The sequence below is a fragment of the Rheinheimera faecalis genome (assembly GCF_021290965.1).
GTDB classification, from domain to species: Bacteria; Pseudomonadota; Gammaproteobacteria; order Enterobacterales; family Alteromonadaceae; genus Pararheinheimera; species Pararheinheimera faecalis.
Genome location: NZ_JAJOYT010000002.1, coordinates 286853 through 344523 on the forward strand (window position 1 = coordinate 286853; position 57671 = coordinate 344523).

Consider the following 57671-nt stretch of genomic DNA (forward strand, 5'->3'; position numbering starts at 1 on the left):
AAAGCTATATAAAGCTTTCGTCATGTTTTTATCGCCAAATTTGTCATGATGATCAAGCGTTTACGAATGTTAGACATGGAACGGAACAAAGATAACGGATTACACACTTCCTGCCTGGCCAGACACTGTCTGGCCATTTTTTTAACCTCAACACTGACCCAACCTAAGTTTTATTCTGCTGCTCTGCTGAGGTTTAACAACAGCTTCACTGAATCACTTTTGTCAGCTTTTCCGCTGTATACACTTGCTGTGTCTTTGGTACCGCGTTACCTAAATCTTTATGACAAAAGAAGCTGCTTAGATGTTTAAGTCCCTGCTGACTAAATGGGATCTGAGCATGTCTGGTGGACAACAACTTGTGATAAAAAAAGCCAGAGCAATGGCCCTGGCTGATGGTTTGGTTAAAAGAGGGATTAATGTAACTTGAAGCTGCGCACTGCGTTTTCCAGTGTGCCTGCCGCTGTCGCTACCTGTGCACTTTGTTCCAGAGTAGAAGTGGCTCTTTCAGTACTTTGTTCAGCTAAATCCACCATGCTGTGCATACTTTGCTCTATAGCAGTTCCGAGCTGTAGCTGACTGGACGTGGTGGTGGCAATGTTATCGCTGATTTGATGCATAGCTTCGATAGCATGGTTAATTTCAGCTAAAGCTGTCATTAGCTGACTGTTTTGCGCAACACAGTTATTGGCATCGGTCTGGCCTTTTTCGATAGATTTCACGGCGTGCATACTTTGTTGCTGCAAACTGCCAATCATAGTGCGGATTTCATCTGTTGCCTGCTGACTGCGCACAGCTAAAGAACGGACTTCATCTGCGACTACAGCAAAACCCCGACCTTGTTCACCGGCTCTGGCTGCCTCTATGGCAGCGTTTAATGCCAGCAGGTTAGTTTGCTCAGCTATGCCACGAATAGTGGTCAGAATGCCGCCTATATTGTTTGATTCGGTATTCACCGCCTGCATCGTATTGCTGGTATCGTTCAGTTGTTGCGCCAGCTCCTGGATCAGTTTGTTATTGGCTGCTGATACCTGATCAATTTGCTGGCTTTGAGTTAAAGCCTGCTGCATTTGCTGCTGCGCTATATCGGCTTGCTCTGCTATCTGATGTGTATTGGTCGCTAGTTGTTGGGTAATACCATTCACTTCAGCCACCTGGTGATGCTGGGTACTTAAAGCCTGGTGAATAGCGCTGACTTCCTGGCTGGAGAAGCGAGCGCTTTGATTCAGTTCCAGCACCCCTTGCTGAATTTGTTCAATCAGTTGTCGCAGAGCTTTAATCAGGGTATTAACGTTAGCGGATAATTCACCAAACTCATCGTCTGAATTAATGGTCAGCTCACGACTTAAATCGCCCTGAGCGATGCGGTCCAGTACTCTGTTGATACCGGACAAAGGGGTGATCATGGCTTTAATTGTCAGATAAGCTGCACCTATCGCCAGACCCACCAGCACTATCAACATAATGACAGCACGGATAGTGCCGGAGTTTAAAGCTGAGGATAAATCTTGTTGTAACGAATTAAACTGGCTGTCTGCCTGGCCAATCATTTGATCCAGCGCGGCCACAGCCTGTGTGACTTGTTGTTCAGATAAATCCAGTTGTTGCCTTGCCGCTTGTAATTGCTTTACCTGCAGCAATTTAATATTCACCAGATTGTTTTCACCTTCAATCCGGTTTTTGGCTTCGCCGAGTTGTGCCAGAAAGTCCTGCCATAAATCATCAGCACCCACTTGTTTAACAATATTGGCAATGTAATCCAGATTGCCTTGCATATCACTAAAGGCAAACTCCAGATTTTCCTGGCTGCTTGCCAGTTGTGCCGGATCTGTCATAGCGGCAATTTCACGAACAGTCTTCAGTAAACCCAACAACTGGCCATCAACCCGACCCGCAGCCCCTTCCAACAACGCCATTTGTGCAGCTTTACCAGGTGCGTCTAAAAAGGAAATATCTACCAGCGTTGCGCCTGCTGTATCGATCAGATTTTCCAGCTCTTTCAGCTCTGCTGAGGCTTTATCGCCCAAAGCTATAGCTTCTAAACGAGCTTTAAATAACTGTTCAACGGCCTGCTGATAGGCCAAAGAGGTTTGTTGGGCTTCTGCTAAAGGTTTTTGTAAAGCTGGTTCTTTGGTCACTAAAGGTGTCAGAGTATCCATTCTGCTGCGGAATATTTCAGACGTCTGAGTAAACTCGTTTTGATAGGACTTAATTTTGGCTGCCTCTTCGGCTGTGTAACCCAAAGCAGATAACTTGGCGAGTTTCAGTAACTGAATTTGCGCCATATTACTTTGTTGTTGCACCGGTACTGCAGTTTCATTCATCCGGCTACTGGTGCTGTTCACTACAGCAAAACTCCAGAGCGACGATAAACTGGCGACTAATAACAGCAAGGCAATAAAGCCAAAGCCCAGATAAATTTTATGCGCAACACGAAGTTTCATAGACAAATTCCAACAGCTGTTATGGTTTTAGTATTGGTTAGAAATAAGGCATTAGGTATATACGCAGCTGAAACTAACAAAGTTTTTTTAACTGGTCTAGCCAGATTGGTGCAAATTTAGTTTTTTCTGATAAAAAAAGAGCACCAAAATGGTGCTCTTTGTTAGAAAGTGTAATTAAACTATAAGCTTAAAAGCTGCTTAACAAGTTAGCCGGTAATAAAGAATTTAAGCTGCCATGACGTAATAGTTCGGCTGCTTTTTCGATATCAGGTGCAAAGTAGCGATCCACATCATAAAAGCTGACTTGCTGACGTAAGATTGCCTTCGCTTGCTCAACTGCTGCTGCGCCTTTTAGTGGTGCACGGAAGTCGATACCCTGAGCTGCCGCCAGATACTCAACAGCCAACACGCCTAAGGTATTTTCTGCCATATCTGCTAAACGACGGGCGGCGAAAGTCGCCATAGACACATGGTCTTCCTGATTGGCTGAAGTCGGTAAGCTGTCCACAGATGCCGGATGCGCCAGAGATTTATTCTCAGAGGCCAAAGCTGCAGCTGTCACCTGAGCAATCATAAAGCCGCTGTTTACACCGCCATTATTCACTAAGAAGGCCGGTAATTTGCTTAAATGCGAGTCGATTAAAAGTGCCATACGGCGCTCAGAAATAGAACCAATTTCAGCAATAGCCAAAGCCAGATTATCGGCCGCCATAGCCACAGGTTCGGCGTGGAAGTTACCACCAGAGATAATGTCATCTTCAGCAGCAAACACCAGCGGGTTGTCGGTCACGCCGTTGGCTTCGACTAATAACACAGAAGCCGCAAAACGGATTTGGGCTAAACAGGCACCCATCACCTGAGGCTGGCAACGCAAGCTGTATGGGTCTTGTACTTTTTCACAGTCGATATGTGACTCGGCAATTTCTGAGCTTTCACCTAATAAATGGCGGTAAATCAGAGCTGCATCTATCTGACCTTGTTGACCACGCACTGCATGAATACGGGCATCAAAAGGGGAGCGGCTACCCATAGCAGCTTCCACACTCATAGCACCAATCACAGAACCAGCTGCATATAAGTCTTCAGCGCGGAATAAACCTTCCAAAGCAAAAGCAGTGGATGCCTGAGTACCGTTTAATAAAGCCAAACCTTCTTTCGCTGCTAAAGTAATAGGCTCTAAACCCGCTATGGCTAAACCTTCTTTGGCGGAATAAATCTGACCAGCGATACAGACTTCGCCTTCACCTATTAAAGGCAACACCATATGAGATAAAGGTGCTAAATCGCCTGAAGCACCGACTGAGCCTTTTTTCGGAATACAAGGATAGACACCCGCATTGACCAATTGGATCAGCGCGTTAATCACCAGTGGGCGCACGCCTGAATAACCACGGGCCAAAGAGTTAATTTTCAGTACCAGCATTAAACGTACTGTGCTGTCGTCCATCAGATCGCCAAAACCAGCAGCGTGCGATAGAACGATAGAACGCTGCAGCGTTTCCAGTTTGTCTTTTTCAATTTTGGTATTGGCCAATAAACCAAAGCCGGTATTGATGCCGTACACAGTGCGGTTTTCCGCAACAATTTTAGCTACTGTAGCAGCTGATGCTTCAATCGCAGGCAAAGCGGCCGGGTCTAAAGTCACAGTCACTGCATGTTGTTGCACCTGACGCAGTTGCGCCAGAGTCAGTTCACCAGGGGTGATGGTTAAAGCGTAAGTCATGTTCTTATCCTTCAAATTAGTTCTGGTTGATCATTGGCAGATCAAGGCCTTGTTCACGGGCGCAGTTTTTGGCTATGTCATAACCTGCATCGGCATGACGCATTACGCCAGTGCCTGGGTCGTTCCACAATACGCGGCCTAAACGACGGGCTGCTGCCTCTGTACCATCAGCTAAAATAACCACACCAGAATGCTGGCTATAACCCATACCTACGCCACCGCCGTGGTGCAAAGACACCCAGGTTGCGCCGCCTGCTGTGTTCAAAAGTGCATTTAATAATGGCCAGTCAGACACAGCGTCTGATCCATCCATCATGGCTTCGGTTTCGCGGTTTGGACTGGCCACAGAGCCTGAGTCTAAATGGTCACGGCCAATGATGATCGGCGCTTTTAATTCGCCGTTTTTCACCATTTCGTTAAAAGCTAAGGCAATACGGGCACGGTCTTTTAAGCCAATCCAGCAAATACGGGCTGGTAAACCCTGGAACTTAATACGTTCACGCGCCATATCCAGCCAGCGGTGTAAATGCGGATTGTCCGGGATCAGCTCTTTGACTTTAGCGTCTGTTTTATAGATATCTTCCGGATCTCCAGATAAAGCCACCCAGCGGAATGGGCCTATGCCTTCACAAAACAGTGGACGGATATAAGCTGGCACAAAACCCGGATAATCAAAAGCGTTAGCAACACCCATATCCAAAGCCATCTGGCGGATATTATTGCCGTAATCCACAGCAACTGCGCCTTTGCTTTGCATATCTAAAGTAGCTTGCACCTGAATGGCCATTGAGGCTTTAGCGGCTTGTACTACTGCAGTTTCATCTTCAAGACGACGCACTTTGGCTTGTTCCATGGTCCAGCCTTGTGGCAGGTAACCATTTAACGGGTCGTGCGCAGAAGTTTGGTCAGTCACTACATCAGGAATGATATTGCGTTTCACCAGTTCAGCGAAGATATCAGCAGCATTGCCTAACAAACCGATAGAAGTGGGTTTACCTGATGCTTTGGCCACTTCAAGCTGAGCTAAAGCTTCATCCAGGTTGTAGGCTTTTTGATCAACATAACCAGTGCGCAGACGGAAATCGATACGGGATTCGTCGACTTCGCAGGCAATCATATGAAAACCAGCCATGGTCGCAGCTAATGGCTGAGCGCCGCCCATGCCACCTAAACCACCGGTAAGAACCCACTTGCCATTTGGCTCACCGGCAAAGTGCTGTTTAGCTATGGCAACAAAAGTCTCGTAGGTACCCTGAACTATGCCCTGAGTACCAATGTAGATCCAGGAACCAGCTGTCATCTGGCCGTACATCATCAGGCCTTGTTTATCCAACTCGTTAAAGTGTTCCCAGTTGGCCCAGTTAGGTACCAGGTTAGAGTTCGCCAGTAATACACGAGGCGCGTCCGGGTGAGTCGGAAATACACCTACGGGTTTACCGCTTTGGATCAACAAGGTTTGGTCGTCGTTTAATCTGTCCAGTACTTCGACTATTTTGTCATAACAAGCCCAATCACGGGCTGCACGGCCTATGCCGCCATATACCACTAAAGAGGTTGGGTGCTCGGCCACTTCGGGGTCAAGGTTATTCATCAACATACGTTTGGCAGCTTCGGTCTGCCAGCTCTTGGCGGTAATTTCGCTGCCGCGGGCGGCGCGGATCACACGGCTTGGGTCTAAACGTGGATTGCTCATAGGGTTATCTCTTTAAGTCTTAGGTTTGATATTCAGGTGCCCGCCTAAACGATAGCGGCTGCCTGCAGAGGTCAGATAGGCAAAACTGACAGCACCACCCCGGCTGAAGGTGCGGCGTGTCAGGCGTAAACAAGGTTCTGAAGCTGGTATTTTCAAATGCTGACGGGTCAGTTCATCCGGCAATACGGCTTCCACTATGTGCTCGGCGTCTGTTAAAGGCGCCACAGCACTTAAGTATTCATGTGGGGTTTGCAGTACAAAGTCCTGCGCTAAATAATCAGGCACTTGCTCCGGATTGACATAACGGGCTTCCAGCTGCAGTGGTTGCTGGTTTTCATAATGCACAATCAGTGAAAAAAACACCGGCGCATTGCGGCTTATTCCCAAAGCTGTGGCGACAACTCCTGGGCAAGGTAAGCTGGTCAGTTGCACTAATTCAGCTTTATGAAAATGGCCACGGCGCTGAATTTCATCGGCAATATTACGAATTTCCAGCAAAGATGATTGTGACTTTGGCGAAGCGACAAAACTGCCAACCCCCTGAGTACGATAAAGTACGCCTTGTTCGGTCAGTTCCTGCAAAGCACGACGTGCTGTCATGCGACTGACGGCAAACTGAGTCGCCAGCTCGTTTTCCGATGGAATACGGCTATGCTCAGGCCAGGCGGCAGTTTCTACCTGACTCAAAATATAATCTTTGATAGCGGCAAACTTCTTTTGCCCAGAACTGTTGTCCATGACTGCTTTAACGCCTGAGTTTGAATGCAAAGAAAAATAGCTGAATTTGGTTGTATATACAAGTTGTTCGGGTAGAATTAATTTCAGCGCTAAAAATCAGGCCAAAAGCCGTGCGGGGGAATGAAATGCAAGTCTTTGATGCAATTTGGATTAATGTCAATTTAGCTACTATGACTGATAATGGTCAGCCTTATGGAGCTATTACCAATGGCGCCTTGGCGGTGAAAGATGGCCGTATTGCCTGGTTGGGCCCTAAAGCCGGATTACCAGAAACTGACTTGTTATCGACCCCTTTGTATGATGGCAAAGGCCAGTGGTTATTACCGGGCTTTATCGACTGCCATACCCACTTGGTGTATGCAGGAAGCCGCGCCAATGAATTTGAAATGCGTTTAAATGGTGCTACTTATCAGCAAATCGCAGAAGCGGGCGGTGGCATTAAATCTACAGTAGCGGCGACCCGTGCCGCCAGCCATGAAGAGTTGTTTGTGCTGAGTAAGCAGCGCTTAAACGCACTTTTAAGTCAGGGCGTGACTACTGTTGAAATCAAATCAGGTTATGGCCTGGATTTAGAGACAGAGCAAAAAATTCTGGAAGTTGCGGCAGAACTAAACCGTACTCATCCGATGGATATTCAGAAAACCTTTTTAGGTGCTCATGCTTTGCCTGTGGAATATGCAGGACGGCCTGATGACTATATGCAGTTGGTGGTCAATGAAATGCTGCCACAATTGCATCAACAAGGGCTGGTCGATGCAGTAGATGTATTTTGTGAAGGCATAGGTTTTTCGGTAGCACAAAGCCGCTTATTGTTTGAAAAAGCCAAAGCCCTGGGTTTGCCTGTCAAAGCTCATGCTGAGCAGCTATCACATTTAGGTGGTGCCAGTTTAGTGGCCGAATTCAGTGGTTTATCTGCTGATCATATTGAATATTTGCAAGAACAAGACGTGTTAGCAATGAAAGCCGCTGGCACTGTGGCTGTGGTGCTACCAGGTGCATTTTACTTTTTACGCGAAACCAAACTGCCACCTTTTGATTTGTTGCGCCAGCATCAGGTGCCTATGGCGATTTCTACCGACTTAAACCCTGGTACTTCGCCTTTCTGTAATTTGCCTTTGATGCTGAATATGGCTTGTACTTTATTCCGTCTTACGCCCCAGGAAGCCATAGCGGGCGTGACCCGGCATGCGGCAGCAGCTTTAGGTATGGCCGACAGAGGCACTTTGGCTGTAGGCCAGCAGGCTGATTTTGGACTTTATCAAATCAGTCAGCCAGCAGAATTGTGTTATCAATTTGGTGTCAGCGCTTTAACCCAACTGATCAAAGCAGGGCGGGAAGTTAATCTGCGTGGACTGAGCTAACTTTACAAGGCGGAAAAACAGAGTAATCTTAAGATCTTATCTGATCTTTTGAGTGTTGGCTGTGTCGTTATCTTCTAGGTCTGTTTTGTCTGCTGTACTACTGACCAGCTCTGCCCCTGCTTTGGCCCAGAGTCTGGCCAGCCAGCCTTTGTTTTACGCTGTCGTACTGTTAAGCCTTTTGGTGCTGCTTTTCGCGGCTTGGGTTGTGGTGCTGAAAAAACGTTTGGCGGAGCAAAAGCCACCACAAAAACAAGCTAAGCCCAAAGATCTGTCCTTTTTATCTCTGCACGATGACACCAGCGGTTTACCGAATAAATTACAGTTACAACAACAGTTTGAACTCTGGTGTCGTAGTCATACCAACCAAAAAGCATCTTTGCTGTTATTAAAAATTCAGAATTTTGAACGGGTGAATCAGGCTTTGGGGCATCAGAATGCCAATCTGGTGTTATTGCAGATAGCTCAGCGTATCAATGCGGCAGTGCAGCAGGATCAGGAATTGCTGGTGCTGGAGCAGCAAGGTAAACAAAGCAGTAAAGTGGCCCATTTAGGTGGGGTAGATTTTGTGCTGTGGGTGGATGCTAATACCCGCCAGCATGCTGCTGAGCAAATTGCCCGCCGCTTAGAGCACAATGTGCCCGAAACCTTACTTATTCATGGTTGTGCCGTAGAGTATCAACTGCAAAGTGGTATTGCGCATTATCCACAGCATGGTGAATTGTTATCTGATTTGATAGACCGCGCTTATCTTGCGATGCAAAACCGGCAAGTAACCCAGACCAGTACTGTGGTATTTCATCCGGACTTGATTAGCTACAACAACGATAAGCTTGGCTTGATGGCTGAGCTACGAAATGCCATTAGTCAGCAACAATTAAAGCTGCATATCCAACCACAAATTGCCTTAAGTTCACGCCAGGTGCTGGCGGGTGAAGTCTTGGTACGCTGGCATCATCCACGCCGCGGTTTGTTGGGGCCTGCAGAGTTTTTAGAACTGGCCGAGCAAATGGGGGTTATTTATCCCTTGACTCAATGGGTGCTGGAAAAAGCAGTGATGACGCTGGCGGAGTTGGCGCAGCAAGAGATCCATTGCAAAATTGCGGTAAACATTTCCAGTAAAGATTTATTGCAGGACGAACTGGTCGACAGCTTAGAACTGCTGCTGAAACGGCATAAAGTACAGCCTTCGCAGCTGGTGCTGGAACTCAAAGAAAGTGCGCTGGTGGCAGAACCAGTGAAAGCCATGCGTATGCTCAAACATCTGGCTCAACTTGGAGTTGAGCTGGCGCTGGACGATTTTGGTACCGGATTTTCGTCGCTGGCCTATTTGCGTGAACTACCCATCAGCCAGGTGAAAGTGGATTGCTCCTTTATTTTTGATTTGCACCGTTCAGATACTCACACTGCCATTACCGGCGCCATTATTGATATGGCAAAAAACATGAATTTTATGGTGGTGGCCGAAGGTATTGAGCAACCTGAAGTCGAGCAAAAACTAATAGCTATGGGCTGTGCCAGAGGGCAGGGCTTTTTATATGCCAAGCCCTTTGCGCTGGATGCCTTTCCTGCCTGGGTCAAGCAGTGGAGTTATAGCAAAGCGACTTACTGAGCCTTACCAAACAAAAAAGCACAGACTAAAGCTGTTAAGATCTGACCCGCATCGTTCATGCCAGCTGCTAAACCTGCCGGGTGCTGAGCAGGAGCTGCTTCTGCCAGGTGTAAATAACGGCTTTGTGTCTGGCTTGCCAACAGATATACGAAATGCTCTGCTTGTTGTACTGACACTCCGCAACTGTTGTAGGCGCTGACCGGCATGCCGGTAATGGCGTCCGTATCCAGCTCTATGCCAAAGACTTGCTGTGGATCACGCTGGCTTAACCAGAGTTTCAGCAGCTCTGGCCAGGGGGCTTGTTCCCGCACAAACAGCTGCTGATAACTTAATAGATCCACACCAGCTTTTTTAATTTGTTCTAACGAGCTGGCCGAGTTTTTCAGCTCATGCAAGCCCATCACCAGATAACTATCTAAATGCCCCTGAGCTTTGGCATAACTGAAACCATTGCCGCTGTGGCGACCTTCCAGCAAACGGAAATCGGCATGAGGGTCGAGGTTGATGCAGTTGACGGCCTGCTGCTGGTTTTTGGCTAAAGCACTTAACAGCGGCAAACTGTTGTTATGACCACCCCCTATCACTATAGGCATTAAGTCTGCAGCAAAAATAGCCGACAATACAGGCTCTAAGCGTAAATCAATCTCTGCGCAGAGGCTGCGTAAAGTGGCCAGGTCGGCACTCTGACTTTGTTGCTGCAGGTCGGCACAGTTCAGCTCACCCAATAGCAGTATTTGTGAGCCATCTAAAAATTCGTTTTGCTGCAAGTTAATAAACTTACGGATAAAGGCCTGCCAGCCCAGATCGGAACCGCCTTGACCCAAATTGGCGCGTGGGCCTATATCTTCAGGTACGCCCAACAACACAAAAACACAACCTTGTTGTTTAGCTGCAGTTAAAGCCTCAGTCAAAGGTAAAGCAGGATCGGCATAACGCAGCACCTGACCCAAACGGGTTTCGCCTTCGCGTAGCTGTTGAAAGGCCGCCAAAGAGGCGGCCTGATAGCGGATTAAAGCATCACTCATCTGTTATTCCAGATCTAAAGGCTCAGGGGATAAAATAATACCTGTGTTGTCGGCATACAGATGATCGCCAGGTAAAAAGGTCACTCCACCAAAATTAACCGGTATCTCGTGTTCGCCGAAACCACGATCATCAGCACCCACAGGAATAGCGTTGACTGCCTGAATACCAATATCAAAATCTTCCAGTGTATCGACATCACGCACGCTACCGTAACAGACTATGCCTTCCCAGCCATTGGTGGCAGCTATAGACGCTAACTCACCATCAATCAAAGCACGACGGGCAGAACCACCACCGTCAATCAATAACACTTTGCCTACGCCAGGTTCAGCTAAAGCCTGGCGAATTAAACCGTTGTCTTCAAAGCATTTTATAGTCTGGACTGTGCCACCAAAAGAACGGCGGCCACCGTAGTTGGCGAAAATGGGCTCAACCACATCGATCATGTCGGCGTAAAGGTCACATAATTCCGAAGTGTTATATTCCATGTTGTGCTCCAAACTTTAAGTCTTTGATCAAAAACACAGTATACCCGTCTCACCTGAAGCTGCAAGGTCGTTGACAGTGGTCATTCGGCTGAATTTTTGGGTGGAATCGCTGTCCGCTATTTTCACTATTCTTTTGCTGCTTGATTGTGACTCTGTATTGCCAGTGTTAAGGTGACTTTGCTAATTTAATTTAAGTTGTTTCTTCAGGACCTTGCCTTTGAGCCCAGAGCTGTTAGCCCGAACCTTGTTGCACCTGACGCAGATAGGGTTTGCATTCACCCTTACCGCCTTGCTTTGGTATTTTTTCCGGGTTTATCAACGTAATTACCTGAAATCCTGGGCCATAGCTTTTAGTTGTTTTACTGCTTATGCAGCCTTTATTTTGGTTGAGGTATTTTGGCGACCTGTATTTGCTGCTGAATTTTTAGGCTTAGGCGTCAAGTTTTTATACATCAGTTTTTGTTACGCTTTTGCGGTCTGGATTCTGGTTGGGGTCTATGAAGCTGTGAAACAGCAGCGACTTGCTGCTCGCACCGTAAACCAACTGCTGCTGTTGGTGACTGGTATTTCTTTCCTCTCCGTCACTTTGTTTTTGTTGTTGCCACAGTGGCAAGACATGACTTTGTATCTGCAATTTTATATGCGCTTAGTGCTGATCGGCGTTGCTTTATGTGTGGCAGGCTTCTGGCTTTGGAGTTTAACCAAACGAATTTTTGCAACTAAAGTAGTTGCCAGTGCTATGTTGGCTTGGGGAATATTATTTTTGGCTAGTGCCAGTTCTATACTGTTGCACGACGCTCAGGATGAACCTATCCAGATTGTGCTTTATTTTAAGCATATTGAGCTGCTGATCCAGGTCATTTTAGGTTTAGGTTTGATCATTTGGTTGCAGGAAGACGAACGCAGCACTAATCAGCAACTGACGGCTAAAACTCAATATCTGGATAGTCACGACCCTTTAACCGGTGCATTAAATCGTGATGCCTTGCTACGGGAGTTGTCGCTGTTATTGCAGACAGACAATGCATTAACTTTGTTAATGATAGGTCTGGATAGCTTTAAAGTGGTGAACGAATCTGTTGGCTTAAAACAGGGCGATCGCATCTTACGCGAAGTAAATCGGCGTTTTGAATCTTCTATTGTCAAACCCCGCTTAATAGCCCGTACCGGCGGTGATATTTTTGCGCTGGTGCTGGAAGATTGCACTACAGACAGACAAAAGCTGTTTGCTTTACAGCATTTGGAGCAACTGATTGAGAAGCCTTTCACCACAGACCATGGCCTTATTAAGCTGACCGCCAGCATAGGTCTGGCTTGTGCGCCACAGCATGCTATTGAAGCTGATATGTTGCTGCAAAAAGCCAACATTGCGTTTCACCATTGTAAACGTCAGCAACAACGTTGCACCTTTTATCAGCCTGGCATGGAAGAAGAATCAGCACGCTTGCTCAGTCTGGAGAAAGACTTACTCTTAGCTTTAGAGCAGGACCAGTTTATCTTTTATTTCCAGCCGCAATGGGATCTGCGGGAGCAAAAAATTGAAGCTTATGAGGCTTTGGTGCGTTGGGAACATCCGCAAAAAGGCTTATTAATGCCGGGTCAGTTTTTACCTTTGGTAGAACAAGTGGGCTTAAGTAAAGAGCTGGATTTATTGCTGTTGGAAAAAGCCGTCTGCACTTTGGCTGAGTGGAAAAAACAAGGTATTCATATTCCGCTGGCGGTAAATATGTCACCTGTACATTTTCAGGTTGATGGTTTAAAAGGCCGTATTCAGCAGTTGTTATTAAAGTATCAGGTATCGCCAGCAGTGCTGGAGCTGGAGATCACTGAAAACACCGCCATGGGCGATATGGAAAAAGGCTCTAACTATATTAATGAGTTGCAGCAAATGGGGATCCGGGTTTCTATTGATGACTTTGGCACCGGCTACTCGTCTTTGGGCTACTTGCGTAAAATGCCAATAGATAAAATTAAAATTGACCGTAGTTTTGTCACAGATATGGCCGCTAATGACTCCGATATGATGATAGTCAAAACCATGATCACGCTGGCTCATGGCTTAGGCAAACGTATTCTGGCTGAAGGGGTCGAAACAGAAACTCAGCTGCAGTTGTTGCGTACTTTGGCTTGTGATGCCATTCAAGGCTATCTGTTGGCCAAACCATTACCTGAAGCAGAAGCTTTGGCTTTGCTGAATGGTTGTGTTTTATCGCGATAATTGGTTGTTTTTTGTCATTTTTTTGTCACCAAGCCACTTTAAGCTAAACCCAGTCAAAGTAATGCGGCGGGTGGCTTATGTGGTTACAAAGGCTCGGGTCATGGGATCAGCGCTGTTTTCTGGCACTTTTTAGCCGAAGCGAACGCAAGCGCATCCATCAGTTTAGTTTCTGGTGTTCTAAAACCGGTGACGGCCCTTTATACCTTGGATTAGTTGCTCTGTTATTTGCTTTAGAATTGACTCACGCAAGTGCCTTTACTGAATTACTGTTACTTAGTTTTGCCATTGAATTACCGCTGTATCTGCTATTAAAAAACTCAATTCGTCGTCAGCGCCCTTATCAGTTAATGGCGGGCATGATGCAAGCTCATATCGAAGCTTCAGATAAATTCAGTTTACCCTCGGGTCACACAGCTGCAGCTTTTGTGGTCGCAAGTACTTTGTTGTGTTTTTATCCGGAGTGGGCCTGGTTAGCCTTTAGCTGGGCTGGTTTGATTGGCCTGTCACGTATCCTGTTAGGGGTACATTTTCCGCTGGATATTCTGGCGGGTTCTTCTTTGGGTGTATCCAGTTGCATGGTGGCACAACAAATCCTGCACTAGTTCTGCAATTTTTACTAAATATTTCATATTTAGCCTGGCAAAAGTCCACTTGCTCTCTATTCCCTCTCTATAATTAACATAGATTTTCATATCCTCTGCTGATTCAGCTGCTTAAGTAGTCTTTTTGGGAGTATTTTCTATGGCCTTTTTACGACAATTTTCTATACGTCAGCGTTTACTGCTGAATGCTATTACAGTGGCAGTGTCGATGTTAATTATGTTGGGGTTGTTACTGTTTCAAAGCAGCCAACTGACCAGATTGGCGGAACTGCGGCTTGAAGTGGAGCAACTCAATCTGAACGTGCTGCAGCTGCGACGCAGCGAAAAGGACTTCTTATTACGCTCAGATATCGAGTACCAGCAAAAGTTTAACCAGACTGCGACTGAACTGAATCAAAAAGCCGCTTTGTTATCGGAAGGGCTTTCGGCGCAAGACATAGATACAACGCCTTTAAAGTCCTTCACAGGTTTTACCAAAAGTTATCAGGACTTGTTTAATCAACTGGTGCAGTTATCCAGTCAGGTAGGTCTGGATCCTCAGTCTGGTTTATATGGCGAGTTAAGAGCTAAAGCTCATGAGTTGGAACAGTCTTTTAAAGACACCAACGATTTGTTATTGACGACTCAGTTACTGCAATTACGCCGTGCGGAAAAAGACTTTATGTTGCGGCTGGATTTAAAGTACCTCGAAAGCTTTAACAAAGGTTTTGCCGAATTCCGTAACCAAATTCAAAGCAATATCAGTGATACAACCCAAGCCCTGAAAATGCAGCAATTGGCTGACGCATACAGTGTTGCTTTTGTCCGTTTAGTCGAAGGTGAACAAAAAATTGGCCTGGCTCATGATCAAGGTCTGATGGGGCAAATGCGCGACGCCATTCATCAGACGGAAGAGAGTCTGGATTTAATGTCGGAGCAAACCGAAGCCGCAGTGAATAAAGCCAGTTCTGCCAGCCAGACCTTAGCTATCAGTTTATTTGTGTTAGTACTGGTGCTGGTGATAGCGCTGGTGCTGATGACCAGCAATAGTATTTTGCAGCCGATCCAAAAAGTTTGCGCCACCATAGGTTTAGTGCGTAAAGACAATGACTTCCGTTTGCGTGTTGCTGAAGAGGGTCAGGATGAAATGGCCACTTTAGCCAAAGACTTTAATCATATGTTGGCGGATGTGCAGGAACTGGTACGTAATGTGAATCAGGCACTGGAAATGCTGGATGTTGCTACTCATGAGCTGGCGAAGTCGACCGCTGAAACCAGTAAAGGTATGGCGCAACAGCAACTGGAAAGCGACATGGTGGCGACTGCTGTGACTGAAATGGGCGCTACAGTGGATGAAATCGCAGTGAATACTGAAAACACTGCAGCCAAAGCTCAGGACACTAACGCTAATGCGATGTCGGGTTTAAAAGAAGTGGAGCAAACCGTAAAGCGTATCAATGGTTTATCACAGGAATTACAGCAGGCTTCAGTCGTTCTGACCGAGCTGGAGCAAGATAGTACAACTATAGGTTCAGTGCTGGATGTGATCCGGGGTATTGCTGAACAAACCAACTTATTGGCGCTGAATGCGGCTATTGAGGCTGCAAGGGCAGGTGAGCAAGGTCGTGGTTTTGCTGTTGTTGCAGATGAAGTGCGTAGTTTGGCACAGCGCACTCAGGAGTCGACAGGTCAGATAGAAAAGATTATTTCCGGCTTACAGCAACGTACGAAGAACATTGTTGCTGTGATGCAAAATTGCCAGACACAAGGTAAAGAGAGTGCCAGCCAGGCAGGTTCCACTATTGAATTACTGCGGAAAATTACCAGCGATGTGGGCCTGATTATGGATATGACCACTCAAATTGCGACAGCTGTGGAAGAGCAAAGTTTAGTGGCTGCTGACGTGAATAAAAATGTGGTGCGTATTCGCGATATTTCTGAGGACTCACTGAGCATTTCTAAACACAACGCTCAGATCAGTGAAGAAGTGGCCAGTCAGGCCAGTATGCTGCATCAGACAGTGGATAAATTTAAGGCTTAATAAAGGCTGGGGTATTAAATGCAGCTGATGGTCAATAGACTTGTTTGATCATCAGCTGACTATCGCGGTTGCTATTGGCTTGTTTTAAGCGTTGTAAATAATCCGCCCAGAGTTCGTCCTGCTCTGCCGCCAGTTTTTCCAGATAAGCCCAGCTATACAAACCCGTCTGATGACCATCATCAAACACCAGTTTTACCGCATATTGGCCTACAGGCACTATCTGGCTGATCGCGACAGCTTTTTTATGGCTGACCAATTGTGGTTTGCCATGACCCCGTACTTCGGCCGAAGGCGAAAACACCCGTAAGAATTCAGCGCTAAAACTAAACAACTGCTCGTCAGAAAACTTAACGTCCAATATTTTACTTAAGCGATGATAATGCAGCACAGACACCTGCGGTTTTTTTGCAGCTGATGCCGGAGCAGAAGTCTGTGCTGTCATGGTATGGCCTTTACTAAAGCGTTATAAAATAAAACGGCTTAAATCTTCGTCCTGCACTAAAGCGTCCAGGTGCGAGTCGACATAAGTCGCGTCGATCAAAATTTGTTGACCGCTATGATCAGCAGCATCAAAGGAGATATCTTCCAGCAATTTTTCCATCACAGTATACAAGCGACGGGCACCGATATTTTCTGTGCGCTCATTCACTTGCCAGGCTGCATTGGCAATACGTTTAATGCCATCGTCAGCAAAGCTGATTTGCACGCCTTCAGTCGCCAGCATAGCCACACTTTGTTCGGTCAGCGAAGCTTTAGGCTCAGTCAGAATACGTTCAAAATCGTTAGCTGATAAGGCGTCCAGCTCTACCCGTATAGGTAAACGGCCTTGCAGCTCGGGTACTAAATCCGACGGTTTTGCCATCTGAAACGCGCCTGATGCAATAAACAAAATATGGTCAGTTTTCACCATGCCGTGTTTAGTGGTAACGGTACAGCCTTCGATGAGTGGCAGCAAATCACGTTGCACACCTTCACGCGATACATCTGGGCCACTGGTTTCGCCGCGCTTACAAATTTTGTCGATTTCATCGATAAAGACGATACCTGTTTGCTCAACGGCTTCCAGGGCTTTCAGTTTCAGCTCTTCCGGATTCACCAGGCGGGCTGCTTCTTCTTCCACCAGTTGTTTAAAGGCGTCTTTAATTTTCAGCTTGCGGCTTTTTTTCTTGTCTGAACCCAGGTTCTGAAACATAGACTGCAGCTGGGATGTCATTTCTTCCATACCAGGAGGGGCCATAATCTCTACACCCATTACAGGGGCAGATAACTCAATTTCAATTTCTTTATCATCTAACTGGCCTTCACGTAACTTTTTACGGAAGGTCTGGCGGGTACTGCTGTCTGATTCGCTGGTTTCAGCTTTACCCCATGCATCGCGGGCTGGTGGTAATAAAGCATCCAGAATACGCTCTTCCGCCGCTTCTTCAGCACGGAATTTGTTTTTTGCTACTTCCTGCTCTCGGAACATCTTCACTGCGCTATCGGTCAGGTCGCGGATAATACTTTCCACTTCTTTACCTACATAACCTACTTCAGTGAATTTAGTGGCTTCCACTTTGATAAAAGGCGCGTTCGCCAGTTTGGCCAGACGACGGGCGATTTCTGTTTTACCTACACCAGTTGGGCCTATCATCAGAATGTTTTTTGGCGTGATTTCCTGACGCAACGCTGGTTCCAGCTGCATACGGCGCCATCTGTTTCGCAGTGCGATAGCGACAGCACGTTTGGCATTAGCCTGACCAATAATATGGCGGTCCAGCTCGTGGACTATCTCTCTTGGAGTCATATCAGACATTCAAATTACCCTTACAATTCTTCAATGGTCTGGTGATGATTGGTATACACACAAATATCACCAGCTATGGTTAAGCTTTTTTCAGCAATTTCACGGGCGCTTAATTCAGTGTTGGCCAAAAGTGCAGTCGCAGCCGCCTGAGCAAAAGGTCCACCGCTGCCTATCGCGATTAAATCGTGTTCCGGCTGGATCACATCACCGTTGCCTGTAATGATCAGCGAACAGTTGGCGTCAGCCACAGCTAATAAAGCTTCAAGTTTTCGCAGCATGCGATCGGTGCGCCAGTCTTTTGCCAGCTCCACAGCAGCGCGCATTAAATGGCCCTGGTGCATTTCGAGTTTGGCTTCAAAGCGTTCAAATAAGGTAAAAGCATCGGCTGTGCCGCCAGCAAAACCAGCTAATACTTTGCCGTGATACAAACGGCGAACTTTGCGGGCATTGCCCTTCATGACGGTATTACCCAGTGAGACCTGGCCGTCACCTGCTATGGCAACATGGCCGTTGCGGCGTACAGAAACAATAGTGGTCATCAGAAGCCCTTTTTGGCTGAGGAAAACGGATTACCAAGGAGATAAGGGTGGGGATGTAGATTTTCAATGCCCTAAGCGCTGAAAGCAGCGCTTAGGGCATTGAGGAAGACGTTTAGGTGGCGACCGCTATACGGCATTCAACCACTTTTTGTCGCAGTAAACGGCTTCTGTCACTTTCTGCCTGACGTTTGCTGGTGTAAGGCCCTAAAGTCACGCGGAAAAACACGCCGTTTTTGCCTTCAATACGCCGCACTTCTGAAGGGTAACCAGCAAAAGCTACTTTGGCCTTCATTTGCTGTGCGGTTTCTATAGCACGGTAAGTACCACAAAACATTAAAAATGGACCTTTGGCTTCCAGCTCTTCAACCTGCACCTGAATTTCTTTGTTTTCCAGCTCTTTAATATACTGATAAGGCTCAGCAGCAGGCTTAGGTGGCAAGTCATCTTTTTTGGCAGACAACACAGGAGTCACCGGATCGTCCACCGGAGTTTTTTGTGATAAATGGTATAAAAACCATGCAAAACCAATCACTAATACACCAACCGTTATCACTAACGGCCAGGGGAAAGGTTTCACTGTTTTTGTATTCTTTTTTGGTCTGGGAGCGGCCCGACCTGCTTTGACATAATCTCTTTGTGGCATCTTCACAACTAAGGACAACTGGCCTGATGTCCCGCATTCTACTGCAGTTTTGTTAAAAAGAAATGATTAATTCAGGTCTTGTGGGTCCACATCCAGCTGCCATTTTACTTTGCGGCTTAAGGACCAACGGCTGATTTCGGTCAGTACAGAGTCCAAACTTTGGTGTAATTGTTTCCTGTCTTTGGCAAACAGCTGAATTTGCCAGCGGTATTTACCCGCCTTACGTTCCATAGGGCAAGCCAATGGCCCCAGTAGCTGCACTTGCGGCCAGTTTTTGTAATGGTCAGCCACTTTTTGCAGCCATTCTTTGCAGAGTTCCAGCTGATGCGCTTCTACTCTAAACAAAGCCAGGAACATAAAAGGTGGTAAAAAGGTTTGCTGCCGCTCTTTTAATGCACTGCGGGCAAAGGAGGCGTAACCATTCTGGATCACGTCCTGCAACAAGGCATGACCCGGATAATGGGTTTGAAGCAGCACTTTTCCTGGCTGTGAACCACGACCAGCGCGGCCTGATACCTGGGTTAATAATTGAGCCAATTGTTCAGGCGCTCTGAAGTCGTTGCTGTATAAAGCAGAGTCGACATCAATAATCACCACAAGGCCAACGTTAGGGAAATGATGGCCTTTGGCCAGCATCTGAGTACCTAAAATAAGCTGAGGTTCACCCTGTAATATCTGATCCAAAGCTTTCTGCAAACTGCCTTTGCGTCTGATGCTGTCTCTGTCCAGTCGGGTGACTGTGTGAGTTGGGAATAGCTGCTGTAACTGCTCTTCCAACTGTTCAGTGCCCTGACCCACAGGAGCCAGTTGAGTGCTGCCACAACCACCACATTGATGCGGCACACCTTTAGTCGCACCACAATGGTGGCACACCAACTGACGGCTTTGTTTATGAAAAGTAGTGAAAGCACTGCATCTGTGGCATTCGGTCATCCAGCCACATTCATGACAAATAAGAGCTGGCGCAAAACCACGGCGATTTAAAAACAGCAGTACTTGCTGGCCGAGTTTTAAATGTTGTTCGATACGTTGGCGGGTTAAACCTGCCATACCATGCATCATTTGCTGTTGTTTTAAATCCACCAGCTCGACTGTCGGCATCAACTGACCAGCGGCGCGGTCAGGTAATTCCAGATGAGCAAAGCGGCCTTGCTGCACATTGGCAAGACTCTCTAAGCTCGGTGTGGCTGAACCCAATAAAATAGGGCAGCCCTGAATAGAGGCGCGTTTAATGGCTAAATCACGGGCGTGATATCGAAAGCCGTCCTGCTGCTTAAAGGAGTTGTCGTGTTCTTCATCAATAATCAGCAAATCAAGCTTAAGGAAAGTCAAAAACAACGCAGAACGGGTACCAATCACTATAGCTAAATCACCGGTTTGGCAGCGTTGCCACACAGTAAAACGCTCCAGATCTGTCATATTCGAATGCCAGACCCCAACAGGTACACCAAAACGTTGTTCAAAACGGGCCAGGGTTTGAGGTGTTAAACCAATTTCCGGCACCAACACCAGCACCTGACCCCCTTGTTTTACCACTGGGCTTATCGCCTGCAAATAGACCTCAGTTTTGCCAGAGCCTGTGACCCCTTCGAGTAAAAAACAGCTAAAACTACCTAATGCTTGTTGTACTGCTGTAACTGCCAGCGCTTGCGCCGGATTTAAAGGCAAGGATTTTTGTTGTTCATCAGCCGTCTGATAAGGGCCGTATAAGAGTGGAGTAACTTGAGCCCAACCTTGTTCGACAAAATACTGCAGCTCTTTGCGCTGAAAATTCTCCAGCAACTGGATTTCAGTTTGAGGTTGTTGCAGCTGTTGCCATAAGGCCAGCCGTTTTTTAGCTGCTTTAAATTGCTCTGCAGTTAAATGCTGGCCAGCTTCGGTCAGGCTATAACTATGACCTTTGACCGGATCGGCATTTTTACCATCGCGTAATAAAGCGGGCAGAGCACTGGTCAAAACATCACCTAACGGATGATGGTAATAATCGGCGGCAAAACTGAGTAACTGGCGAATAGGGGCTGCTAATACCGGCGTTTGATCCAATACTTCGGTCACAGCTTTTAATTGAGTCGCATCGTAACTGTCGGTGGGGTTCAGTTGCCAGACAATACCTATCAGCTCGCGTTTACCAAAAGGCACTAAAACACGACAACCTGGGCTTACCTCTTTGTCACAAAGGTAATCAAAATGCACCCGAAGAGGAATGGGCAATGCTACCCGAATCACCATCACAGCTAAAATCCACCTGTTTTATCAATCAATTAGTTTAATGATCGGAGCAAGACAAAGCCATTAAAAATAAATTGGTCAATTTGTTGAAACTTTGAGCCTTACCAATTAAACTACGCGCCCTAATTTAACTGAAATTGCGTATGGTGTCTGACAAAAGTTGATCAGATAGCGATACGGCCTAACGAGGTAACCCATGAAACCAAGTATCCACCCGGAATACAAAGAGATCACTGCAACTTGTACTTGCGGTAATGCTTTCAAAACTCACTCTACACTGTGTAAAGACATCCACTTGGACGTTTGCTCAGCTTGCCACCCATTCTATACTGGTAAGCAGAAAGTGTTAGACGTAGGCGGCCGTGTTGACCGCTTCAAAAAACGTTTCGCAGTACTGGGCGCCAAGTAATTTCAGGCATCAGTCAAAAAAGGCACCTAGGGTGCCTTTTTTTATGGGTGTAAGCTTGCCCCCGCTTTGATGTTTACCCTAAGTAATTGGAGTTGTGGCAAGGCGGCAAGCCAGTGAGACCCTGGGAGCATAGTTGCCTATGCGACTAGGGCGAACGCGCGAAGCCAACGCCGCTACAGCTTCAAGAACGACGGGTAAAGAACGAAGGGTAACAAATCAGTGCTTTCATAATGTAGCCCACAACTATATATTAAACATATAGTTAACTTCCGGTTCTGGTTATGAGCGGTACTTTCTTTTTTGGCGAGTGGCAGGTTGATCCCAGCGCCAATACGCTGAGGCTTGGCAAACAGCTGATCCAGCTTGAACCTAAAGCTATGGATGTGCTGGTGCTGCTGTGCCAAAACGCCGGAGAAGTATTGAGTAGTGACGAGATTGTAAGCATTTGCTGGCCTCAAACCGAAGTGGGCGATAACCCACTGCATAAAATTATCACGCAAATTCGTAAGGCCCTTGGCGATAGCGCTACCTCCTCTACTTATATTGAAACCATACGTAAACGCGGTTACCGCACCCTGGCTCAGGTTACTTTTCCGCTGGGGCAGGAAGAAAGTGCCACACCACAAAGTTGGCAGGGTGGTTCGCCTTTTCCTGGCTTGCAGGCTTACGATGCCCGTTATGCCAAAGTGTTTTTTGGCCGTGGCAGCCAAATTGATACCTTATTGGAACGTATTGCACAGCAAGTGCACTACGGCAGAGCTTTTTGTTTAGTCTTAGGCCCAAGCGGCAGCGGCAAATCCTCGTTAATCAATGCTGGCGTGATGCCAAATTTGATGCAAAACAGCGGCTACAACGGCGTCAAGGTAGAGTCGTACAGCAGTCTGGATTTAGCTGACCTGACACCAGGCCAATTGCTGATGCAACTGGCCAGTGCTTTGCTCGACTGGGAAGTTGCAGACCAGCCCGTATTTGACGGCTGCAGTACCGAACAGCTCGCAGACAAATTACAACATCAGATGGACTGGGTGCTGCAAAGCTGCAAAAAAGCGCTACAAAACCAACACGAAAGCAAATCCCGTTTTGCCATTTTTATTGACCGGCTTGAAGTGCTGTTATCGTCGCCGCTGTTTAGTGAAGAAGAACGGCTGCTATTTATCGACCGGATGGAACAACTGGCCACTTCAGGTTTTGTGGTGGTATTAAGTGCCTGTCGTAACGAGTTTTACCCCTTACTAGTCACCTATCCCAGTTTAATGGCAGGCAAAGCCCGTGGGGCTCATTTTGACTTAGCGCCTCCAGGCAGAGCCGATTTGTTACAAATGATCCGCTTACCCGCCATAGCCGCCAATTTAAGTTGGGACTTAGACCCAAGCACCGCAGTGCCGCTGGATGAGCTGTTGTGCAGCGAAGCGGCCAGCAATCCCGATGCTTTACCTATGCTGCAATATACTTTGCAGGAATTGTATTTGCAGCGCAGCGATAGCAATCAATTGCTGTTTTCTGTCTATAAAAACTTAGGGGGTATTGAAGGCGCTATAGGTAAAAATGCCGAGCAGGCTATAGCACAGTTAAGCACAGCAGAAAAAGACAGCTTACCCAGGGTTTTATCTTTACTGGTGACTTTACGCGAAGACGAACAGTCCATCACCAGTCGTACAGCACTCTGGCAACAATTACAAAATGACGCTGAGCGATTTTTGGTGCAAGCCATGGTGGAACATCGTTTATTTGTCTCCCACCTGCAAAATGCTGTGCCTTGTTTCAGTATTGCGCACGAAGCTTTATTAAGGCGCTGGCCAAGAGCGACCGCCTGGATAGCAGAACATCATCAAAGTTTAAGTGTAAAAAGCCGCTTGCAGCATTTAACCAAACGCTGGCTGGCTGAAGATAAACACAGTGCTTATTTATTGGCCGACGGCAAGCCTTTAGCCGAAGCCCAGCAACTGGCGCAAAATGGCTTTTTTACGCTGGATGCAAACGAAAAAGATTTTATTCAGGCCTCAGGCAAAAGATCCAAACTAGTACGCACCAGCAGGCGATTAACTTTTGCCTTACTCTGTGTGCTGACTTTTACCGCAGTATTAATGAGCTTCAGAAGTTTTGAAGCCGAAAAACAAGCACAGCAAAAACGTTTAGCAGCCGAAAGTTTATTAGGTTTTATGGTGGGTGATTTTGCCGACAAATTACGCAGCATAGGCCGGATGGATTTATTAGACGGTATTAGCAATAAAGCGCTGGAGTATTTCAGCGACTTTTCTGATGCGGAAAAAGACCAATACCTAAGCACCCAGGCCCGTTTGCAGCATGGCCAAACACTGGAAGCTATGGGTGAAGTGGCTTATTCACGTAACAAAACCGATGAAGCCAAAACCGCCTTATTAGCAGCCAGAGACAAACTGGCACCAGTACTTGCTGAGCAGCCGGATAATTTAGAGCTGCTAAAAACCTTAGGCGCTAATGCCTTTTGGCTTGGGCAAATTCAGTACGATGCCAATAACTGGTTGGCCGCTAAACCTGAGTTAGAACTCTATTACAGTTATAGCCAAGCTATGTACAAAATAGCACCAGACAGTGTAGATGCCCTTATGGAATTATCTTACGCCACTAATTCTTTAGGCTCTTTGGCTATGAAATTGCAAGAGTTTGAGCAAGCCACTGCTTTTTTTGATGAATCGCTGAATCTTAAATCATTAGCAAAAGCCAAAGACCCAGCCAATACAGCCTTAATTGCAGATATAGCGGATACCCGCTCCTGGTTGGCCAGTGCGGCTTTAGCTAAAGGGGATATTCATAAAGCTATAGCTGTGCATCAGCAAATTCAGGCTGAATTTGAAAAAATGAATAATGAAGCTAAAACAGATGCTTATCTGCTGGAAAAAGTCCTTAATAGTTATTCTATATTGGCTTCTATTTATGAATATCAGGGGTTGTTCAAGTTAGCTTTTGCGAAAGTGTACCAGACCCATGAATTATTGAAGCAGGCTGTTAAGCAAGATCCAAGCAACAACGGCTGGCAAGTCAGTGCGTTTCATCACAAAGTCATTTTAATGCGATTAAATGCTAAGCAGGCAGATTCCCGAATAAAATACACGCCTGAATCATTGGAACAAGAGCTTGCTCAAAAGAAAACCGAATTTGGCAGCGAGCTGCAATTCCAGCGTGCATATAGCAACTGGTTGATCCAGTCTGCCCGTTACTATCAGGCAATAGGTCAATCACAAAAAAGTGCAGATGTTACATCGCAAGCGTTAGTTTTATATCAGGAATTATATGCAGTTGAACCTAACAGCCCCAGATTAGCACTTGCTCTCGCCGAAGCTGAATTATTGCGCGCTACGCACTATAAAACACAGTTGCAGCATGAAAAAAGTCAGCAATCTTGCGCCAGGGCAAAAAGTTTATTAGAGCCTTTGCAGCTAAAAGATAAAACACCTGATTATATTCAACCTTATGCCAGAGCTTTAAGTTGCCTTAATGAGCTTGAGCAACACCCTGAACTGCAACAGCTTTTACAAAAATCGGCTATCGTACTTACTACTTTTTAATTCTCGTTATTTAACTCAAACCAAGGAAAAGTTATGAACGCAACAAACTTAATTCAGGGCCCGGTTATTGAAGTCATGATTACGCTGGATGCCAATCAGGAGCCTAAAGTCACTTATCTGCAAGAGGGTGAGGTTTGCACTGGTAGTGTAGTGGTGACTTGTGGTGAAGATATTACCTACAGACTAGTCAATTCTGCTGGTTATGCTTTTATGGGCGCAGGTTTTTTAACCCCTTATGACAATATTATTGATGCTGTACAGGTATCTGCTGATGGCCAGGAACTGGTGCTGGTGGACGAAGATAGCGTATCAGGTACCACTAAGTTTCAATTGATTTTTACTAATACTACCAATAGCCTGTTGTTGTTAAGTCCAGATCCACAAATAATAAATAAAGGCCAACAACCACCTAAGTATTAATACTGCTTTTGAGTATGTGGTTTTAAGTACTTGATCCACTTCAGTGTTTAGCTTTCATAGCAGCTAGTAACTCTTAGCATAAAGCCCCAGTCGGGGCTTTTTCAGTGTTATAAAAGCCACTCTCAAGTTGTCCCCTATTTTCTCTTGTTTATTCGCTGTCCCGCTATTAGTATGGAGTCAGATTTGTCCTCATCTTAACCCTTTCAATTAAAAGGAATTAGCGTGAAAAAAACCTCCTTACTTTTTACTGCGTTATTAGCAACAGCGCCATTTTTAAGCTATGCCGCCACTCAACAAGAAATTGATCTGGCACTTGCCCCTGTAAAAACTAATGCTGATCTGCAACAGCTATTAAATTCAGCTTCGCCTTTAGATGCACTGGAACAGCATGTATTTCAGTTTGTCAGCAGTGTGAAGTTTTCGAAAAAAGGCCAGCAAATCAGCTTTGATAAAGAGCTGCTGGAAACCAATTTGTCGGCTACGGAAATTTATAAAATTCTGGCGCTATTTGGCCAACAAAGCAGCATAGGTCAGTATCAGGGCGCTGCTATTGTCACAGACACCGACAAATTATTATTAACAGGCTCCAGCTTGCCATTTTGTAATGCCGCCGATCCTATCGAAACCAGTGTCACCTTAGATAAAAATAAACAGGCGATATTTGGTTATGCCCAAAGTGGCGTTGTTTGTGACGGTAATGTCGAGCTGACTGAAAATACCACTATTACCTATGTGTTGGTGCAGGACAAAAAATCGCCTAAAGGTTTACGTTTAACAGGCGCTGGTTTTACCAACCCTTTTGACGGCCATATAGAAAAAGTAACGGTAAGTCAGGACGGCCAAAGCATTCAGCTGGAGAACAATATTGAAAACTCTGGTGTCAGCAAATACCAGTTTATCCTCGAGTCAGAAGAAAATGATTTGCTGCTAGTCAGCCCGGATCCGCAGATTATAAATAAAGATGTTAAGCCTCCTATGTAACCTTACCAAAGCTGTTGTGCTTGGCGGTAAAAGCTGAATAGTTGTCTTTATCAGCAGGTGTGAACAGGCTTTTTACTGCTGACACAAGCAACAGAGTTGAATAAAAAGCCCCTTGCTGGGGCTTTTTTAGTTTTTAGATGAAAATTATTTTATTTAAAATCAATGCTTTAAATCAGAAGGTTGCCGGAAGGTTTGTTTTTTCCATAAGTTCTAAAGTCATGCTCAGTAAACGCATCAATTGCGTCGGTATAAGGGCTTATGGAGCACAGACCTATGACACGTTCAGCACAAAGTAAAAGATTATATTTAACCTCTGCACCTGTAAGTGAAGCGAATGGCAGTAGTGCCGAGTTAAACCCTTCGCTTTATAACCGCAACGATGTAAGCCGGATAGATTTTTCTGGTGCTGGTGGTTATGCGGTGCCTCACCTTGAGTCTTTACCTGCTTTGATTGAGTATTTGTCTGAAGCTGTTTTAGTAGTAAATTCCAGCGGCAGTATTGTTTGCATCAACAGCAAAGCAGCGCAGTTTTTAGGCCATACCCAGGGGGCATTACGTGGTCATTGTTGGCCTGACTTTTTAGTCAAACGTTATCAGCTGAGTTATCAGAACATGGTGGATATGGGCCGTCGTGGTCTATTGTCACAGCTGCATAACCTGGCTGAAATGGCCATTATTTGTGCCAATGGTGATGTAAAAGATATCGAATTGTCGATGACCTATTTACCTTCAGATGATCCGCTGCTGGTGATTGTGATGCGTGATCTGACTTCCCATAAAGCGCAATGCCATAAATTGCATATGCTGGCCTGCACCGATCCTTTAACTGCGCTTGCCAACAGACGTCATTTTGATGAGATGTTGCAGAAGTACTGGGATGAATGCAATAAAACACAAAGCCCTGTTAGTGTACTGATTGTTGACGTCGATTATTTCAAGCAGTTTAACGATCAATACGGCCATATTCAGGGAGATGAATGTTTACGTCGTATTGCAGCTGCTATTTCATTGGCTGTTCCCCGTGGTCAGGGTTTAGCGGCCCGTTATGGCGGTGAAGAGTTTGCGCTGGTTCTGCCTTATCACGACGAAGCCATGACCAAAGCCGTGGCCTTAAAAGTGCAGCATTATGTGCGCCAGTTGAACTTCTGTGAGCAAGGATTACCTGAAGATTTATGCGTTAGCGTCAGCCAGGGCCATGCCAGTGAAATCAACGGCCAGTTCCGCACCCCATTTGCGATGTTATGTGCCGCAGATACGGCTTTGTATCGTGCAAAATCAGAAGGGCGGGATTGTATTAGCACCTGTTGCTAATTGCCCGAAAAAATCGTAGGGGCGAGGTTTATCCCCGCCCGTCTAATGATACCGCGGTGTCCATAGACGGGCCGGGACAAGCCGCGGCCCCTACAACCCGCCCGTCCATCAGATGGAAATAACAGGCGTTGCTGTCTGGAAGTTATGTTGCTGCTTTGCGGGCGACCATAAAGGTCGCCCCTACATAAACGCCTCGCTGCAAAGGGGCGTTTTTTATTTGGTTATTTTATTTCTTGGCTCAACTCTTTTGCCAAAACAGCTTAGCGCCTAAGATAAGCACCTCTGAATAGCTTTTAAGTTCTTGTTATGGCACTCCAACTTATCTCCCCAGATCAGTGGCAAACCCAAGCCTGGAAAAATGGCAGCGGCATTACCCATCAGCTCGCCCGCTCTGACGACAGCTTGGGTATGCGCTGGCGTGTATCTATAGCTGAAGTCGCCAGCGATGGTCCTTTTTCCCGCTTTGAACAAACCGACCGCATTATTATGCTGTTGCAAGGTAATGGCTTTTGTTTGCATGGCGCGGCAGAGCAAGCTGTAGTTTTGGATAAGGACTTAGTATCTTTTGCTTTTGCCGGTGAAACGGCCATTGAGTGCACTTTGATCAATGGGCCAGTGCGGGATTTTAATCTGATGACCAGGCGCTCTGATGTGAACGCTAGTTTGCAGGTGCTGTCTGTGACTGAACCCTTATCTTTAACTCTGGCCAATGAATCTTTGTTATATCTGGCTTCTGGTCAGCTTCAGCTGAGTTTCAAAGAGCAGAGCTATCAACTGGAAGCAGGGCAAAGCTTGTTATGCACAGCTGAGGCGGGGGAGTTGCAGATTAGAGCCAGTGCAAAGCCCTGTCGGTTGGTGTGGATCTGTATTCACTAACGACCTCTTTTACAAGCCAGACAAGGCGCGTAACATAAAGGCACTGATTTCCTGGCTGGCTTTATCGACAGACAAATGTAAAACGAAGCTGCCGCTTTTATCCCCTTAACCGCAAGCCGTTCAAAAATGGGTGGCCAAGGTTTTAAGACGAGGAGTGTCTGAGCGAGGAGCGGTAGCGACGAACGAGTTGCCGAGTCGCCTTGGACGCACTTTTTTGAGCGGGCTTTCGCAGCGGTCAGGGTCGCCTTTTCTTTGCGCCACTTTCTTTTGGCGACGCAAAAGAAAGCGGCTCGCCCACGGCGAAAGCGTTTTAACTGAGCATCAAATTTATTAAGGAATTTTCATGTCCAAACAACATTCCCCGGGCTTTCTGGCTGTGGTTGAAGATGCCAAAAGCAGGGTTAAAGAGCTGACTATTGCTGATTTACAACAGTTTCCGACACCTTATGTGCTGGTCGATGTGCGGGAAGATTTAGAGTGGCTGGCCGGGCATTTGCCTGCTGCTATTCATTTGGGCAAAGGTGTGATTGAGCGGGATGTGGAAAAAGCAGTGCAGGATAAACAGCAAACGCTGATTTTGTATTGTGGTGGTGGTTTTCGTTCGGCTTTAGCAGGCGATATGTTGCAGAAAATGGGTTATCAGGATGTCTGGAGTTTAGCGGGTGGTTATACAGCCTGGGTCAACGCAGGTTTGCCTTTGACTAAGCCGCAGCTGTAATGAACGAAGCGGGACGGGATAAACCCGTCCCCTACAGGGATATTTACTTCAACAGAGCTTCTGTTAAATGTGGGCGCATGCCTTTTAACATGGCGCCTAATACTTTTGGACTGCCTGCAACTATGTTGCCGCTGCGCAGGTAGTTGTTACCACCAGCAAAGTCACTGATTAGGCCACCGGCTTCACGTAAAATCAGCTCGCCTGCAGCAAAATCCCACGGCTTTAAACCAATTTCCCAGAAACCATCAAAACGGCCTGCTGCGACATAACATAAATCCAGCGCTGCTGAACCAGTGCGACGTACGTCTGCAGCCTGAGTCATCAGAGTTTTAAAGGTTTCGGTGTACGCATCTAAATGGTGTTTATGTTTAAACGGAAAACCTGTCGCCAGAATAGCGCCGCTTAATTCAGGTAAATTGGTGGTACGGATACGACGGCCGTTTAACTGAGCGCCTGCACCACGGGATGCTGTGAATACTTCACCACGTAATGGGTCAAAAACCACGGCTTGATCCAGTTTGCCCTGATGACGCAGAGCTATGGATACAGCAAAGTGAGGGATGCCTTTGATAAAGTTTGTGGTGCCATCAAGCGGGTCGATGATCCACTGGTAATCGCTATTGTTGTTGCCATATTCGCCGTTCTCTTCACCGATAATATCGTGATCCGGGAATGACTTACGTAAAACATGCACTATGGCCTGTTCTGCTTCTTTATCGATGTTGGTCACAAAGTCATTGGTGCCTTTCTGAGTCGTCTGAACTAAGTCCATTTGACCACAAGCTTTAGCGATGACATTACCTGCGCTGCGGGCAGCACGAATTGCGATGTTTAACATCGGATGCATAACGATTACCTTATTGTATAAAGAACAGTCAAAAGAGCGGCGCGTATTGTAGCCGCTGACAGGAAAAAGTAAAGACAAATCCCATGCCAGACAGAGGAAAGTACGACCACTGTGTCATACTTTTGTCATCAGCCAGGCTTAGAGTGAGCGCCACATCTTTACAGGTCCAATATCAAGTGAGCTAAGCCAATGAAATCTGTGCTGTATCTTATGCGTCATGCGACAGCTGATGTACGAACTTCGCTGGTGGATGAGGCCGATCGTTGTCTGAATGAAAAGGGCAGATTACAGGCTCGCCGTGTTGCGGCTTTTATGCAAAAACAAGGTTTGTTACCCGATCGTATTTTTTGCAGTCCACAAACCAAAGCCGTGCAAACGGCCGCTTTAGTGCGTAAAGATTCAGGGGTTAAAGTACCGGTTGAAGAGTGGCCCTGTTTATTGCCTTCAGTCACAGCCGCTGACGCAAAAGCTCATTTATTCAGCCAGTTGCAGGACAATGAAGCTGTGCTGCTGGTAGGGCATGAACCTGAACTGGCGTTACTCGTGAATGAATTATTAGGGCTGGATAAAACTTTTCTGGAACTGAAAAAAGCTTCTTTAACCTGTCTGGAGCTAGACTCTGAATCGACGGTGCCTGTGCGGCTTGCCTGGTCTGTGCCAGCTAAGTTTATGTAAGTCGAGCGGATAACAATAAAAGCGTGCTGACAACAACTGATTAAATTAATTCACTTGAATTGCGAATCATTCTTGTTTAGTCTGTGCGCCTTTGTTGTCGCTTTGAGGCTGTTATGTTGTCCTTACGCTCTCCTTCGCTATTAACTATTGCAGTTCTTACTGCTTTAAATTCAGTTCCTGCTTCTGCCCAGCAGTCAGATCAACAACCTTCAAATCAACTGCAAGCAGACAAAGATCTGGAAGTGATAGAGGTCAAAGGCCGTGCTCAGACTTTATATCGTGCTTCTCAAAGCAGTGTAGGAACCAGAACAGATACAGATTTAGAACTGATCCCACAAAATATTCAGGTGTTGCCTGAAGCGCTGATCCGCGATCAGGCGGCACGTCAGGTCACAGATTTATACCGCAGCATGAGTGGTGTCAGTGCTTTTAGTTACTCTGGTGTCACTTTTCGTGGTTTCCGTCAGGACGAGATTTTATATGACGGTGTAAGAGGCGACCCATTTAATGGTTTTGCTGTGCCTCAGTTGTTTAACGTGCAGGAAGTACAGTTATTAAAAGGCAGCAGCGGCGCTTTATACGGCAGCAGCGCTCCTGGTGGTTTAATTAACTATGTGACTAAAAAACCGCAGCGCACAGCGAAAAACCAGCTGGAATTAGGTTTAGGTAATGATGAGTACTGGCAGGGTTCACTGGAATTGAGTGGCCCACTCACAAAGCAGCAAGCCTACCGTTTTGGTTATTACCGTGATTCTGAGCAGCCGTTTCGCTGGAACACCAAAGTTGAAAACGAAATTCTGGATCTGGGCTATCTGATTGATCTGACCGACAGCACCAGTCTGACACTGCAATACAATACTGTAACTCAGGATTATCAGGGCGCCCGTTTACGGGGTGTACCTACAGATGATCAGGGGAATTTCCTCGGCGACAGAGCCTGGAACCATAATGAAGCCACAGATTTCCAGTCCTTAGAAGCAGATGTATGGCAGGTACGGGCCGATCATGAATTTAACAGCAACTGGCGCACCGATCTAACCTGGCGCCATTATGACAATACCGAACTGCAAAACTACCATGAACCTTTCTGTAGCTTTGATACAGATGGCGATGGTGTAGTGGATTATTGCCGCCGTCAGTTCAGGGATCAGCGCCGCGAAAATACTGCAGACAGTGTGACCTGGAACAATATTGTTGAATTCAGCACAGCGGGTTTGAATCATCAGCTATTGCTGGGTGCGGACACTATGACGCAGGACTCATACTTTTTAGGCCGCAACGTAGCGCCGATAGAGCAGGGCGGTAAGGCTTTGGGGATCAGTCTTATTAATCCTGTGTATGGCCTGACCTCGGCCGCTGATTATGATATCGACAGCATTAAATCCACTCCGACAGACACGACTGCTGTGCGCCAGGGTTTTTATCTGCAGGATCAGGTCGATTTAACTGCCAGCTGGAATCTGTTGCTGGGCGTGCGCTGGGATAGTTTTGAAGATAAAAACAATATGGCTTCATCCAAAGTGGATGGCAGCGACAGCTCCTGGCGTGTGGGTTCTACTTATCAGCTAACGGATTGGGTGCGTTTGTATGCACTCAAAGGCACTGGCTTTAGCCCACAGGCGACCGCATCTCAGGTGCCTGAAGTGGGTGGTCCTTTTGAAGCTGAGCAATCCAGTATTGTCGAAGCAGGCGCGCGTTTTTCTTTGTTGGATGATGCAATCCGCCTGAATGTGGCTACCTATGAAATGATCAGAAATAACATACTGCAGGCTGACCCTCGTGGTGATGTGGGCGGTGATGGCCGTGATGATCAAATCGCCCTGGGTGAAGTAAAAAGTAAAGGCGTGGAAGTAGACTTGCTTGGGGATTTAACCGACTCTTGGGTGCTGAATCTGAACTATGCCTACAACGATACCCGTATTGTCGAAAGCACCAGCGCTATTACTAATGCGGTGGGTGACAAGTTTGCTAATGCGCCGCAACATCAGATAGGGCTATGGAGCCGTTATGAGCTGGATAGCATCAACTCAGCTATAGCTGCGGGTATGGATTATGTCAGCGATCAGCTAAGCATTGATGGTCAGCATGTAAAATCCTACACAGTCTTTGATATGAGCTGGCAAACCCGTTGGCAGCAATGGTTGTTTCAGGCCAATGTGAAAAACTTGTTTGATAAAACTTATGCTACTGCTGGTTTTATTGAACGGACCGGACACTTTCCGGGTGAACCACGCCGGTTAATAGTGACCGCCAGTTATCAGTTCTGATAGACGCTGCCGATGAGCAATAAAGACTGGTTTAAGCTACATTCTTTTGCTGGCTTTGCCTTTGGCATACTGATGTTGCTGGTTTGTCTGACCGGCACGCTTGCTGTGGTTAGTCATGAAATTCAGTATCTGTCAGATCAAAAATACCGGGCCTTGTCTGAACGACAGGGCCCTGTGCCCTGGCAGGTGCTGGAGCAAAATTTAGCCAAAGCTTATCCCGACTCTCAAATCAGCAACCTGAATGTGCCAGAGCAATGGTATCTGGCGGGTAGCGTCAGCTTGATTACAACCAGTTTAAACGCGGGCTCGGAATTTAAATTTGTTTATTTTGATCCCGCTTCCGGTGCTTTAACAGGCGAAGGTCAGTGGGGCACAGTGTCGCGGTTTTTGCGCAATATTCATATGTACCTGTCGCTGGGCTCTACCGGCAAAATTGTGGTGACCAGTTTAAGTTTTTTACTGCTGATTATTTTGGTCAGCAGTTTTTATGTTTATCGGCAGTGGTGGCGTAAAGGTTTTCAGTTGCCTTCCGGGGCTAAAGCTTCCAGCCGTACTTTTTGGTCTGATTGGCATAAATGGACAGGCGTCTGGTGTTGGGGTTTTATTCTGCTGATGTTCCTGACTGGTCTTTGGTACTTCACCGAACACTTCTTACTGAAGTTTAAAGTGGATCATTATCCAAAAGCGCCGAAGCTGGAGCAGGCTATTACACACAAAGCTTTGTCTTTAACGGAATTAATGCAGGCTGCGCAAAAGGCCAGACCTGAACTGGATATCAGAGCTTTGAATTATCCACAGTCCGATAAAGCGCCTGTGGTGGTAACAGGTCAGGATGACACGCTGCTGGTGCGCGACAGAGCCAACCGCATTTACCTGCATCCGGTGACAGCGCAAGTGCTGAAAATACAAAAAGGGGCTGAGTTAAAAGCTGTGGCCTATATCTCAGATATGGCTGACCCTTTGCATTTTGGTAACTTTGCCGGGCTTGGCGTCAAGCTGCTGTATTTTGTGTTTGGGTTGGGTTTTACCTTTTTAGTGGCGGGCGGTCTTTGGATGCACTGGCTGCGTACCAAAAGGCAACAACCACAGCTGATGCGTTATTTAGGCTGGACTGGCGCTGTTTCGTCTGTCTTAGTGGTCACAGCCTTAGTGGTGACTTCAGTGCAGTTTTCACAGCGTGAAGTAGAAAACATGCCTTTATCACCGCAATTGGGCTCATTAGCCAAGCCTTAAGCATCAGCTGTTGCTGTTGAACCTACAGGTAGTTTCAGCCGTGCCACAGCTCCGCCTCCGGCTCTGCTCATACGTAAAAATTCACCGCCGTGCTGATTGGCTACTCTGGTGACTATCGCCAGACCAATACCATGATGCGATAAACCATCCGGGCTGTGATTCGGGCTGGGTTGCTGGTTACTATGCCAGCCCGCGCCATCGTCGCAGATATCAATCAGGCAATCATTGTCCTGCAGGCTCAATTCAATCCAGACCTTGGTATGGCAGTACCGTAACGCATTACTCAAAAGATTGGATAAGGCGCGTTGCAGCAGTTTTTCATCAGCCTGAATGCTGATCGCAGGCCCGGCAATTAGCTCAATCTGGTGCTCGGTATTAGCGGAGAACTTATCAATCATCTGTTGCAACAGCTGCGACAGCGGTACCTGACTCAGATGCAGATCGGAACGGAAATCCTGCTGTGCCAGACGCAAATAATCGTAGACATTGTCTTCTATTTCCAACAGGTTACGACAGACCTGAGCATAATGAGCCGCGCTGATATTCGACTCCAGACTCAGCATAATAAAGCGCATTCTGGCCAATGGCGTTTTGATGTCATGGCAAACGGTATCGGCCATCTCACGTTGCAGTGAATTTAAATCTGCTATGGTTTGATTCATCCGGGTGAGGGATTGGGCCAGAGGTTGCAGGTAAGACTTAGGGCTCAGCTGAAAAGCCGGCAGATGACCGAGCTTTATTTCCTGCAAGGCATTCATTCTTAAAGTTTCTACATCGCGGAACAGGTTGCGGCTAAGCCAGAATAAACAAAGCAACAGCAACAAAATAAACACATGGGCCAGATCGATGCTGAAGTCTGTACCGTCAGGTAAATTCAGCTGGCTTAAACACAATAATTCGCCTCCTGGCATTTCACTGCACATAGAGGCGTTGCCTTGTTGGTCCCGCATTACTTCGACGGCATAAATAAAATTCGGCTGAGGTTGCCACATGCCTGCCGGATAGGTCACAAACAAGCTGTCGGTGCAGTCGTCTGTTTCGGATAAGCGGCAATTCAGTTTGTCTTGCTGACTGAACTGATGCACATGTTGCAGCATAGTTTGGGCTGCATCGGCTAAGTCATCGCGCTGATAGACCCAGCTGTACAACTGATTCAGGCTGAAAAACAGCAATAACACCACCAGCACTATCCCAAGGTAAAAGCGCAATAGGGTATAACTCATGGCTGTGACTCCGTGGCTTCAGCGTAACTGATGCGATAACCCTGGCCCCAGACCACCTGCACATTCCAGCGTTCATCCACGTTTTGTAACTTACGACGCAGCCGTGAGGCCCTGCCGTCCATGGTTCTGTCTGTGCCGTCATATTCGCGGGTTAGTTGTTCGCGGAACAAACGTTCGCGGCTGATAGCGACACCATAGTTATCCAACAAGGTCAGCAGTAATTGCAATTCGGCATTGGTCAGGCAAATGTCTTGTCCTGCCAGCACCACATGGCCTGACACTCTGTCTACTGTTAAATTGTGTTGTTTCAGCAAAGGTTGTGGCTCGGCGCTGGCGTGTTCCGGTGGTAAAAAGATACGGATTTTGGCTAATAAAATACGGGGATCCAGTGGCTTTAGCAGATAGTCCTGTGCGCCTAATTCCAATCCTTGCAACACCGAACCGACAGAGGTTTGCGCCGTCATAAACAAAATAGGGCCTTTAAATTGCTGGCGGATTTGTTTCACTAAATCAAAACCACTGCTGCCGGGTAACATCACGTCACAGACTATTAAATCAAAACGTTGCGCCAGTATCAGCTTTTTGGCTTTGAGCGCATTACCACAACTACTGACCTGATAGCCTTCTGACTGTAAAAAGTCGACCACAAGGCGTGATAATTCCAGATCATCTTCGATCAGCAAAATTTGCTGCATCAGGGATTGCCCCAACTGTTGCGACTGCGTTTAAGCAACTGATCGCTGGCATTCAGATCCACCTGCAGTACTTTAACCTGACGTTCAGCCAGTAACTCTCCGGTCGCTGAGTTTCGCAGTTCAAAACTGGTGTGAGCGGTCAGTTCCAGCTGTAGCTGCTGGCTGATGCTGTTGGCACAAAGCAAAGGGGTGGGGTCGGCTTTTTTATACAAACAGGCCTTGTTGTCCTGTTGCCAACGGACCTTTAACTTCAATACACAAGCCTGATGCGCATGATGCAGACAGAGTCTGGGTTGCAGACTAAAATCAGCAGCTGCAGAGGCAGAAACACCCCCACAGAGCAATAAGAGCAAAGCTAAAGTACGAAGTGCCATCATCCTTCCTGCATCAGTCTGGTCATTTCTTTTTATAGTGAATCCCATATGGATAGTGCAGTGAAAAGCTGTTTTGGTAAAGCGGGGCTTTGCTAAAAAGCAAAGCCCCTGCGGATCAGAACTGGTATTTCACTTCAACACCATAAGTGCGGGGGGCGTTTAATGAGGTGATTGGAGTGCCCAGCGTATCAGCGGCAAAACCTCCTATGCCTCCTGTTGTTTCGTGGTCAGCCAGGTTTTTACCCCAGAGTGCCAGCTCCCACTGGTCGTCGCTGCTGCTCCAGCTTAAGCGTGCGTTGATATTTTTGGTATCGGCAAAATACACAGGGATAGATTTGGCTATCTCCAGTAAATCCGGATCGTCCGCTCTGGTATTTTCTTCATAGATATAATCCAGATGTAACTTCCAGTAGCCGCCAGCCCATTGTTGAGCCGCTGTCCAGTCGGCGGTCAGCGTATAAGCGTCGGCGGTAGAGGCTTTATCTACATCTGTGACCAGCTCGCCATCGGCATTATAAAACTCCTGCCACTTAGATTCAGTTTTACGGTATTCAGTCACCAGACCCAGCTTCAACTGCTTGGTGGCTTGCCAATCCAGCACCATCTCCATACCTCGGATATCCTGATCGCCATTAATGACAATAGGTATGGCCACACCTGAATCCGGAGTTTTGCTACTGACAGAACGCTGACGGTTGGTCAGGTCCATATCAAAACCCACCAGCTGTAAGCGTACCTGATCCCATAAATCGGCTTTGTAACCCAGTTCAAGGTTTTTCACTTCTTCTGGCGCAAAAGGTCGGATGGAAGAGCCTGGATCCAAAGAGTCATAACCACCGGATTTATAGCCTGTTGAGTAGGACAAATAGATCATGTTGTTGTCGTTCAGATGGTAGCGGGTGACAGCGCGCCCTGTCCATTTACTCCAGCTGTTGTTGGCGTCGAGTCGTGGCATCACCGGAAATAAAAAGTCGGTTAGGCCTGGCATAGGCTGACCAAAGGAGCGTTCCCTGATCTCCCAGCTGAAATCTTTTTCGTCCCTGCTGTAACGTACACCAGCGGTAAAACCCCACTGTTCGTTAAACTGATAATCCATATCCGAGTACACCCCATAAGAAGTGAAATCCCCGGTATTAATAATGTCTTCACTCCAAAGCTGGCCAGCTACTGAAGGACCAAAAATTTCGTTAATGCCAAGGCCTGCACCAATGGCGTCATAGGTTAAGTCGCCCGTGGCTTCTATAGCCGCGACCAGTTCAGGGCTAAAAGGAGTGGCACCTAACTGTTCCAGCAAAGCACCTACACTGGGGTCGACCATCGCCATCACACTTAAAATGCTGGCCCAGTTTTGTGAATTCCAGATGTGATCCGCAGGTAAACCCATGCCAGTGATCATGTCTTCCGGCACACCAGCGTCCATTAAGGCTGAAATCAGTGTGCCGTTTAAATTGGCCGTGGTCAGGCGTGCCACAGTGTCGGCCATAATATTCAGACTGGTTTTTTGATAGACCTTTTCTTTGCTGTAGGTGATACCGCCAACATAACTCAGTTGGTCCTGATGGTAGTTCAGCTGCAGTTCGTTGTAGAAAATATCCGAGTCTTCAAAGTTGATGGTATCCAGATAACGGGTTTTATCTGCTGTGCCGTCTGTATCATCCCGTCCTGAAACTTCCCATTGCCTTTTGCTGCTAATGAGTTTTCCCGACCATTGATCGTTAAAGTCATGCATGACTTTTAACGAGAATGCGCTCATATCACGGCGCTCGTGGCCGTCTATCACATCGTTTTCTATGGTTCTGTCCAGCGGGTTCATACTGTAGGCATAAGGACTCAGGCCTATTGAAGCTGAGTAGCCTTGATCCAAATCATCCCAATCGTAACTGAATTGCACTTTAGTATCGGCGCTTACTTGCCATAAGGCCGCAAGTCGCGCAGCCTGGTGGTTGGTATTGCCCAGTTCTTCACCCTGATAGTCGGGATAGACGTTATTGACGTAAGAGTCCCGCTGATTGCTCATCAGATTCAATCGCACTGCAAAAGTGTCGCTGAGAGCTTTATTCGCCATAGCCTCATAACGTTGCAGTGAATAATCACCCAGTGTGGCTTTGATAAAACCTTCGTCGGTTTGCTCCGGAGCATTGGGAATAAGATTCACCACACCGGCAGCGGCATTTTTACCAAACAAAGTGCCTTGTGGTCCTTTGAGTATTTCAATGCGCTGCATGTCCGAGAACATCACGCTTTGTGCTGCCCGGGGCAGATAAAAATCATCAAAGAAAATCGCGACAGAAGGGTCGCCGCCTGTGCTGATGTTACTGCTGGACACTCCTCGCATCGTAGCAGTCGCCTGAACTACGGCATCTTTGCTGAATTTAAAGCCCGGCGTGTAGTCGGCAATATCACCGAGCAACACTGAGTTGGTTTCTTTTAAATCTGTGGCCGAAATACTGTCGATAGCGACAGGCACGTCCATCAGATTTTGCACCCTTTTTTGTGCTGTGACCGTGATGGTTTCTATCGCCGGTTCGGCTTTTTCCGGCCCGGTTTCTGTTTGCTCTGCCTGTGCCAGTTGGCTTTGCCCACTCAGTGCCACTGCAATAAGCCATGCCAGTGGTTTTAATTTCATGCCGGATTTAGTGTGCTGTTGCGACATAACAGTCTCCCTGTTTTTTGTTTTTTTTCTGTGGTGTCGGGATCGGACTTTGAAGTCTCTGCAGGAGCAGCAACAGCAGTTCAAAGACGGATCTCGCTGCATTCGATAGTAACTGCGCTTTGCACTAAATAAAGCGAACTGGACAATTTTGTACACTTTTAGGTTTGAACCCAGGCCTATGAAAACGCACTCTTAGGGCCAACACCATCGTATTCTTATTACAAAAAATGGCCCTGTTATGTTTTGGAATTATCCTTTATTCATCCTGGTGATCGCGCTGTATGCCGCAGCAACTCAGGCGGCTGCCCCGGAAAAAGTCAGCAGTTGTAATGCCTGCCATGCTGCTGAAAATCAGCTTGCAAGCAAAGCTCCGTCTTTGGCTGGACAGCAACAGCAGTATTTGAAAAAGCAGCTGCTGCAGTTTCAGAGTGCTGAACGGGGTGCGGTCGCAGAGGACAGCATGGGGCAGGTGATGGCTGCTATGGCGAAGCCACTTAGTGCTGAGGATATCGATCAGTTATCAACCTATTTCAGTGCTTTACCACTCGCAGTACCGGCAGCACCACAGATTGACGCTGCATTACTCGACAAAGGTCGGCGGATTTATATTGGCTCCTGTGGTGCCTGCCATGGCAATAAAGCGCAGGGAAACCTTGAGTTAAAAGCTCCGGCCTTACAACTGTTAAGCCGGGATTATCTGTCGCTGCAATTGCAGCATTTTCAGACAGGTGTCAGGGGCAACAGCGCGACTGACAAACCGGGCCGACAAATGGCGATGATGAGCCGCACTTTGACAGACGCGGACAGACAGGCTGTGGTGGCTTACATTGGGGCGGGTTTACCATGATAGTCAGTTTTGCTGCCGCTTTAGCTCTGAACACAGCTGTCATTAGTCTGAACACGCGGTGCCCGCCCAGTTTTGAGCTGAATCAGCAGAATCAGTGCCTGTTGCTGACCCGTTATGATCAGTACGATTCGTTGCACAACAAAGGGGTAGGTGGCACTAAAACCGCATTACCCAAAGGCAGAGATGGCTTCAGTCCGCAGCAAATTGATTTAGGCCGTTATCTGTTTTTTGATCCTTTGTTATCTGCTAACCACAAACAAGCCTGTGCCAGCTGTCATCAGCCAGCCCATGGTTTTAGTGATGGCAAAGCACTCAGCACTGGAAGCAATGGCGATATAGGCACCCGCAGTGCGCCTGGTTTGTGGAACGTGGGTTTTCTGAAAAAACTATTTTGGGATGGCCGCTCCGATACGCTGGAGCAGCAGGCACTGATCCCGCTGTTTGCTCCCCATGAAATGGCCAATACAGCTGAACAAGTACTGGCTGATTTGACCAGCAGTGCCTTGTATCCAGACTTATTCCGTCAGGCTTTTCCTCAAAGTACAGAGCTGGAACTGAGTCAGGTAGCAACAGCGCTGGCCGCTTTTCAGAGTTCGTTGATTTCGCTGAACAGCAAATACGATCAGTATGCTCATGGTTATCAGCAGGCTTTGAATGAGCAGGAAATTAAAGGCTTAAATGTATTTCGCTCTTTTGTCGCCCGCTGTGCTGAGTGTCATACACCACCGCTTTTTACCAACCAACAGATAGCTGTGATAGGCACACCAGAACCCGAAGGTATGGCCTTTGATCCAGGGGCAGGTAACAGTCCTGAACTCAGCAAACTACGTGGTGGTTTTAAGGTGCCGAGTCTGCGCAATGTTGCCCGCACAGCGCCTTATATGCACTCAGGTCGTTTCGCAACGCTGGAAGAAGCTGCAGAGTTTTACAGCAAAGGCCGGGGGCATGCAGTGCCCAAGGGCGAAAAGCTGCTGCTGCACTGGCATATCTGGGAACCCAAACTCAGCCCGGAAGAAATTCAGCAACTGGCGGTTTTTCTGAACACTCTGACCGATGAAAGCCTGATGCCTGTTATACCGCAACTTTTACCCTCAGGTTTGCCTTTGCCGGCAGAGCTGACTACAGCAGATGATCACAAAGGAAGCACAGAATGAATAAAAGCACGCTCACCTTAGGCGCTTTGGTGCCACTGGCCTTTTTGGCAGGTTATTACCTGACATCCAGCGGCCCCGCAGCTCCGGTATACACAGCAGAAGTCAGCTATAGCGGTGGCACTGCGGCCAGCGGCAACGCCAAAAAATCAGTCCTTAATAGCATGGCTACTGGCACTATTCATCCGGTTAAAGATGGTCAGTTGATTATGGATGCAGTCAAAGCCGCCAAGCCAGGTGATGTGATCCAGGTCTGGCCCGGTAATTACACTGAAACTGTTTATATCGACAAAGATAATATCCGTTTAAGCGGTGTGATCGTGGAAGGTAAACGGCCACGTTTGTTTGGTGATGGTCATCTAAACGACGCCATTTTGTATTCGGGCAATAACATAGTGATTGAGAACTTTTTGATCACTAAATACAAAGGCAACGGCATTATGGGCCAGGCCGGTAATAACTTCGAAATCCGCAATAACATTATCGAAGATACCGGGGTTTATGGCATTTTCCCGCAGTTGGGTGAAAATGGCATAGTTGAACATAACGTGGTGTCCGGCATTGAAGATGCCGCCATTTATGTCGGCATGAGCGATCATATTCATGTGGCGAACAACGAAGTATTCGACAGTGTGGCCGGTATTGAAATTGAAAATAGTCGTCATGCCATAGTGGAAAATAACTTTGTGCATAACAACACAGGCGGCATTCTGGCTTTTGTCACTCCTGGTCTGCCAATTAAAGACACTGTGGATGTGATTATCCGCAATAACTGGATCAGCAATAACAACACCAAAAACTTTGGCGCTGAAGGCTCTATGGTGGCGGGTATTCCGGCTGGTACCGGTGTGCTGATTATGGCCGCCGACAAGGTGATTATTGAAGACAACCTGATCCTGGGTAACAAAACCGCAGGCATCATTATTACCGACCATCAGAATGCGCCTAATACCACTTTGGATCCGGAGTCGGATCCGACACCTGATGAAATCATGATTTTAAATAACCTGATGTATAACAATGGCTATGACACTATTACCGAAGCCAAAGTTTTGCTAACGACAGAGCTGAAACAAGGCAATCCGGATATTTTGCGGGTAGGAGCCAGCAATGGCAGTTGTATTAATAACCCACAGCAATATATCAGTGCCGGTGTCAGCGACTGGCCAGCCTGTGCTTTTAGCAATACAGATACCATAGTGAATTACTTACTGGATGAACCTGCTGCACCCCGTTCAGTTGCTGTGGAAGACAAAGGTAAATATGCCTATCTGGGTATTTGCACAGGCTGCCATGCCTACACAGGCCGCCTGATAGGCCCACCTGTACAAGTGATCCAGTCCTTGTATATGGATGATCCTAAAGCGCTGGCGGCTTATATTGCCAATCCAATTAAAAAACGTGAAGACTATCCGGCTATGCCAAAACAGGATTATCTGGACGAGGAAACCCGCCAGGCAGTCGCACTTTATATGTTGTCGGTGAAGAATTAGCGGCAATTGATTAGCAGATAAAAAAAGAAGGCGGGAACCAGTCCCGCCTTCTTCAATTGGAGAGCTTGTGTTTAGTGGCGGAAATGACGCACGCCAGTAAAGATCATCGTCATGCCATGCTCGTCTGCAGCAGCTATCACTTCTGCATCACGCATAGAACCACCAGGCTGGATCACGGCTTTAATACCTGCAGCAGCTGCGGCATCAATACCGTCGCGGAACGGGAAAAACGCGTCAGAGGCCATGACTGAACCTTTGACTTCCAGGTTCTCGTCAGCCGCTTTGATACCAGCGATTTTAGCACTGTAGACGCGGCTCATCTGGCCTGCACCCACCCCAATAGTCATGCTGTCGTTGGCATAAACAATGGCATTAGATTTCACATATTTAGCGACTTTCCAGCAGAACAATAAATCACGTAATTCGTCCGCTGTCGGCTGACGTTTGGACACTACTTTTAAGTCATCCAGACCGACCATTTTCTGATCACGGTCTTGTACCAACACACCACCGTTGACACGTTTGATGTCAAAACCAGTGGTTTTGCTTTCCCATTCGCCACAGACCAGTAAACGCACGTTTGGTTTAGCAGACACCACAGCTGCAGCTGAAGCTGTAGCGCTTGGCGCTATAATGACTTCCACAAACTGACGGCTGACAATAGCTTCAGCAGTTTTAGCATCTAATTCGCGGTTAAAGGCGATAATGCCACCAAAAGCAGAAGTAGGGTCTGTTTTATAAGCTCGCTCGTAAGCAGCCAGAATGTCGTCGCCAATAGCTACACCACAAGGGTTCGCGTGTTTAACTATGACACAGGCTGGTTCGTCGAATTCTTTTACACACTCTAAAGCGGCGTCTGTATCAGCGATATTGTTGTACGACAGCTCTTTGCCCTGCAGCTGAGTCGCGCTGGCAACTGACGCTTCCTGAATGCTGTTTTCCACATAAAATGCCGCGCTCTGGTGGCTGTTTTCACCGTAACGTAAGTCTTGTTTTTTCACAAACTGAGTATTAAAAGTGCGTGGGAATTTGCTTGGTTTAGCGTCTTCATCACCGTACGCAGCTAACATAGTGCCGAAGTAGTTGGCAATCATACCGTCGTATTGGGCGGTATGCTCAAAAGCGCTGATGGCTAAACTAAAACGGGTAGCATGAGTTGTAGAGCCTGCGTTTGCAGCCATTTCGGCTAACACTTTGTCGTAATCGGCTGCGTTGACCACAATAGTCACATCGTTATGGTTTTTCGCTGCAGCACGTACCATAGTTGGGCCGCCGATATCTATATTCTCGATGGCGTCTTCTAAAGTGCAACCTGCTTTGGCCACTGTGTTGGCGAACGGATACAGGTTCACTACCACTAAATCGATAGGCTTGATGTTGTTTGTTGCCATTACAGCTTCATCCATACCACGGCGGGCCAGAATGCCACCATGTACTTTTGGATGCAGCGTTTTGACGCGGCCGTCCATAATTTCCGGGTGACCTGTGTAATCAGACACTTCAGTGACAGCTATGCCTTGTTCTGCCAATAACTTGGCTGTGCCGCCTGTGGATAACAGTTCCACACCCTGGGCGGCTAAAGCACGGGCAAATTCAACTATACCGGTTTTATCAGACACGCTTAACAAGGCGCGACGGATTGGACGAGCTGCGTTCATTGGATCATTCTCCGCTGTAATGGTTAATTCGGACCAGCACTGCTGTTTTGGATAACACAAAAGCCAGGACATAAGCATAGAGAAAAATTGGCTTTGATGTATCGCCGGGATCAGCTGGTGAAATCCCTTATTTATTTTAAATATTACTTAGAGTGCTCCGCTAAGCGGAAAAGAAAAAAGCACCCTAGGGTGCTTTTCATTGCGGGACTCCTCCCGCGGGGGCATTAACTCATGCCGTATTGTTTCAGCTTCTTGCGCAGTGTACCGCGGTTGATGCCCATCAGGTTGGCAGCGCGGGTCTGGTTGCCGCGAGTGTATTTCATCACTTCTTCTAATAACGGCTTTTCTAATTCGGACAACACTAATTCGTACAGGTCGTTTACGTCCTGACCGTTCAGTTGTTGTAAGTAGTTCGCCACCGCTTTTTGTACCGCGTTGCTTAAAGGCTGCGGTTTTTCTTGCGTTTGAACATGGGCGTTGGTGATAAATGGCGAAGTCACGTTTTGATTAAACATTGCCTAGTCTCTTTTACGTTAGGTTGCTGCTAGTAATTGCTCGAAATACACTTCTAAGGTATCCAACTGCTGTTGGGCTTGCTCGATACCATTAAATTCACTGCGAAACATGCCTTCGCTGTCATGCTCAGCCAGGTACCAACCCACATGTTTGCGGGCAATACGTGAGCCAGGCACCTCACCATATAACTGGTGTAAGCCACGGACATGCTCCAGCAAAATATCCCTGACCTCGCTCGTTGAAGGCGAAGCCAGGTGTTCACCAGTTTGCAGATAGTGCACCACTTCACGAAAAATCCAGGGTCTGCCCTGAGCGGCCCGGCCAATCATGACCGCGTCTGCTCCGGTATAGTCCAATACAAATCTGGCTTTTTCCGGCGTGGTGATATCGCCATTGGCAATCACCGGGATAGACACATTTTGTTTAATAGCGCGGATAGTGTCGTACTCCGCCTCTCCTTTATACATACAAGCTTTAGTGCGGCCATGAACCGCTAAAGCCACAATGCCGTTGTCCTGCGCAATTTGCGCTATCTGTACGCCATTTTTATGTTCGATGTCCCAGCCAGTACGGATTTTTAACGTCACAGGTACTGTTACTGCCTGAACTACGGCCTGAATAATCTGCTGCACTAAATCCGGATACTGTAATAGCGCCGAACCAGCCAGTTTTTTATTCACCTTTTTAGCCGGACATCCCATATTGATGTCGATGATTTGGGCGCCATGTTCAACATTAAACACAGCAGCTTCAGCCATCTGATCTGGATCTGAACCGGCAATTTGCACCGATCGAAGACCAGATTCATTTTGGTGAGTCATACGATTTAGCGATTTTTCACTTTGCCAGACCAAAGGGTTGCTCGACATCATTTCTGATACAGCTAAACCTGCACCAAAACGACGGCAAAGCTCACGAAAAGTGTAATCCGTCACTCCAGCCATAGGAGCGCAAATTACGTTGTTCGTTAATTGATATGGACCTATGCGCACCGCTAAAACCAAGGCTCTACCCTAAAGGGGCGCTAAGTTTACGGATTTTTGCCAACAATGCAAAGGTTATTATTTAAACAAAAGTATAAATTTATAGGGGGTTGTTGGGTTGACAATCGCTAAACGTCTGAAAACTAGACTTTCTGAAATGCAAAACCCAATAAAATCGGGGGTAGGGCTTATAGATAATTGTACAGCTGCTGTTTTTGTCACCAGTTTGTTAAGCTTCATACTGAAAAAGCTGTTACCAAAGAAGTCAATGCTTTTCATCGGTGAAGTTTGTTGGCCCATCCCCTGTTGTGTAAAATAGTCGTGTAAGATAAAGGTCTGATCTTAAAAGGAGAAGCTGAATGAAGAAGTGGATAGTTGCTGCATTATTGAGTCTGAGTAGCACTGTGACTCTGGCCGAAGTTCTGGTGACAGATGCTACAGTTCGGGAGATGTTACCGGGCCGCAGTATGACCGCAGGTTATTTCAGTATCAGTAATCAAAATAACGTAGCAGCAGAGCTGATCAGCGCCAGTAGCCCTCAGTTTGGCTCCATTGAACTGCATCAACACAGCCATAAAGATGGCATGATGAAGATGGAACAGGTGCAGTCTGTGGTGGTGGCAGCCGGTGAGCAGGTGCATTTTCAGCCTGGTGGTTTGCATCTGATGATGTTTGATGCCAAAACCAGCATCACTACAGGCCAGAAAATCCCGTTACGTTTAACCTTTAAAGACGGCCAATCCATCGAAGTTCAGGCTTCGGTTAGCGCAATTCCAACTCAGTAGGAGTGACAAAATGAACAGATTCAGGATCGTCAGTTTAACCGTGCTGTTCGTTTTTATTTTAGGTTACGGCACAGCCTGGTGGGCCAGCAGTGAACCCGATCTCTTTGATGTAAAAGATTTATCGGCAGAGCTCAGTCCGGAACATCAGCAAACCGTGGGATACACCACCACAAGTGCGCTTATTCGGGTACTCGAAACTCTGCTGACTAAAAATGCCGGTTTTATTAGTAACGATGTGATGCCACCTTTTTCTATGCTGGACAATATGCCTGCCTGGGAGTTGGGAGCTTTGGAAATGTCGCGTGATTTAGCTTTGGCACTTCGCAAGGATTTAAGCCGTTCTCAGTCGCAGTCTATTGAAAATCAATACTTAAAACTGGCGCAGCCTATGCTCAATATTGATCATCGCAGCTGGGCAGTACCAGCAGCAGAAGCTGAATATCAGCAGGCCATTAAACAATTATCTTTGTATCGTACTGCGTTATTAGACCCAGCTAAAACCGACAGTCAGTTTTATACCAGAGCGGACAATCTGCGTGATTGGTTAAAAAATGTGGAAAAACGACTGGGCAGCTATAGCCAACGTTTGAGTGTCAGTGTTGGCCAGGACAGATTAAACACCGATTTGGCAGGTGATAAAAATGCCAGACAATCGACTGTGACTGCTGAATCCAACAGAATTAAAACCAGTTGGTGGAGTATAGATGATGAGTTTTATGAGGCGCGTGGTGCTTGCTGGGCTTTGTTACATCTATTAAAAGCGATAGAATTGGATTTCGCCGACGTGTTAACCAACAAAAACGCGATGATTAGCTTACGCCAGATTGTCCGTGAACTGGAAGCGACACAACAGCCGGTTTGGAGTCCAATGATTCTGAATGGCCGGGGTTTTGGTTTTATGGCAAATCACAGTCTGGTGATGGCGAATTATATCTCCAGGGCCAATGCGGCTCTGCTGGATTTAACTGAATTATTAGCGCAAGGATAAAGCATGAAAAAGTCTGTATTAAGTATGGTAGCTGTCGCGGTGTTGGCTGTTCCAGCAGCAATGGCGGATACCATTGGTGGTGTATACCTTGGTGCTGATCTGCATTTTGCCGACGCCAAAGGTGGTTTTGGCCAGACTGGTAACCAGCAGGACTTTGATTTTGACGACAAGAATTTAAGCAGCTTTTATATCAAAGTTGAACATCCGGTACCTTTGTTACCGAACATTAAGTTACAACGTAATAGCTTAAGCTCCAATGGCAATACCACCTTAAATCGGACCTTTGTGTTTGATGATCAAATTTTTGCTGTAGGTACTGATGTTGCTCAGGATGTGGATTTATCTAACATTGACGCCACTTTTTATTATGAAATTCTGGACAATGATTTAGTCAGCCTGGATTTAGGTGTAACAGCCAAATACATAGATGGCGATATTACAGTTGCAACTCAAGGTCAAAGTGCGACTCAGGATTTGTCCGCTGTCATTCCTATGGGTTACCTCTATGGTAGTTTTGGTTTATTAGGCACAGGCACAAAAGTTTTTGCTGAAGTGAATTATGTTAGCTACGACGGCAGTTCTTTGTCTGATATGCAGTTTGGTATTGCCTATGAGTTGATTGATACATTGGCTGTTGATCTGGCATTAAAAGCTGGTGTCAAAAAGACCAAACTGGAACTGGACGACATTGATAACGTAGATGCAGATTTAACCTTCGACGGTGCATTTATTTCTGCTGAACTGCATTTCTAAAACCGCAGCCAATCCCGCCCTCAACGCAGAATCTTGTTGTTCTGCTTTGAGGGCCAGCTTATAGTGCAAGTCAGGGATATCAGGGTTCAATTGACATGACGTTAAAAGCTAAGCTGGGTTTGGTGTTGGGTTCTATGGTGTTGATCGCATTTTGTCTTTATGCATCAGCAGCACTGCAATTACGTCACGAAACTTTGGTCAGAGTACAAGCTGAGCAGCAATTGCTGATGAGTTTGTCTTTGATGGTTGAACCCTTTTTAGTTCAGAATAAAGTGGAGCAGGTCAAAGGCCATCTGCTGGCCACTAGTTTTTCCAGTACTTTACCTATCAAAGCTATTCTGGTGTATCAGGCCGACGGCAATTTATTTGCTGCGACCCAATTTCCGCGCGAACTATTTAACTTTAGCCCGACACGAGATGTAACAGGGCAAAAAGCGCTGCAGGATGGCTCTACTCTGTTGTGGTCTGCCGTTATGGTTACTCCGGCCAGTATGAGTTACTTCGATACCAACAAAGTGGCAGCAGAAGGCAGCACTTTGGGTTATGTGGCTATTCAAATTTCGCCGCTACGTCTATCTCAGCTTTGGTGGTGGCAAAGTAGTTTATGGGGTTGCGCATTACTGATTATTGTCGCTTTAGCATTGTTATGGCAGCGACGAATTTTCAAAACTCAACACCAGCGTTGGCAAGGTTTTTTAAGACAAGTCCGTACTTTAGCCCCGTCGAATTCAGACAGTAAAAAACTCAATGAGTTTGATAGCGCTGAAATGACGTTGTTGTTCCGCTCGCTTTATGCACAGCAGCAACAGATTCAACAGCAACTGCAGCTGCAAAGTCAGGCCGAACAACTGCAGGGGCAGAACCACGATGCAGAACGTGAGCAATTAGCCATCAGCTATCAGCAGAAGTTAGCTGTCTTAAATGACGAACTAAAAACCAGTCAGTGCAAGTTGCAACAGTGGCAACAACTTTGTGTGTTAGAGCAGGCTGGGCAGTCAGAACAACAAGCGACGTTACTGCGCTGGCTGTTGAAGCAGGACTTGTTAGATAAAACGGAATTACAATCCCAGACGGTCTGGTTCCCGGACTGGTTAGCCCAGCAAGTGGAAGCCTGGCAGCAAGATTTTAAAGTAGCAGAAGTGCCTTTTGTGTTGGTTGAAGACCCGGCTCTGAGCTTATCTGAGTTAGAGTTTTGCACTCAGCATACGGCAGAGTTGCTCAAACAAATCATTTGTCTGATCCTGCAGGACCTGCAACAGCACGAGTTGAGTTTGCATATCCACCTGCACACTTTTTCTGATAACAAGTTGCTATTGCAGTTTGACCATGCAGGTCCGAGTTTTGCGATACAGCAAGTACTGGCTAAAACAGATCTTCCAGGTTCTGCTGTATTGCCTCAATTGTGTGCCCGATTGTTATCGCGTCTGGGGGCCAGATTATCCGTTTCTGCTTTAGAGGATTTGGGCTGTTCTGTACGTCTGGAATTGCCGTTAACAGCAGTTTTGACCAAAGAGCTGCCTATGTTTCAGACCGCTATTTATCTGGATAACAACAGCATACGCGCCGCGATATTGAAACAAAGCGTCTATTGTGTCGCTGAGCAAGTGATTTACTTGCAGCAGATCGAGCAGCTTCAGGCTGAGTTGCAACATCGTTTAGTGGATTTAGTCTTGGTGCAACTGCCTGCGCCTGATACTAATCACCAGCTTTGGACCGAACTGCATCAGATCACCGCTCGTAGTCAGATGGTGGCATTTTGTGAGCCAGTTCATCTGAGTTATTGGTCCTCTCTGCTCCGTTGCCCTGTATTGGCTAATCCTATGTTGTCAGCCCGGATCCGACAGCATCTTGGTGAAAAGTTACAAAACAACAGTATGCGATTGCTGGTGGTAGACGACAATAAAACCAATCTGGCTTTTGTAAAAGCTATGCTGAGCCAACAGCAATTTGAAGTCGATACTGCTGCTACAGGAACGGAAGCAATACGGCTGGCCAAAAGCAGCAGGTATCAGTTAATCCTGATGGATATTCAACTGCCGGACATGTCAGGTATTTTAGCAACCCATATGATCAGACAGTTACCACAACATCAGGATACGGTGATTATGGCTTTTACTGCCCATGCTTTACCGGATGAAATTAGTCAGTTTCATCAGGCAGGCATGAATGATGTGGTGATTAAGCCGTTAGACGCGTACAAAGTGGCGGACTTGATCCGTCGTTGCCAACAACTCAGCCCTCAAAATCTAATACCGGGCTGAACAATTGTTTCACCGCCTGCAGATAAGCCGGGTTGGCCTGGCTGTTCAGCAGCGGCAATAACTCAACACCAACAGCGGTAAATTTATAGTACTGCAGTACCACACCTGAATGTTTTGCTTTGCAGGTCAACTGGTGTTGATGGTACTGCAACTGCAAAGTCTGCTCTGGGATCAATTCACCACTTTCTATTTCAATCTGATGCAACAGGTTTAAATCAATCAGGCTTAAAATTTGCGGGAAGGTCAGGCCGAACTGGCTCAGGTTCAATACAGCTTTACTGCGGCCTGTCAGGAGCTGCCAGATTGAGGGTTTACGCACATAACCAAAATAGATATGACCACTGTCCTGTAGTCTGACTCTGCAGGTCAGGCTGGCTGCTTTTTGCAAGGCCAAAGCTTCTTTAAAACTCATGCGTTGCAATAGAAATAAGGTTTTTAGTGAGAAGCTACCAGGCTGACCAATTTCTCCAGCCAGTATTTTCGCCCAGAGTTGCTGCATGGTTTGGTTAGAAATATTTAAGACTAAATCACAGTATTGTTGAAACCAGTCGGGATCCACATCCATATCTGCAACGTATTCAGGACAGTAATCTAAAGCTAACGCCATTATTTTTTCTAAATTTGATTGCTGCCGTTCTTTATGCATACGTTCACGGCGTTCCGCGCGTTGATGCAGGCTAGGGCCTTTAAAGTCTGAATCAATAGCAACTGGTGCGCCCGAGCGTTGTGCCAGGCGTTGATGGCGCTGGTTAAACTCACTACTTTGGACCGAATTCACTGATTCTGAGTCACTTGTGCTGGTTTTAGCCGCAAATTCGTGACCAAGCTGGTTACGGGCCAGTTGCAGTAAACGTTGATGACCACGGCCTGCAGAGACTTTCTGCATCAATACACCCCTGATGGTGACAGATTTTATTGCTGAATTTTCACAATAGCGCAAAAATTAGGTCACGACTCTAAAAGAAGTTTGTGAAAGTGTTAACTTTCTGATTTTCAAAGATTTTAATAAAATGGATTGCTTTTTTTGCCTGAGGGTATAGTGTAGACAGACTGGATTAAAAGTATACAAAGGATAGCGGTGGGGCCGGGCCCTGATTGCCAAACAAAATTCAGGGTATATGCTTATATATATGCGATAGAACCTTGATATGCTTTCAAAAAGAACCCCCACAGCTGATGTAAAAAAGGTCGGAGCATGGTGTCAAAAGCAGCAGATGATGATTTTCTGTTCCTCGCAGAAGACGAAACAAATTTGGAAGCAGAAACGCAATCCAGTGGCGAATGGCACCTGTTGATTGTTGATGATGATGAAGAAATTCATACAGTTACAAAGTTAGCTTTATCCGATTTGTTGGTACTTGACCGTAAATTGGTATTTCACCATGCGTTTTCCGGTAAAGAAGCACTGAAGTTTCTGGCTCAAAACCCTTATATTGCCGTCATTTTACTTGATGTAGTGATGGAATCTGACGATGCTGGCCTGAAAGTGGTACAGCAAATTCGCGATGAATTAAAAATGGATGAAGTGCGTATAGTATTGCGCACTGGCCAGCCTGGTTATGCTCCGGAAGAGAGTGTGATCAAAGAATACGACATCAACGACTATAAAACGAAAACTGAGCTGACCCGCAATAAGCTGGTTACCGCTATTATTTCGTCCATTCGAAGCTATCAGCAAATTCGTACTATTAACCAGAACCGCATTGGCTTGCAGAAAATCATTAATGCCGGTGCTAATTTACTGGAACAGCACTCGTTGCATGAATTCTCTGAAGGGGTGGTGACTCAGATCTCTTCTTTGATTGGTTTGCATGCCGAAGGTGTGCTCTGTGCACAGATTGAAGATGATGGCAGTAGCAGTGACAATATTTATGTATTGGGTGCTGCCGGGCATTATGCACCTTATATTAAATGCAAACTGGAGCGGCTGAATAACAACAGAATTATTCAGCAAATCACAACTTGCCTGGCTGAGCGGCGCCACATCTTTACTGAAAAAGATACGGTGCTGTATCTGGGGAATATTGATCATGCAGCTGCTGTGTATATTGAAACCAACAGGCCGGTGGAAGATTTTGATCGTCAGTTAATAGAAGTGTTTTTAAGTAATATCTCTATTGGCTATGAAAACGTTACTTTGTTTCAGCAACTGAAACACGCCGCTTATATTGATCCTTTAACCAAAACGCCAAACCGCAACGAGTTTACCTCTTTATTGCAGGAAACCAGACGCCTGGATCCGGCCCGTAATGTAGCAGTGCTGATTGATATTGATCATTTCTCCGATGTAAATGATGGTTTAGGTCAGGAGACTGGCAACGAGTTATTAATAGCGATCACACACAGACTGGTTGCTCAGTTTGGTGAGATTGCTCAAATTGGTCGTATTGGTGCTGATGTGTTTGGTTTAATAGGGCCTGAGCAAGCATTGACCCCTGAATCCTTGTCAGGCATTTTTGAGATGCCATTCCAGTGCTCTGAGCACTCGTTGCAGGTGAATGCCAGCTTTGGATTCTGCCGCTTACGTGACAGTGCCATGCATGGTCTGACTATTCTGAAGCATGTGTATATTGCGCTGAACAGAGCAAAAAAACATCTGTCGCAAAACTTTGAGTACTATAGTGCGCAGATGGAAGAGCAGATGGTTGACCGGCTGGTGATGCTCAGAAGCCTGAGATCAGATTTCCAGAAAGACAAACTGCAGCTGTGGTATCAGCCGCAAATTTGTTTAAAAAGCGGCCATGTGCTGGGTATGGAGGCTCTGTTGCGCTGGCCTCAGCCGGATGGCAGTTTTATTTCTCCTGCTGTGTTTATCCCGCTGGCAGAGTACTCAGGCCTGATCATTGAAATCGGCGACTGGGTGTTACAGCAGGCCTGTAAACAATTACAAAGTTTAAGATCACAGGGTTTCGCTCATTTGCGAATAGCAGTCAATGTGTCTATGCCGCAATTCCGTAATCATAGGTTTGTGCAGTCTGTGATTGATTGTGTCGAACGTTACCAGGTTGACCCTGCGCTGGTGGAATTGGAAATCACCGAATCTGTAGTGATGGACGACCCGAAAATCGTCATTGCCGCTTTAAATAAGCTAAAAACCTTTGGTATTAAAGTTGCCATTGATGACTTTGGTATAGGCTTTTCATCCTTAAGTTATTTACAGCAGTTACCGCTGGACCGCATAAAAATTGACCGTGCTTTTATTCAGGGCTTCGATCTGCCTAATGGCACTTTAATTGCTGAAACTATTGTTAATTTAGGGCAGAAACTTGGGTTGGCCACTATAGCCGAAGGTATAGAAACCCAGGCTCAGGAAGATGCAGTACGGGCCATGGGATGTCAGGAAGTACAAGGTTTTATGTACGCCAAGCCGATGACAGCTGCGGATTTAGTGAAATTTTTGTCCAAAAGTTAAGCGTAATTCAGCGATAAAAAAGCCGACTTTAACGTCGGCTTTTTTATCATCGCAAATTTTAGCGACTGGCAATTGAAGCCAGCTGTTCACCCAGCTGTTGTAAACCTTTGCTGTTTTGTTGGCTTTGCGTGGTGTGTGTGGTGATATCGCGCATGTATGTCACCATAGTTTTAGTCAAATGTTGCTGCTCATCTGTCGCCGAGGCTATTTCCTGATTCATTGCACAAATTTGCGCTATGCTGCCTGTAATTTCCTGCAAAGACAGGCCTGCCTGATTCGCAGACTGCACACTTAAATCCGCTTGTTCGCTGCTTAACTTCATTTTTTGCACTGCTTCACGTGCAGCACTTTGTAACTGCTCAATGGTGCGCTGAATTTGTTCAGTGGATTTTTGCGTGCGGGATGCCAGAGTGCGTACTTCATCTGCAACTACAGCAAAACCGCGACCTTGTTCGCCAGCCCGGGCTGCTTCTATGGCTGCGTTCAGTGCCAATAAGTTGGTTTGTTCAGCTATGCCTTTAATCACTTCAAGTACTGCACCTACCTGATTACTGTCTTGTTCCAGCTGAGCAATAGTGGCAGAAGCTTGCTGTAAATTCAGCGCCAGTTGCTCGATATTCTGCACTGTACTGGATACAGTTTGCTGACCTTGTTTGGCAATTTGATTGGAGTGGTTGGCGGCTTCTGCTGCTAAATTGGCACTTTGTACTTCGTCCAATACACTTTGATTCATAGACTCAACCATAGTCAGAGTTTGACCCACAGTCTGCTGTTGTTGTCCCAGGTGCTTTTGTTCTTCAGCAGCTATTTGGCGTATTGATGTGACCAGCTGTTTTAACTGCTCGTTTTGACCGGAAGAGTGCTGCTGTTGCTGTTGCAGCAGGCTCAGCCACTGATTAAATTGTTCTCTGGATTGAGTCAGTTCAGCTGAAGTTGTGTGGCTTAATTGCAGACCTAAGTTTTTTTCCTGTACAGAACGCTGAATTAATACTTTTTGCTCAGCAAGGTAACTTTGGTAGCCCTTCACAGCAGACTGACCAAGCAACCAATGCAGCACCAGTACTGCAGTGATGATTAAAGCTGACCAAAGCCAGTGTTGTTCTGCTACTGCAGTCACTAATAACAGCATAGCAGCCAGCGTGATGACACCTGACAGCATAATTTTGGTCCGCGCAGACCCGAAATCAAATAAAGCCATAACCTTACCCCTGAATCACTTCACTGACGACACTGAAGTGGAATTTATTATTGTAATAATTAAAAATGACCTGTTAAACCACGCCAAATCTGCTGCTGAAAATAACAGATATTTACAGAAGTTTTTATCAGATTTTGCGTTTTTTTGATAAAAAAGTGCAGCTTGTGAGTAAAGCTATTGGAAGAGTGATTATTACCGAAAAAAGTGCTGAATTCCGGGGGCTCAGTGGATAAAAAAACGGCACCTTAAGTGCCGTTTTCAGTTGCAGATATTACTTCTGCTGAGCGCGTTCAAATGAGCTGATGATTTCAGCTTTGGCTTCAGCTTTGTCGCCCCAGCCAATAACTTTTACCCATTTACCTGGCTCTAACTCTTTGTAACGTTCGAAGAAATGCTGGATTTGGTTTTTCAGCAGTTCTGGCACGTCGTTCAGATCCTGGATGTTGTCATAAATTTTAGTCAGTTTGCTGATTGGTACAGCTAAAACTTTCGCGTCTTCACCGGCTTCGTCTGCCATTTTTAATACAGCGACAGGACGGCATTTGATCACAGCTCCTGGTACCAGTGGGTAGGGTGTTGGTACTAATACGTCAACCGGGTCACCGTCTAACGACAGAGTGTGGTTTACGAAGCCGTAGTTGCACGGGTAAAACATTGGTGTTGACATAAAACGGTCAACCCAGACTGTACCTGTGTCTTTGTCTACTTCGTATTTGATTGGATCGGCATTGGCCGGAATTTCAATGATGACATTAATTTCATCTGGCAGATTTTTACCTGCGGCAACCTGACTTAAGCTCATAACGCTTCCTCTGTTCTGAAATTTGGTGCTGCATTATAGCAGCGGCCGTAAATATGGCTATAGCCGTTGTACTTGAAGCAGCAGCTTTGTTGCCTTCAACATCGGTTTGTCCGTTGGGACGGGCAGGGATAAACCCAGCCCCTACGCCTGATGATACTGCAGGCAGCTTTCCACTTCGTGTTTTGATCCTAAAATCACTGCCACTCGCTGGTGAATATCCACGGGCTGAATGTCCATAATGCGTTCAGAGCCTGTTGTACTGGCTCCACCAGCTTGTTCTACCAGAAAACTCATTGGGTTGGCTTCGTACATTAGTCGAAGTTTGTCCGGTTTGGTTGGATCTTTTAAATCCCGTGGGTAAGCAAAGATACCACCACGGCATAAAATTCTGTGTACGTCACCGACCATAGCGGCAATCCAACGCATATTAAAGTTTTTACCGCGAGGGCCTTCTTTGCCTTTTAACAGGTCCGCAATGTAATTCTGCATAGCAGGCTGCCAATAGCGCTGGTTTGACATATTAATAGCAAACTCAGCTGTAACACCCGGAATAGTCACGTTTTCTGTCGTCAGCAGGAAGCCACCATAGGTTTTATCCAGCGTATACATTTTGGTGCCTTTGCCTGTGGTCAAGGCCATCAGGGTTGAAGGGCCATACAATATATAACCTGCAGCTATCTGTGCTGTGCCTGGCTGCAGGAAAATAGACGGATCAGCAGGGTCTGCGCCTTTGGGGGCTGGCAGAATAGAAAAGATAGTGCCAATTAAGCTATTGATATCAGTGTTGGATGAACCATCCAGCGGGTCAAAGGTGACCAGATATTTACCTTGAGGATTGCCTGCCACTGTACTTTCTTCTTCTTCAGAAGAGATTGCCATGACAGAACCGGTTTCAAGAATGAGATCTTTGAGCAGCTCGTTTGAGATGACATCGAGTTTCTTCTGGGTTTCGCCCTGAACGTTTTCATTCAGAGTGGAGCCCAATACATCTGAGAGTTCACCCTGGCCAACCCGAAACGAAATTTCTTTGCAGGCAGCTACGATACTTTTAATCAGATCTATCAGGTCTGCATCTGCACCATCTAGACGCAGGGCCGGAGCCAATCGACGCATAAAACCATCCTTTTTTTGTGTAGGTAGAGGAAGCTTAGGCCGCAGTGTTAATTTTGATTGAGGGCTGTCGACCATAGCAGCTGCCATTTTAATCAAGTTCAGGCTAAATTGCAGGTTTCTGGTTGTTTTATTTCAGCTGTTCTTCAGAGTCCTTTGCTAGAATGGCGGAAAAATCCATGATGGACAGGCTAAGGATCGAGTATGCATATTCATATTTTAGGCATTTGTGGCACTTTTATGGGCGGTATTGCCGCTATTGCAAAAAGTCTTGGGCATAAAGTGACAGGCTCCGACGCCAATGTATATCCGCCTATGAGTACTCAGCTGGAGCAATTGGGCATTGAACTGACTCAGGGTTATGATCCGGT

47 protein-coding genes (1 of these 47 cut by a window edge) are annotated in these 57671 nt (G+C 46.6%); 24 read left to right on the top strand and 23 right to left on the bottom strand.

From position 1 onward, the window contains the following. Positions 1 to 413: 413 nt before the first annotated feature. The 4 genes from LSG34_RS04975 to hutC form a co-directional block, all read right to left on the bottom strand. On the bottom strand, positions 414 to 2441 hold the full coding sequence (locus LSG34_RS04975) for a methyl-accepting chemotaxis protein (RefSeq protein ID WP_233007709.1): 2028 nt from the start codon (positions 2439 to 2441) through the stop codon (positions 414 to 416). A 187-nt stretch (positions 2442 to 2628) separates the two neighbouring features. Next, positions 2629 to 4164, bottom strand: a complete 1536-nt coding sequence (hutH, locus tag LSG34_RS04980) for a histidine ammonia-lyase (protein ID WP_233007710.1) — start codon at positions 4162 to 4164, stop codon at positions 2629 to 2631. Positions 4165 to 4180: 16 nt separating this feature from the next. Next, a complete protein-coding gene (hutU, locus tag LSG34_RS04985; RefSeq protein ID WP_233007711.1) occupies positions 4181 to 5857 on the bottom strand; it encodes a urocanate hydratase in 1677 nt (558 codons plus the stop codon). A 12-nt stretch (positions 5858 to 5869) separates the two neighbouring features. Next, positions 5870 to 6595, bottom strand: a complete 726-nt coding sequence (gene hutC, locus LSG34_RS04990) for a histidine utilization repressor (RefSeq protein WP_233007712.1) — start codon at positions 6593 to 6595, stop codon at positions 5870 to 5872. Between the two features lie 125 nt (positions 6596 to 6720). On the opposite strand from hutC, the gene hutI reads away from it, so the two are divergent. Together hutI and LSG34_RS05000 are read left to right on the top strand one after the other, a co-directional pair. After that, on the top strand, positions 6721 to 7956 hold the full coding sequence (gene hutI / locus LSG34_RS04995; RefSeq protein WP_233007713.1) for an imidazolonepropionase: 1236 nt from the start codon (positions 6721 to 6723) through the stop codon (positions 7954 to 7956). Between the two features lie 61 nt (positions 7957 to 8017). Beyond that, positions 8018 to 9565: a putative bifunctional diguanylate cyclase/phosphodiesterase gene (locus LSG34_RS05000; protein WP_233007714.1), complete on the top strand. Its 1548-nt coding sequence runs from the start codon at positions 8018 to 8020 to the stop codon at positions 9563 to 9565. On the opposite strand, the gene LSG34_RS05005 is transcribed toward LSG34_RS05000, so the two are convergent. Then, a complete protein-coding gene (locus LSG34_RS05005) occupies positions 9559 to 10590 on the bottom strand; it encodes a formimidoylglutamase (protein ID WP_233007715.1) in 1032 nt (343 codons plus the stop codon). The genes LSG34_RS05000 and LSG34_RS05005 overlap by 7 nt on opposite strands. A 3-nt stretch (positions 10591 to 10593) precedes the next feature. After that, positions 10594 to 11079 (bottom strand): ribonuclease E activity regulator RraA, encoded by a 486-nt coding sequence (gene rraA, locus LSG34_RS05010; protein ID WP_233007716.1) that lies wholly within the window; start codon positions 11077 to 11079, stop codon positions 10594 to 10596. A gap of 217 nt (positions 11080 to 11296) precedes the next feature. Between rraA and LSG34_RS05015 the strand changes: the two genes are divergently transcribed. The 3 genes from LSG34_RS05015 (at position 11297) to LSG34_RS05025 (ending at position 15919) form a co-directional block, all read left to right on the top strand. Continuing rightward, on the top strand, positions 11297 to 13297 hold the full coding sequence (locus LSG34_RS05015; RefSeq protein WP_233007717.1) for a putative bifunctional diguanylate cyclase/phosphodiesterase: 2001 nt from the start codon (positions 11297 to 11299) through the stop codon (positions 13295 to 13297). Between the two features lie 77 nt (positions 13298 to 13374). After that, positions 13375 to 13899 carry a phosphatase PAP2 family protein gene (locus tag LSG34_RS05020; protein WP_233007718.1) on the top strand — a complete coding sequence of 175 codons (525 nt, stop codon included), beginning with the start codon at positions 13375 to 13377 and terminating at the stop codon, positions 13897 to 13899. Positions 13900 to 14038: 139 nt separating this feature from the next. Continuing rightward, entirely contained in the window at positions 14039 to 15919 is a 1881-nt protein-coding gene (locus tag LSG34_RS05025) for a methyl-accepting chemotaxis protein (protein ID WP_233007719.1), read from the top strand. A 31-nt stretch (positions 15920 to 15950) separates the two neighbouring features. Here the strand turns inward: LSG34_RS05025 and LSG34_RS05030 are convergent, their stop codons facing one another. The 5 genes from LSG34_RS05030 to priA form a co-directional block, all read right to left on the bottom strand. Beyond that, the gene (locus LSG34_RS05030; protein ID WP_233007720.1) at positions 15951 to 16361 is read right to left on the bottom strand and encodes a gamma-butyrobetaine hydroxylase-like domain-containing protein; all 411 of its coding nucleotides are present in this window, start codon (positions 16359 to 16361) and stop codon (positions 15951 to 15953) included. 21 nt (positions 16362 to 16382) lie between these two features. Then, positions 16383 to 17714 (bottom strand): HslU--HslV peptidase ATPase subunit, encoded by a 1332-nt coding sequence (hslU, locus tag LSG34_RS05035; protein WP_233007721.1) that lies wholly within the window; start codon positions 17712 to 17714, stop codon positions 16383 to 16385. A gap of 11 nt (positions 17715 to 17725) precedes the next feature. After that, positions 17726 to 18244 (bottom strand): ATP-dependent protease subunit HslV, encoded by a 519-nt coding sequence (gene hslV, locus LSG34_RS05040; RefSeq protein ID WP_046520987.1) that lies wholly within the window; start codon positions 18242 to 18244, stop codon positions 17726 to 17728. A gap of 112 nt (positions 18245 to 18356) precedes the next feature. Next, the gene (locus LSG34_RS05045; RefSeq protein ID WP_233007722.1) at positions 18357 to 18821 is read right to left on the bottom strand and encodes an SPOR domain-containing protein; all 465 of its coding nucleotides are present in this window, start codon (positions 18819 to 18821) and stop codon (positions 18357 to 18359) included. A 132-nt stretch (positions 18822 to 18953) separates the two neighbouring features. Then, positions 18954 to 21116 carry a primosomal protein N' gene (gene priA / locus LSG34_RS05050; protein WP_233007723.1) on the bottom strand — a complete coding sequence of 721 codons (2163 nt, stop codon included), beginning with the start codon at positions 21114 to 21116 and terminating at the stop codon, positions 18954 to 18956. Positions 21117 to 21312: 196 nt separating this feature from the next. Here priA and rpmE point away from each other — a divergent pair, with 196 nt between their 5' ends. The 7 genes from rpmE to LSG34_RS05085 all read left to right on the top strand — a co-directional run bounded on the left by rpmE (position 21313) and on the right by LSG34_RS05085 (position 29376). Then, positions 21313 to 21525, top strand: a complete 213-nt coding sequence (gene rpmE / locus LSG34_RS05055; protein ID WP_008899179.1) for a 50S ribosomal protein L31 — start codon at positions 21313 to 21315, stop codon at positions 21523 to 21525. 281 nt (positions 21526 to 21806) lie between these two features. After that, on the top strand, positions 21807 to 25070 hold the full coding sequence (locus tag LSG34_RS05060) for an nSTAND1 domain-containing NTPase (protein WP_233007724.1): 3264 nt from the start codon (positions 21807 to 21809) through the stop codon (positions 25068 to 25070). A gap of 33 nt (positions 25071 to 25103) precedes the next feature. Continuing rightward, positions 25104 to 25490: a DP-EP family protein gene (locus LSG34_RS05065; protein ID WP_233007725.1), complete on the top strand. Its 387-nt coding sequence runs from the start codon at positions 25104 to 25106 to the stop codon at positions 25488 to 25490. Positions 25491 to 25712: 222 nt separating this feature from the next. After that, the gene (locus LSG34_RS20840; protein ID WP_233007726.1) at positions 25713 to 26471 is read left to right on the top strand and encodes a DP-EP family protein; all 759 of its coding nucleotides are present in this window, start codon (positions 25713 to 25715) and stop codon (positions 26469 to 26471) included. 273 nt (positions 26472 to 26744) lie between these two features. Then, complete coding sequence (locus LSG34_RS05075) at positions 26745 to 27782, top strand: sensor domain-containing diguanylate cyclase (RefSeq protein ID WP_233007727.1); 1038 nt, start codon at positions 26745 to 26747, stop codon at positions 27780 to 27782. 306 nt (positions 27783 to 28088) lie between these two features. After that, positions 28089 to 28658, top strand: coding sequence for a HutD/Ves family protein (locus LSG34_RS05080; protein WP_233007728.1), 570 nt, complete (start codon positions 28089 to 28091; stop codon positions 28656 to 28658). Positions 28659 to 29001: 343 nt separating this feature from the next. Continuing rightward, positions 29002 to 29376, top strand: coding sequence for a rhodanese-like domain-containing protein (locus tag LSG34_RS05085; protein WP_233007729.1), 375 nt, complete (start codon positions 29002 to 29004; stop codon positions 29374 to 29376). 43 nt (positions 29377 to 29419) lie between these two features. Here LSG34_RS05085 and suhB read toward each other — a convergent pair whose 3' ends face one another. Next, positions 29420 to 30223: an inositol-1-monophosphatase gene (gene suhB, locus LSG34_RS05090; protein ID WP_127688418.1), complete on the bottom strand. Its 804-nt coding sequence runs from the start codon at positions 30221 to 30223 to the stop codon at positions 29420 to 29422. 189 nt (positions 30224 to 30412) lie between these two features. Between suhB and sixA the strand changes: the two genes are divergently transcribed. The 3 genes from sixA to LSG34_RS05105 all read left to right on the top strand — a co-directional run bounded on the left by sixA (position 30413) and on the right by LSG34_RS05105 (position 34398). Next, positions 30413 to 30898: a phosphohistidine phosphatase SixA gene (gene sixA / locus LSG34_RS05095; RefSeq protein WP_233007730.1), complete on the top strand. Its 486-nt coding sequence runs from the start codon at positions 30413 to 30415 to the stop codon at positions 30896 to 30898. Between the two features lie 113 nt (positions 30899 to 31011). After that, positions 31012 to 33165, top strand: coding sequence for a TonB-dependent siderophore receptor (locus tag LSG34_RS05100; protein WP_233007731.1), 2154 nt, complete (start codon positions 31012 to 31014; stop codon positions 33163 to 33165). A 12-nt stretch (positions 33166 to 33177) separates the two neighbouring features. Then, positions 33178 to 34398 carry a PepSY-associated TM helix domain-containing protein gene (locus LSG34_RS05105; RefSeq protein WP_233007732.1) on the top strand — a complete coding sequence of 407 codons (1221 nt, stop codon included), beginning with the start codon at positions 33178 to 33180 and terminating at the stop codon, positions 34396 to 34398. On the opposite strand, the gene LSG34_RS05110 is transcribed toward LSG34_RS05105, so the two are convergent. The 4 genes from LSG34_RS05110 to LSG34_RS05125 form a co-directional block, all read right to left on the bottom strand. Next, positions 34395 to 35621 (bottom strand): sensor histidine kinase, encoded by a 1227-nt coding sequence (locus LSG34_RS05110; RefSeq protein WP_233007735.1) that lies wholly within the window; start codon positions 35619 to 35621, stop codon positions 34395 to 34397. The two genes, LSG34_RS05105 and LSG34_RS05110, sit on opposite strands and share 4 nt — an antisense overlap. Then, entirely contained in the window at positions 35618 to 36316 is a 699-nt protein-coding gene (locus LSG34_RS05115) for a response regulator transcription factor (RefSeq protein WP_233007736.1), read from the bottom strand. The genes LSG34_RS05110 and LSG34_RS05115 overlap by 4 nt, the downstream gene beginning before the upstream one ends. Further along, positions 36316 to 36690, bottom strand: a complete 375-nt coding sequence (locus LSG34_RS05120) for a DUF3019 domain-containing protein (RefSeq protein ID WP_233007737.1) — start codon at positions 36688 to 36690, stop codon at positions 36316 to 36318. Before LSG34_RS05120 ends, LSG34_RS05115 begins: the two co-directional genes overlap by 1 nt. 115 nt (positions 36691 to 36805) lie before the next feature. Further along, positions 36806 to 39343 carry a TonB-dependent receptor gene (locus LSG34_RS05125; protein WP_233007738.1) on the bottom strand — a complete coding sequence of 846 codons (2538 nt, stop codon included), beginning with the start codon at positions 39341 to 39343 and terminating at the stop codon, positions 36806 to 36808. Between the two features lie 238 nt (positions 39344 to 39581). On the opposite strand from LSG34_RS05125, the gene LSG34_RS05130 reads away from it, so the two are divergent. From LSG34_RS05130 to LSG34_RS05140, 3 genes are read left to right on the top strand one after another with little or no spacing between them, the layout of a single operon-like run. Then, positions 39582 to 40190 (top strand): c-type cytochrome, encoded by a 609-nt coding sequence (locus tag LSG34_RS05130; RefSeq protein ID WP_233007740.1) that lies wholly within the window; start codon positions 39582 to 39584, stop codon positions 40188 to 40190. Next, entirely contained in the window at positions 40187 to 41344 is a 1158-nt protein-coding gene (locus LSG34_RS05135) for a cytochrome-c peroxidase (RefSeq protein ID WP_233007741.1), read from the top strand. The genes LSG34_RS05130 and LSG34_RS05135 overlap by 4 nt, the downstream gene beginning before the upstream one ends. Further along, positions 41341 to 42834: a parallel beta-helix domain-containing protein gene (locus LSG34_RS05140; protein ID WP_233007742.1), complete on the top strand. Its 1494-nt coding sequence runs from the start codon at positions 41341 to 41343 to the stop codon at positions 42832 to 42834. Before LSG34_RS05135 ends, LSG34_RS05140 begins: the two co-directional genes overlap by 4 nt. A gap of 71 nt (positions 42835 to 42905) precedes the next feature. Here LSG34_RS05140 and purH read toward each other — a convergent pair whose 3' ends face one another. From purH to dusB, 3 genes are all read right to left on the bottom strand, one after another. Next, positions 42906 to 44492 (bottom strand): bifunctional phosphoribosylaminoimidazolecarboxamide formyltransferase/IMP cyclohydrolase, encoded by a 1587-nt coding sequence (purH, locus tag LSG34_RS05145; protein WP_233007743.1) that lies wholly within the window; start codon positions 44490 to 44492, stop codon positions 42906 to 42908. 224 nt (positions 44493 to 44716) lie between these two features. Then, entirely contained in the window at positions 44717 to 45007 is a 291-nt protein-coding gene (fis, locus tag LSG34_RS05150) for a DNA-binding transcriptional regulator Fis (RefSeq protein ID WP_008897208.1), read from the bottom strand. Positions 45008 to 45025: 18 nt separating this feature from the next. Beyond that, positions 45026 to 46000, bottom strand: a complete 975-nt coding sequence (gene dusB, locus LSG34_RS05155; RefSeq protein ID WP_233007744.1) for a tRNA dihydrouridine synthase DusB — start codon at positions 45998 to 46000, stop codon at positions 45026 to 45028. 350 nt (positions 46001 to 46350) lie between these two features. Between dusB and LSG34_RS05160 the strand changes: the two genes are divergently transcribed. The 4 genes from LSG34_RS05160 to LSG34_RS05175 all read left to right on the top strand — a co-directional run bounded on the left by LSG34_RS05160 (position 46351) and on the right by LSG34_RS05175 (position 50778). After that, a complete protein-coding gene (locus LSG34_RS05160; protein WP_233007745.1) occupies positions 46351 to 46776 on the top strand; it encodes a copper chaperone PCu(A)C in 426 nt (141 codons plus the stop codon). Between the two features lie 10 nt (positions 46777 to 46786). After that, positions 46787 to 47764, top strand: coding sequence for a DUF2333 family protein (locus tag LSG34_RS05165; RefSeq protein ID WP_233007747.1), 978 nt, complete (start codon positions 46787 to 46789; stop codon positions 47762 to 47764). A gap of 3 nt (positions 47765 to 47767) precedes the next feature. Then, a complete protein-coding gene (locus LSG34_RS05170) occupies positions 47768 to 48517 on the top strand; it encodes a TIGR04219 family outer membrane beta-barrel protein (protein WP_233007748.1) in 750 nt (249 codons plus the stop codon). A gap of 95 nt (positions 48518 to 48612) precedes the next feature. After that, entirely contained in the window at positions 48613 to 50778 is a 2166-nt protein-coding gene (locus LSG34_RS05175; RefSeq protein ID WP_233007749.1) for a response regulator, read from the top strand. Here LSG34_RS05175 and LSG34_RS05180 read toward each other — a convergent pair. After that, positions 50750 to 51664 (bottom strand): TIGR03899 family protein, encoded by a 915-nt coding sequence (locus tag LSG34_RS05180; RefSeq protein ID WP_233007750.1) that lies wholly within the window; start codon positions 51662 to 51664, stop codon positions 50750 to 50752. The two genes, LSG34_RS05175 and LSG34_RS05180, sit on opposite strands and share 29 nt — an antisense overlap. A 309-nt stretch (positions 51665 to 51973) precedes the next feature. Here LSG34_RS05180 and LSG34_RS05185 point away from each other — a divergent pair, with 309 nt between their 5' ends. After that, positions 51974 to 54190, top strand: coding sequence for a bifunctional diguanylate cyclase/phosphodiesterase (locus LSG34_RS05185; RefSeq protein ID WP_233007751.1), 2217 nt, complete (start codon positions 51974 to 51976; stop codon positions 54188 to 54190). A 58-nt stretch (positions 54191 to 54248) separates the two neighbouring features. Here LSG34_RS05185 and LSG34_RS05190 read toward each other — a convergent pair whose 3' ends face one another. The 3 genes from LSG34_RS05190 to LSG34_RS05200 form a co-directional block, all read right to left on the bottom strand. Next, a complete protein-coding gene (locus LSG34_RS05190; protein WP_233007752.1) occupies positions 54249 to 55388 on the bottom strand; it encodes a methyl-accepting chemotaxis protein in 1140 nt (379 codons plus the stop codon). Positions 55389 to 55659: 271 nt separating this feature from the next. Next, positions 55660 to 56190: an inorganic diphosphatase gene (gene ppa / locus LSG34_RS05195; RefSeq protein ID WP_233007753.1), complete on the bottom strand. Its 531-nt coding sequence runs from the start codon at positions 56188 to 56190 to the stop codon at positions 55660 to 55662. A gap of 141 nt (positions 56191 to 56331) precedes the next feature. Next, positions 56332 to 57303 (bottom strand): class 1 fructose-bisphosphatase, encoded by a 972-nt coding sequence (locus LSG34_RS05200; RefSeq protein ID WP_233007754.1) that lies wholly within the window; start codon positions 57301 to 57303, stop codon positions 56332 to 56334. A 201-nt stretch (positions 57304 to 57504) separates the two neighbouring features. Between LSG34_RS05200 and mpl the strand changes: the two genes are divergently transcribed. Further along, positions 57505 to 57671 carry the start of a UDP-N-acetylmuramate:L-alanyl-gamma-D-glutamyl-meso-diaminopimelate ligase gene (gene mpl / locus LSG34_RS05205; protein WP_233007755.1) on the top strand. 1192 nt of this gene lie beyond the right edge of the window, so 167 of the gene's 1359 nt are visible here — the first part of the coding sequence; it begins with the start codon at positions 57505 to 57507; the stop codon falls past the right edge of the window.

Coding starts and splice junctions, on each gene's coding strand:
- LSG34_RS05175 (WP_233007749.1), top strand. CDS start 48,613: ATGACGTTAAAAGCTAAGCTGGGTTTGGTGTTGGGTTCTATGGTGTTG.
- LSG34_RS05075 (WP_233007727.1), top strand. CDS start 26,745: ATGACACGTTCAGCACAAAGTAAAAGATTATATTTAACCTCTGCACCT.
- priA (WP_233007723.1), bottom strand. CDS start 21,116: ATGGTGATTCGGGTAGCATTGCCCATTCCTCTTCGGGTGCATTTTGAT.
- LSG34_RS05065 (WP_233007725.1), top strand. CDS start 25,104: ATGAACGCAACAAACTTAATTCAGGGCCCGGTTATTGAAGTCATGATT.
- hutC (WP_233007712.1), bottom strand. CDS start 6,595: ATGGACAACAGTTCTGGGCAAAAGAAGTTTGCCGCTATCAAAGATTAT.
- hslU (WP_233007721.1), bottom strand. CDS start 17,714: ATGTCTGATATGACTCCAAGAGAGATAGTCCACGAGCTGGACCGCCAT.
- LSG34_RS05020 (WP_233007718.1), top strand. CDS start 13,375: ATGTGGTTACAAAGGCTCGGGTCATGGGATCAGCGCTGTTTTCTGGCA.
- hutU (WP_233007711.1), bottom strand. CDS start 5,857: ATGAGCAATCCACGTTTAGACCCAAGCCGTGTGATCCGCGCCGCCCGC.
- LSG34_RS05060 (WP_233007724.1), top strand. CDS start 21,807: ATGAGCGGTACTTTCTTTTTTGGCGAGTGGCAGGTTGATCCCAGCGCC.
- LSG34_RS05120 (WP_233007737.1), bottom strand. CDS start 36,690: ATGGCACTTCGTACTTTAGCTTTGCTCTTATTGCTCTGTGGGGGTGTT.
- sixA (WP_233007730.1), top strand. CDS start 30,413: ATGAAATCTGTGCTGTATCTTATGCGTCATGCGACAGCTGATGTACGA.
- LSG34_RS04975 (WP_233007709.1), bottom strand. CDS start 2,441: ATGAAACTTCGTGTTGCGCATAAAATTTATCTGGGCTTTGGCTTTATT.
- LSG34_RS05180 (WP_233007750.1), bottom strand. CDS start 51,664: ATGCAGAAAGTCTCTGCAGGCCGTGGTCATCAACGTTTACTGCAACTG.
- LSG34_RS05135 (WP_233007741.1), top strand. CDS start 40,187: ATGATAGTCAGTTTTGCTGCCGCTTTAGCTCTGAACACAGCTGTCATT.
- LSG34_RS05160 (WP_233007745.1), top strand. CDS start 46,351: ATGAAGAAGTGGATAGTTGCTGCATTATTGAGTCTGAGTAGCACTGTG.
- LSG34_RS05110 (WP_233007735.1), bottom strand. CDS start 35,621: ATGAGTTATACCCTATTGCGCTTTTACCTTGGGATAGTGCTGGTGGTG.
- LSG34_RS05025 (WP_233007719.1), top strand. CDS start 14,039: ATGGCCTTTTTACGACAATTTTCTATACGTCAGCGTTTACTGCTGAAT.
- LSG34_RS05165 (WP_233007747.1), top strand. CDS start 46,787: ATGAACAGATTCAGGATCGTCAGTTTAACCGTGCTGTTCGTTTTTATT.
- LSG34_RS05105 (WP_233007732.1), top strand. CDS start 33,178: ATGAGCAATAAAGACTGGTTTAAGCTACATTCTTTTGCTGGCTTTGCC.
- LSG34_RS05030 (WP_233007720.1), bottom strand. CDS start 16,361: ATGACAGCACAGACTTCTGCTCCGGCATCAGCTGCAAAAAAACCGCAG.
- LSG34_RS05005 (WP_233007715.1), bottom strand. CDS start 10,590: ATGAGTGATGCTTTAATCCGCTATCAGGCCGCCTCTTTGGCGGCCTTT.
- LSG34_RS05085 (WP_233007729.1), top strand. CDS start 29,002: ATGTCCAAACAACATTCCCCGGGCTTTCTGGCTGTGGTTGAAGATGCC.
- LSG34_RS05200 (WP_233007754.1), bottom strand. CDS start 57,303: ATGCGTCGATTGGCTCCGGCCCTGCGTCTAGATGGTGCAGATGCAGAC.
- LSG34_RS05080 (WP_233007728.1), top strand. CDS start 28,089: ATGGCACTCCAACTTATCTCCCCAGATCAGTGGCAAACCCAAGCCTGG.
- LSG34_RS05125 (WP_233007738.1), bottom strand. CDS start 39,343: ATGTCGCAACAGCACACTAAATCCGGCATGAAATTAAAACCACTGGCA.
- suhB (WP_127688418.1), bottom strand. CDS start 30,223: ATGCATCCGATGTTAAACATCGCAATTCGTGCTGCCCGCAGCGCAGGT.
- hutI (WP_233007713.1), top strand. CDS start 6,721: ATGCAAGTCTTTGATGCAATTTGGATTAATGTCAATTTAGCTACTATG.
- LSG34_RS05100 (WP_233007731.1), top strand. CDS start 31,012: ATGTTGTCCTTACGCTCTCCTTCGCTATTAACTATTGCAGTTCTTACT.
- hslV (WP_046520987.1), bottom strand. CDS start 18,244: ATGACCACTATTGTTTCTGTACGCCGCAACGGCCATGTTGCCATAGCA.
- rraA (WP_233007716.1), bottom strand. CDS start 11,079: ATGGAATATAACACTTCGGAATTATGTGACCTTTACGCCGACATGATC.
- LSG34_RS05185 (WP_233007751.1), top strand. CDS start 51,974: ATGGTGTCAAAAGCAGCAGATGATGATTTTCTGTTCCTCGCAGAAGAC.
- hutH (WP_233007710.1), bottom strand. CDS start 4,164: ATGACTTACGCTTTAACCATCACCCCTGGTGAACTGACTCTGGCGCAA.
- LSG34_RS05170 (WP_233007748.1), top strand. CDS start 47,768: ATGAAAAAGTCTGTATTAAGTATGGTAGCTGTCGCGGTGTTGGCTGTT.
- ppa (WP_233007753.1), bottom strand. CDS start 56,190: ATGAGCTTAAGTCAGGTTGCCGCAGGTAAAAATCTGCCAGATGAAATT.
- rpmE (WP_008899179.1), top strand. CDS start 21,313: ATGAAACCAAGTATCCACCCGGAATACAAAGAGATCACTGCAACTTGT.
- purH (WP_233007743.1), bottom strand. CDS start 44,492: ATGAACGCAGCTCGTCCAATCCGTCGCGCCTTGTTAAGCGTGTCTGAT.
- LSG34_RS05190 (WP_233007752.1), bottom strand. CDS start 55,388: ATGGCTTTATTTGATTTCGGGTCTGCGCGGACCAAAATTATGCTGTCA.
- LSG34_RS05140 (WP_233007742.1), top strand. CDS start 41,341: ATGAATAAAAGCACGCTCACCTTAGGCGCTTTGGTGCCACTGGCCTTT.
- LSG34_RS05115 (WP_233007736.1), bottom strand. CDS start 36,316: ATGCAGCAAATTTTGCTGATCGAAGATGATCTGGAATTATCACGCCTT.
- LSG34_RS05130 (WP_233007740.1), top strand. CDS start 39,582: ATGTTTTGGAATTATCCTTTATTCATCCTGGTGATCGCGCTGTATGCC.
- fis (WP_008897208.1), bottom strand. CDS start 45,007: ATGTTTAATCAAAACGTGACTTCGCCATTTATCACCAACGCCCATGTT.